45 protein-coding genes, 5 tRNA genes and 2 rRNA genes are annotated in these 43,480 nt (G+C 34.7%); 8 read left to right on the forward strand and 44 right to left on the reverse strand.

Annotation, left to right across the window (positions count from 1 at the left end; translation table 11 throughout):
* Positions 1-175: 175 nt before the first annotated feature.
* From PLD14_03425 to PLD14_03480, 12 genes are all read right to left on the reverse strand, one after another.
* The gene (locus tag PLD14_03425) at positions 176-655 is read right to left on the reverse strand and encodes an LAGLIDADG family homing endonuclease (GenBank protein HPR80247.1); all 480 of its coding nucleotides are present in this window, start codon (positions 653-655) and stop codon (positions 176-178) included.
* A 63-nt stretch (positions 656-718) separates the two neighbouring features.
* Positions 719-4,294: ribosomal RNA gene (locus tag PLD14_03430) — 23S ribosomal RNA — on the reverse strand.
* 261 nt (positions 4,295-4,555) lie between these two features.
* Complete coding sequence (locus PLD14_03435) at positions 4,556-5,185, reverse strand: hypothetical protein (protein HPR80248.1); 630 nt, start codon at positions 5,183-5,185, stop codon at positions 4,556-4,558.
* A 201-nt stretch (positions 5,186-5,386) separates the two neighbouring features.
* Positions 5,387-5,914 (reverse strand): GNAT family N-acetyltransferase, encoded by a 528-nt coding sequence (locus PLD14_03440; protein HPR80249.1) that lies wholly within the window; start codon positions 5,912-5,914, stop codon positions 5,387-5,389.
* 79 nt (positions 5,915-5,993) lie between these two features.
* Entirely contained in the window at positions 5,994-6,473 is a 480-nt protein-coding gene (locus PLD14_03445; protein HPR80250.1) for a hypothetical protein, read from the reverse strand.
* A gap of 38 nt (positions 6,474-6,511) precedes the next feature.
* On the reverse strand, positions 6,512-7,594 hold the full coding sequence (locus PLD14_03450) for a rod shape-determining protein (protein HPR80251.1): 1,083 nt from the start codon (positions 7,592-7,594) through the stop codon (positions 6,512-6,514).
* Complete coding sequence (locus tag PLD14_03455) at positions 7,584-8,804, reverse strand: His/Gly/Thr/Pro-type tRNA ligase C-terminal domain-containing protein (GenBank protein HPR80252.1); 1,221 nt, start codon at positions 8,802-8,804, stop codon at positions 7,584-7,586. The genes PLD14_03450 and PLD14_03455 overlap by 11 nt, the downstream gene beginning before the upstream one ends.
* A gap of 1 nt (position 8,805) precedes the next feature.
* A complete protein-coding gene (locus PLD14_03460; protein ID HPR80253.1) occupies positions 8,806-9,924 on the reverse strand; it encodes a M50 family metallopeptidase in 1,119 nt (372 codons plus the stop codon).
* Between the two features lies 1 nt (position 9,925).
* Entirely contained in the window at positions 9,926-10,480 is a 555-nt protein-coding gene (locus tag PLD14_03465) for a ribosome-recycling factor (GenBank protein ID HPR80254.1), read from the reverse strand.
* Positions 10,481-10,496: 16 nt separating this feature from the next.
* Complete coding sequence (locus PLD14_03470; protein HPR80255.1) at positions 10,497-11,414, reverse strand: DNA polymerase III subunit; 918 nt, start codon at positions 11,412-11,414, stop codon at positions 10,497-10,499.
* A 1-nt stretch (position 11,415) separates the two neighbouring features.
* Complete coding sequence (gene murA, locus PLD14_03475; GenBank protein HPR80256.1) at positions 11,416-12,699, reverse strand: UDP-N-acetylglucosamine 1-carboxyvinyltransferase; 1,284 nt, start codon at positions 12,697-12,699, stop codon at positions 11,416-11,418.
* A gap of 3 nt (positions 12,700-12,702) precedes the next feature.
* On the reverse strand, positions 12,703-13,704 hold the full coding sequence (locus PLD14_03480) for a rod shape-determining protein (GenBank protein HPR80257.1): 1,002 nt from the start codon (positions 13,702-13,704) through the stop codon (positions 12,703-12,705).
* Between the two features lie 70 nt (positions 13,705-13,774).
* Between PLD14_03480 and PLD14_03485 the strand changes: the two genes are divergently transcribed.
* Entirely contained in the window at positions 13,775-15,130 is a 1,356-nt protein-coding gene (locus PLD14_03485; protein ID HPR80258.1) for a hypothetical protein, read from the forward strand.
* A 26-nt stretch (positions 15,131-15,156) separates the two neighbouring features.
* Here PLD14_03485 and PLD14_03490 read toward each other — a convergent pair whose 3' ends face one another.
* From PLD14_03490 to PLD14_03545, 12 genes are all read right to left on the reverse strand, one after another.
* A complete protein-coding gene (locus PLD14_03490) occupies positions 15,157-15,648 on the reverse strand; it encodes a hypothetical protein (GenBank protein ID HPR80259.1) in 492 nt (163 codons plus the stop codon).
* A 108-nt stretch (positions 15,649-15,756) separates the two neighbouring features.
* Positions 15,757-16,206 (reverse strand): 30S ribosomal protein S9, encoded by a 450-nt coding sequence (gene rpsI, locus PLD14_03495; protein HPR80260.1) that lies wholly within the window; start codon positions 16,204-16,206, stop codon positions 15,757-15,759.
* 163 nt (positions 16,207-16,369) lie between these two features.
* Positions 16,370-16,735 (reverse strand): 50S ribosomal protein L13, encoded by a 366-nt coding sequence (gene rplM, locus PLD14_03500; GenBank protein ID HPR80261.1) that lies wholly within the window; start codon positions 16,733-16,735, stop codon positions 16,370-16,372.
* A gap of 4 nt (positions 16,736-16,739) precedes the next feature.
* Positions 16,740-17,087 carry a 50S ribosomal protein L17 gene (gene rplQ / locus PLD14_03505; GenBank protein HPR80262.1) on the reverse strand — a complete coding sequence of 116 codons (348 nt, stop codon included), beginning with the start codon at positions 17,085-17,087 and terminating at the stop codon, positions 16,740-16,742.
* A 1-nt stretch (position 17,088) separates the two neighbouring features.
* Complete coding sequence (gene rpoA, locus PLD14_03510) at positions 17,089-17,853, reverse strand: DNA-directed RNA polymerase subunit alpha (protein ID HPR80263.1); 765 nt, start codon at positions 17,851-17,853, stop codon at positions 17,089-17,091.
* A gap of 25 nt (positions 17,854-17,878) precedes the next feature.
* Entirely contained in the window at positions 17,879-18,508 is a 630-nt protein-coding gene (gene rpsD, locus PLD14_03515; GenBank protein ID HPR80264.1) for a 30S ribosomal protein S4, read from the reverse strand.
* 14 nt (positions 18,509-18,522) lie between these two features.
* Positions 18,523-18,975, reverse strand: a complete 453-nt coding sequence (rpsK, locus tag PLD14_03520) for a 30S ribosomal protein S11 (protein HPR80265.1) — start codon at positions 18,973-18,975, stop codon at positions 18,523-18,525.
* 14 nt (positions 18,976-18,989) lie between these two features.
* The gene (gene rpsM / locus PLD14_03525) at positions 18,990-19,379 is read right to left on the reverse strand and encodes a 30S ribosomal protein S13 (protein ID HPR80266.1); all 390 of its coding nucleotides are present in this window, start codon (positions 19,377-19,379) and stop codon (positions 18,990-18,992) included.
* A gap of 10 nt (positions 19,380-19,389) precedes the next feature.
* Positions 19,390-19,509 (reverse strand): 50S ribosomal protein L36, encoded by a 120-nt coding sequence (gene rpmJ / locus PLD14_03530; protein HPR80267.1) that lies wholly within the window; start codon positions 19,507-19,509, stop codon positions 19,390-19,392.
* A gap of 1 nt (position 19,510) precedes the next feature.
* Complete coding sequence (gene infA / locus PLD14_03535) at positions 19,511-19,735, reverse strand: translation initiation factor IF-1 (protein ID HPR80268.1); 225 nt, start codon at positions 19,733-19,735, stop codon at positions 19,511-19,513.
* 105 nt (positions 19,736-19,840) lie between these two features.
* Positions 19,841-21,079 carry a baseplate J/gp47 family protein gene (locus tag PLD14_03540; GenBank protein HPR80269.1) on the reverse strand — a complete coding sequence of 413 codons (1,239 nt, stop codon included), beginning with the start codon at positions 21,077-21,079 and terminating at the stop codon, positions 19,841-19,843.
* Between the two features lie 4 nt (positions 21,080-21,083).
* Entirely contained in the window at positions 21,084-22,886 is a 1,803-nt protein-coding gene (locus PLD14_03545; protein HPR80270.1) for an alanine--tRNA ligase, read from the reverse strand.
* Positions 22,887-23,368: 482 nt separating this feature from the next.
* On the opposite strand from PLD14_03545, the gene PLD14_03550 reads away from it, so the two are divergent.
* Positions 23,369-23,548, forward strand: a complete 180-nt coding sequence (locus PLD14_03550) for a hypothetical protein (GenBank protein HPR80271.1) — start codon at positions 23,369-23,371, stop codon at positions 23,546-23,548.
* Between the two features lie 88 nt (positions 23,549-23,636).
* Positions 23,637-23,984 carry a hypothetical protein gene (locus tag PLD14_03555; protein HPR80272.1) on the forward strand — a complete coding sequence of 116 codons (348 nt, stop codon included), beginning with the start codon at positions 23,637-23,639 and terminating at the stop codon, positions 23,982-23,984.
* A 60-nt stretch (positions 23,985-24,044) separates the two neighbouring features.
* Here PLD14_03555 and PLD14_03560 read toward each other — a convergent pair whose 3' ends face one another.
* The 12 genes from PLD14_03560 to PLD14_03615 all read right to left on the reverse strand — a co-directional run bounded on the left by PLD14_03560 (position 24,045) and on the right by PLD14_03615 (position 32,782).
* On the reverse strand, positions 24,045-24,725 hold the full coding sequence (locus PLD14_03560) for a hypothetical protein (protein ID HPR80273.1): 681 nt from the start codon (positions 24,723-24,725) through the stop codon (positions 24,045-24,047).
* A 134-nt stretch (positions 24,726-24,859) separates the two neighbouring features.
* Entirely contained in the window at positions 24,860-26,221 is a 1,362-nt protein-coding gene (locus tag PLD14_03565; GenBank protein ID HPR80274.1) for a hypothetical protein, read from the reverse strand.
* Between the two features lie 14 nt (positions 26,222-26,235).
* The gene (locus PLD14_03570; GenBank protein ID HPR80275.1) at positions 26,236-27,159 is read right to left on the reverse strand and encodes a DUF475 domain-containing protein; all 924 of its coding nucleotides are present in this window, start codon (positions 27,157-27,159) and stop codon (positions 26,236-26,238) included.
* Between the two features lie 76 nt (positions 27,160-27,235).
* Positions 27,236-27,308 (reverse strand) — tRNA-Ala (locus tag PLD14_03575).
* 18 nt (positions 27,309-27,326) lie between these two features.
* A tRNA-Ile gene (locus PLD14_03580) sits at positions 27,327-27,400 on the reverse strand.
* Positions 27,391-27,981, reverse strand: a complete 591-nt coding sequence (locus PLD14_03585; GenBank protein HPR80276.1) for a class I SAM-dependent methyltransferase — start codon at positions 27,979-27,981, stop codon at positions 27,391-27,393. The genes PLD14_03580 and PLD14_03585 overlap by 10 nt, the downstream gene beginning before the upstream one ends.
* A gap of 129 nt (positions 27,982-28,110) precedes the next feature.
* Positions 28,111-29,571 (reverse strand): 16S ribosomal RNA (locus tag PLD14_03590).
* Between the two features lie 165 nt (positions 29,572-29,736).
* Positions 29,737-29,808 (reverse strand) — tRNA-Thr (locus tag PLD14_03595).
* Positions 29,809-29,814: 6 nt separating this feature from the next.
* Positions 29,815-30,174 carry a hypothetical protein gene (locus PLD14_03600; protein ID HPR80277.1) on the reverse strand — a complete coding sequence of 120 codons (360 nt, stop codon included), beginning with the start codon at positions 30,172-30,174 and terminating at the stop codon, positions 29,815-29,817.
* Positions 30,164-30,751 carry a translation elongation factor Ts gene (locus tag PLD14_03605; GenBank protein HPR80278.1) on the reverse strand — a complete coding sequence of 196 codons (588 nt, stop codon included), beginning with the start codon at positions 30,749-30,751 and terminating at the stop codon, positions 30,164-30,166. The genes PLD14_03600 and PLD14_03605 overlap by 11 nt, the downstream gene beginning before the upstream one ends.
* A 19-nt stretch (positions 30,752-30,770) precedes the next feature.
* Positions 30,771-31,487 carry a 30S ribosomal protein S2 gene (gene rpsB / locus PLD14_03610; GenBank protein HPR80279.1) on the reverse strand — a complete coding sequence of 239 codons (717 nt, stop codon included), beginning with the start codon at positions 31,485-31,487 and terminating at the stop codon, positions 30,771-30,773.
* A gap of 422 nt (positions 31,488-31,909) precedes the next feature.
* Complete coding sequence (locus PLD14_03615; protein ID HPR80280.1) at positions 31,910-32,782, reverse strand: hypothetical protein; 873 nt, start codon at positions 32,780-32,782, stop codon at positions 31,910-31,912.
* Between the two features lie 103 nt (positions 32,783-32,885).
* On the opposite strand from PLD14_03615, the gene rpmE reads away from it, so the two are divergent.
* From rpmE to PLD14_03640, 5 genes are all read left to right on the forward strand, one after another.
* Entirely contained in the window at positions 32,886-33,095 is a 210-nt protein-coding gene (gene rpmE, locus PLD14_03620) for a 50S ribosomal protein L31 (protein HPR80281.1), read from the forward strand.
* A 6-nt stretch (positions 33,096-33,101) separates the two neighbouring features.
* Complete coding sequence (locus PLD14_03625) at positions 33,102-33,848, forward strand: PCRF domain-containing protein (GenBank protein ID HPR80282.1); 747 nt, start codon at positions 33,102-33,104, stop codon at positions 33,846-33,848.
* A gap of 83 nt (positions 33,849-33,931) precedes the next feature.
* Positions 33,932-34,005, forward strand: a tRNA-Ile gene (locus PLD14_03630).
* A 3-nt stretch (positions 34,006-34,008) separates the two neighbouring features.
* A tRNA-Asn gene (locus PLD14_03635) sits at positions 34,009-34,083 on the forward strand.
* 92 nt (positions 34,084-34,175) lie between these two features.
* A complete protein-coding gene (locus PLD14_03640; protein ID HPR80283.1) occupies positions 34,176-34,499 on the forward strand; it encodes a hypothetical protein in 324 nt (107 codons plus the stop codon).
* A 52-nt stretch (positions 34,500-34,551) separates the two neighbouring features.
* Here the strand turns inward: PLD14_03640 and PLD14_03645 are convergent, their stop codons facing one another.
* The 8 genes from PLD14_03645 to PLD14_03680 form a co-directional block, all read right to left on the reverse strand.
* Positions 34,552-36,072 carry a hypothetical protein gene (locus PLD14_03645; protein ID HPR80284.1) on the reverse strand — a complete coding sequence of 507 codons (1,521 nt, stop codon included), beginning with the start codon at positions 36,070-36,072 and terminating at the stop codon, positions 34,552-34,554.
* Between the two features lie 9 nt (positions 36,073-36,081).
* Positions 36,082-36,729: a 50S ribosomal protein L25 gene (locus tag PLD14_03650; protein HPR80285.1), complete on the reverse strand. Its 648-nt coding sequence runs from the start codon at positions 36,727-36,729 to the stop codon at positions 36,082-36,084.
* Positions 36,730-36,733: 4 nt separating this feature from the next.
* On the reverse strand, positions 36,734-37,207 hold the full coding sequence (locus tag PLD14_03655) for a hypothetical protein (protein HPR80286.1): 474 nt from the start codon (positions 37,205-37,207) through the stop codon (positions 36,734-36,736).
* 51 nt (positions 37,208-37,258) lie between these two features.
* A complete protein-coding gene (locus tag PLD14_03660; GenBank protein HPR80287.1) occupies positions 37,259-38,251 on the reverse strand; it encodes a carbohydrate kinase family protein in 993 nt (330 codons plus the stop codon).
* A gap of 1 nt (position 38,252) precedes the next feature.
* Positions 38,253-40,628: a phosphoenolpyruvate synthase gene (gene ppsA, locus PLD14_03665; GenBank protein HPR80288.1), complete on the reverse strand. Its 2,376-nt coding sequence runs from the start codon at positions 40,626-40,628 to the stop codon at positions 38,253-38,255.
* Between the two features lie 104 nt (positions 40,629-40,732).
* Positions 40,733-42,061 carry a CoA-binding protein gene (locus PLD14_03670; protein ID HPR80289.1) on the reverse strand — a complete coding sequence of 443 codons (1,329 nt, stop codon included), beginning with the start codon at positions 42,059-42,061 and terminating at the stop codon, positions 40,733-40,735.
* Entirely contained in the window at positions 42,058-42,690 is a 633-nt protein-coding gene (locus PLD14_03675; GenBank protein ID HPR80290.1) for an acetate--CoA ligase family protein, read from the reverse strand. Before PLD14_03675 ends, PLD14_03670 begins: the two co-directional genes overlap by 4 nt.
* An 80-nt stretch (positions 42,691-42,770) precedes the next feature.
* The coding region (locus tag PLD14_03680) for a hypothetical protein (protein HPR80291.1) at positions 42,771-43,480 on the reverse strand (710 nt) is incomplete at its 5' end.

Raw genomic sequence — 43,480 nt, forward strand, 5'->3', positions numbered from 1 at the left:
GCAACTCTCCTCAAAACTCGACGCCTGTGGTAGATATGGACCAACCTGTCTTACGCATGTAAATCACTTATTACTAAGTGCATGGACTATACCACCTCCCTGTTGATTTTTACAGGGGACCGACATATTAGCCATTCTGTATAAAAGAATGACTCTCGCTATAAAAGCTCAGTCTCTACGGGGTTAATAAATCTTTACTTACAAGGTATTTCAATACTTCCTTCGAATCCTGCGTTCTCTTCTTGGAATAATTTAATTCCTTGAACATATCAATCTTTTTACAAAGGACTATAAAATCTTTAGCGCTCTTTGTTTTAGATTTCAATTTAAGAATGCTGGAAAGCAATCTTAATTGTCTGGACTTCAATTTACTAAACGGCGATATTTGTTTTGCAAACTCGAGCAATGATTTTTCGTCTCCGATAGTATATTCGGCGACGCCATCTTTTCTAGATCTGGTATATCCTACTCCTAACATTTTTTTCATTTTCTCCAAAAAATCAATATAAGTTGCTTTTTGGTAAAATGTAATATAGGGAGAGATTTGATAACCGTATCTATAAGTATCATTTTTCTTGAGTTTGACGTAAACGCTACCGTCTCCGTCTAAAAATCCAGCAATGTAAGATTTTTGAATATCGTTTATTTTCCTCATAAGTTCAAACTTACAACTTCCCTCGGTATTATCCTACCATATGACAGGTTGAAAATCAATGATAGGACTTCACCGATATGAGTCGGTTTTGCTAACCAGATTACTCCGGTAAGCCGCCATTGTTGACGGTCTGAACCCAGCTCACGAACCACTTTAATTGGCGAACAGCCAAACCCTTGGGACCTTCTACAGCCCCAGGATGTGATGAGCCGACATCGAGGTGCCGAACAGTGCCGTTGATATGGACTCTCGGGCACTACCAGCCTGTTATCCCCGGGGTAACTTTTGTCTGATGATCTCCCACGGTCCTACGAACCATGGTCGGTTCACTAAGTTCTGGTTTCCCATCTGCGCGACATATCCGTCTTGCAGTTAAGCCGGCTTTTCCCTTTACAGGACTAATCCGATTTCCATCCGGATCTAGCCGACCTTTAAACTTCTCCGTTACTTTTTAGGAGAAAAGCGCCCCACTTAAACTACCAACCAAGCACTGTCTTCCATTACCCTCCTCAGGTAACAAAGTTAGAACCTTGACATTAAAAGAGAGGTGTTTCATTGGCGACTCCACTGCTACCGAGATAACAGCTTCAAAGTCTCCCTCCTACGCTACGCATTTAGCATCAAAATTCAATGCCAGGATATAGTAAAGCTCCCGGGGTCTTCCTGTCTAGCCACAGGTAAGGGGCATTCTCACCCCTATTGCGATTTCACCAAGCAGGTCCTGGAGACAGTTCTCCAGTCGTTAAGCCTTTCATGCGGGTCGGAACTTACCCGACAAGGGATTACGCTCAATTTGTTATATCCACTTTGCTTTCGTGGAACTCTTTATATCGCTATAAAGTTCGGACTATATCTTCTCATTTTTACTTAATGAGTCCGGCGTATAGTCTCTGAGGATTCTTAATTTATCTGAATTTACGATTATTCATCTTCGAAATCATTAATCGGATTTTCTCCAATCCTTTTTCTTCAAGATGTTTTCCTTTGTCCATCATTCGGACAATTTTTGCAAAAATAAGAAAATCTTCTCTTTTTGCTGTTCGTAAATAATTCTTCTCAAAAAATGGAATAATCTTTTCCAACAAATCTTCACGATTACGAACTACGTATTTCAGCAGATGTTCGTGATGATTATCATATCTTTTATTCAAGTAGATTTTACCGCATTCGAAAAAGTTTTCGACTTCTTCAAGAGCAGATCTACTTTTCATTCCTTGAGTAATAACGAATTCTGGGAATACTTGCCATTTTAATCGTAAACGAGACTTGGGATGTTTAAAAAAACTAACAGTGAAACACCCTTCGCCGTCAACGAAACCAATTACCCAGCCTATAAAACTAAGCCTTTCCTGCTGATTGCCTGCACCGAACGTTTTTTCACTTGACATAATATTTTGATAAGGTGTTATAGCTCCTTATCATAAATTATATCATAGTAACGTCGGATACTCCAGGTTTTCCAGCATATAGCCAGATTTTACTAAAGCAGTGCGTTGTTGCTACTTTAACACGGTCAGAGTTACCGCGGACGTTCACCGGAGGCTTGGAGCAGTCAGCTGCTCCGCTCCTGATCCGCAAAACTTGATCATGAGTTCCTATTCAACTTGAAATCATCGCAATGTCTTACCTATTAAAAAACATAAAGACACACGTATTTTACTTACTTGCTACATTTAACTAATCAAACTTATTCTAAGAAACTACTAAGGAAACTCACAATCGTTTTACGAAACAAGAGCGAAGCAACCGCCGCTTTTAACACTCTGGCACTGGTCAGGCCTCAGCCCCTATACTTCCTCTTACGAATTAAGCAGGGACCTGTGTTTTTGATAAACAGTCGCTAGAGAGACGTTTGCTGCGTCCTCTTCTCCTTGCGGAGAGAGGAAGATCTTATTCCTAAGTTACGATCACTTGTTTGCCGAGTTCCTTCAGGACCTTTCACTTGTTCACCTTAGCACGCTTGTGCCCATCCACCTGTGTCGGTTTTAGTACGGTTCAAACATTTTTAACCCTGCGGGCTTTTCTGGGCGACTTGCTCATTTGGCTTCACCTGTCCGAAGACAAGCTTCGCTCTCACTCTTGGGTTGCCCCTCAAGCGCAAGACAGAAATCCGATAATCTGCCCAAACTACTAAATCGCGTCACCCTTCAGAAAAATGTTAGAGGGCCGGAATATTAACCGGCTGTCCATCAGATAAACCTTTCGGCTTCTCCTAAGGCCCGCCTAACCCTTGGTTGATCTACATTGCCAAGGAAACCTTGGATTTACGGTGTTGAAGAATCTCACTTCAATTGTGGTTACTCATGCCAACATTCTCACTCCCTATCGCTCCACCAAACCTCACGATTTGACTTCAGCGCAATAGGGACGCTTCCCTACCCCTGGCACATATAAATATGTACCAAGTCGTATCTTCGGTACTAAACTTTAGCCCCGGAAATCTTCGGCGCAAAATCTCTTAGCTAGTAAGCTGTTACGCACTTTTTAAAGGATAGCTGCTTCTAAGCTAACCTCCTAGCTATCTGAGAAATTCCACCTCCTTACTTACACTTAGTTTAGATTTAAGGACCTTAGATGACGATCTGGGCTGTTCCCCTCGCGACAATGGAACTTCGCTCCCACTGTCTGACTCCCTACACATATATTACGGCATTCGGAGTTTGATAAAAGTACCTAGCCGAAGCCACGGAACTTCTTTCAGTGCTCTACCTCCATAATACTTAAATGTAAAGGCTAGTCCTAAAACTATTTCGGGAAGAACCAGCTATTACCAAACTCGATTAGCTTTTCACTCCTTACCACAGCTCATCCCAATGGATTGCACGACAAACGGGTTCGGACCTCCACTTTCATTTCTGAAAGCTTCATCCTGGCCATGGCAAGCTCGTCTGGCTTCGGGTCCTCTCCCACCAATTATATTTCGCCCTTTTAAGACTTGGTTTCCCTGTGCCTCCGCGCCAGAAGCGCTTAGACAATTGGTAAAAGAGACTCGTTGGCTCGTTCTGCAAAAAGCACGCCATCACTGGAACGAATTCCAGCTCTGACTCTTTGTAGGCATAATGGTTTCAGATTCTATTTCATCGCCCTCACCGGGCTACTTTTCACCTTTCCCTCACGGTACTAGTTCACTATCGGTGACCAGATTGTATTTAGCCTTAGCGGGTAGTCCCGCCAGATTCCTGCCGAATTATCTTGTGTCGACAGTACTCAGGAAAAACAATAAGGAGCGCATTTTAATTTTCGCCTACCGGACTATCACCGTCTGCGGTCTCTCTTTCCAGAGAAGTTCAACTAATTGAAATGCATTTATTAACTCCCTCTAATTAAATAGACATTGTTCCCCTACAACCATCACTCATGCAAAGCACGAATGATTTTAGGCTTCTCCCCTTTCGCTCGCCGCTACTGAGGGAATAACTTTTGTTTTCTTTTACCTCCGCCTACTAGAATGTTTTACTTCAGCGGGTTCGCATCGGATTTAACTCCGATAATTTCGTTTAAATGGAATTGAGTTGCCTCATTCGGAAATCCCCGGTTCATAGGTTGCTAGCACCTTCCCGAGGCTTATCGCAGCTACGCCACGTCCTTCATCGCGTCTGGTCCCAAGGCATCCACCATTTGCCCATAACATAAATAACCTTTGATTAGCAAATAATAACTTTATTCTTATTTACTCTATTAATTTATCAAATAACCTTACACGAAATAAAAAAGACGCTTTCACGCGGCTTTCACAAACAGCTTAACTTAAGCTATTTTTTAAAACCGCCTATTTGCTGTATGTATCTTCTTTATATTTATCATGTAGTTACTAATTTAGCAGATTTAAAAACATTGTCAAGTGCTTTATCTATATAATAAAAGCCCTTATCTGGATTATCCAAACAAGAGCCAAAAAGATTACGTTTGAGAGCTACTTCTCATGGTCATTCCTGCGGAGAAAACAGCTCCTTTTTTGTCTTGAGTGAAAGCCATTGGCGATCCTTCTTCACGGAATATTACTGCCGGATCTTTCTCGAGGAAGAACATCGGGCCACCCCCATCAGAGATGTTTGCTTTCTTTATAGCAGCAATAGCAGCTTCTTTGAAACAGTCACTACCGAACATGCTTTCACTGAAGATAAACTTTCCTTTATTCCTTTTAAGGAATACGGAAAAGACCTCTTCGGTTCTTACTTCGGCATGTCCATGGCGAATCTCAATCCAGACATCATAGATTGAGAATCGTCCTTGATTGTTTACAGTAATCACGCAGGCTGGACCACGAAGAGAAAAACGAGCATCAACCTCTTTGTCAACGTCCCTTTGGTTTTTTTGACTCTTCACCCAGAATGGTTTTTTTGGTTCTCCTCTGGTGGAACAGACGACCGTGACCAAACGGTCGTTTCTCTTGCCCTCGCTGATATTCATCCTGAGCTCTTGACCGCAGAGAATGAGAGGAATATCGTACTTAATGCCTTCCTTCGAATAAAGATAGGCTACTGCTCCGCCCTGTGTTTCCCGAAGATTAATATCGGGGTTTTTTTTCATCAGTTCAATTGTTTTGGAGTCGGCAATTTTGACGACTACTTCAACTTTGAAATTCATTTTTCAAAACCTCTTTTGTGATAGTGTACCCAATTCGTGGGTAGCGCACTTGATACAAAAATATCAAAAGCGCTACTCACGAAAACAAATTCTTTTAAAGAACTATTGGAAATATAATACAATAATAGTTAAATTATGTCAATATCACCATTGAGGCTCTTGTATGTCTTTAGACATTAGATAAGAATCGAGACCAAAATAATCTCTTTTTGAAAAGCACTGAATTTTAAATCCAAGTCCTTCATAAAAATCAATATTCTTCTTGTTGGTTACAGTAAGATTGACTTTATGTGCTTTTTCCTTTTTTAAAATAGAAATGTATTTATTAATTAATTTTCTACCAATTCCCTGTCCTTGATAATTATTATCAACTGCTATCCACATCACAGTAGCGATGCCTCCAAAATGATGAGAACCAATTAAATATCCTAATATTTTTTCTTCTTTAAAAACTAAAAGAAAAATAGCATAGTTTTCTTTAATTGAATTTATAATTCTTTCTTTTGTCCATTCTTTTTTAATAAAAAAATCTTTTGACTTTTTTGAATATTCATCAAATTGATTTTTTATTGAATTTCTTAAAAAATCTAAAAATAAATCTACATCTTTTATTTTAATTTCTCTTATTTCTATCGTTTCTGTTGTTATTGACTTTTTTCTCGTATTAATCATATAATATAGATGTATCTGTGAGGGCTTTGGCTCTCTCGCGGTCAATTCATAAACCGCAGACAGGTACTTTTTTTATACATTAATCTTTTTCTAAATTTCCAGAATAAAGCCTTTTCTCTTCTTGACCATTGATTCCTTTAGCAGTCCACCAAGAAGGATAAAGACTATAGAAATATTTTTCTCCTCCCTCTATTTCTTTAATAATTATCTTTAATCTAGCTTTTTTAATTATCGCCACAAAAACATAATAATAAACAGTTTTCATTCTATTCTCCCAGCGAGAATTAATTTTTTGTCTTACAAACATTTTTCTTTCATCATACTCTTGCAGGGTATGAGATTTTCTAGTTATTTCAGGAACAAACCTTAAAAGCCTTAATCTTGTATATTGTTCAGTCAGTGTCCTTGTTGTATTCCAAGATTTAAAAATTAAATGATTGAAGCCTTTTGTATTAAAATAAACAAAACCGTTTAAATAAGGGCACCAAACTTTTTGAATTTTATTGTATTCTTTTTCAGCTTCTTCTTTCGCTTGTTTCACCTTTTCTATATCTTCCATAAAAAGAAAACAACAACTAAAAAGTTGTTGTCCAATAATTACTTCGGCGGTTGTAATTCTTCTGTTTCAACTAAGACGTCGTGGAAGTCATCAAGGTTTTCCAAGACCATTCCTGCTCCCCTTGCAACCGCAGTCATTGGATCTTCAATAATATAGGTAGGAATATTTGTTTCTTTAACAATCATTTTATCTAACCCTCTCAATTGCGCTCCCCCTCCGCATAAAGCGATTCCTTTTTTCATAATATCAGCTAGTAATTCTGGCGGAGTCATTTCTATTGTATTTTTGATTTCTGAAACTATTTGATTGATAGATCTATCTAATGCTTTTTTAACATCTGTTTGAGAAATAATTACTTCTTCGGGAAGACCGGTCACCAAATTTCTTCCTCTCATTGGCATTGTTTTATTTTCTTGTTTTAAGGGCTCTTTTTCAAAGTATACTGCCCCAATACTTATCTTAATCTTTTCCGCTGTTCTAACTCCAATTAATAATTTGTATTTCTCTTGAGCAAATTGAATAATATCATTATTAAATTTATCTCCAGCAATTCTCAAGCTTTTAGAAACAACTATTCCACCCAAAGAAATAACAGCAACTTCGGTTGTTCCCCCTCCAATATCAACGACAAAATTGCCAGAAGGATCTTGTACGGGCATTCTGGCTCCAATCGCAGAAGCCATCGGCTCTTCAATTAAAAATACTTCTCTTGCTCCAGCTGATTTAGTTGCATCACGCACCGCCTTCTTTTCCACCTCAGTCACTCCCGAAGGAATACCAACGATAACTCTCGGTTTTAAAAAGGTAAATTTATCTTGTCTTGCTCTTTCAATTAAATATCTAAGCATCTGCTCTGTTACTTCAAAATCAGAAATAACTCCATTAACTAATGGCCTAATTGCAACAATATGTCCTGGAGTTCTTCCTACCATCTTTTCCGCCTCTCTACCGATAGCTAAAACCTGGCCTGTCTTTTTATTCAAAGCCACGACTGATGGTTCAGATAAAATAATGCCTCTCCCGCGAACATACACCAAACAATTAGCCGTCCCCAAATCAATAGCAATATCTTGTGATAAATTAGAAAAATATTTATTTAAATTAAATGTCTTAAATGTCATTTTTTAGAAAATCAATTAAATCTTTAATCTTCACTAATTCTGTCTTTTCTCCGCCTCTCTTTTTAACCTCAACACTCTCTTCTTTTAATGTCTTTTGACTGATAACAATACGCCTGGGAATACCTATTAAATCGCAGTCATTAAGCTTTTCCCCTGCCGTCTTCTCATCTCTGTTGTCATATAATACTTCAAGATTTGAATTTTGTAAAATATCGTAGATTTCTTCGGCTTTTTGCTTTACTTCATTATTACCCATATCAAGAGAAATTAAATGAACAAAAAATGGTGCTATGCTCTTCGGCCAGATTATCCCTTTGTCATCATTAAATGATTCAACGATGGCTCCCATCAATCTGCTGATACCAATACCATAACAACCCATAATTAAATGTTTTCCATTCTCATCTTTCAAATCAAACACCTCAGAATATTTAGTTCCAAGTTTAAAAATGTTACCAACTTCAATTGCTTTTTCTTCAATAAAATCTTTGCCCCCACAAGAACACTTTTTATCAAACACTTCCTTATTAATTGCATTACTGCAATTTTTACAAATATATATAATATCTTCTCCAGCTGAAGTCACGGTTTGAAATTCGTGAGACGAAGAAGAAAATGTCCCTCCTCCCGCTAAAGTTAAATATGTTTTATCTTTTAGTCCACATCTTTCGTAAATACGGAAATATGCTTTCTTGACCCTTTCATAATATTCATTCAAGCTCTCTTCATTGTTATGAAAAGAATAAAGATCTTTCATTAAAAATTCTCTGCCACGCAAAATGCCTGATTTGGCTCTCGGTTCATTTCTAAACTTAGATTGAATTTGATAAATTGCCTTAGGCAAGTCATGCGAAGACAAGATATGCTTCTTCATTAAAGGAGTAATAATTTCTTCGTGGGTCCAACCCAATCCTAAATTCTCATCATGAATCTTGTACATCTCTTCCACGTTCCATCTTCCTGTTTTTTCCCAATTTTCCTTAGGCAAAAGAGATGGCATTAATATTTCCTGTGCTTCAATATTATTCATTTCCTCTCTAACAATATTCTCTATCTTCTTCAAAACTCTCAAACCTAAAGGAAGATAAGTATATATACCACTAGCTAATTTATCGACAAAGCCACCCCTTGTTAAAAACTTAGCGTTTAAACTAACTTCATCTTTAGGATTTTCCTTAACTGTCCTTGTTAATAAATCAGCTTGTTTCATATTATTTAAATATTATATCTTTAAATTGAATAAAGTCTTTGAAAATTATTGCCACGGCTAAAATTATTAAAAATATTGCTCCAAAACTTTCAATCTTCATTTGCAACTCTTTATTGAATACTTTCTTATTTACCGATTCTAAACCAATATATATTAATTTAGCTCCATCCATTGCTGGAATGGGTAATAAGTTACTTACTCCTAAAGCTATAGAAAGAATGGCTATTAAATTAATTACATCGTACAAGCCTTTTTGAATTATAATTTTGGTAATAGCAAATATTCCTACCGGACCGGTCATAGAGTAAGCAACTGTTCCCATCGACTTGTGAATTATGGCGTAAGAAAAAATATATCCCATCGCTCTAATAGAATAATCAGTAATGTTATAAGCGTGCAAGAATCCTACCAAAGCTTTCTCGGAAAAACTTGAATAACTTAATAGTGCCATATCTCTCAATCCAACGCCTAATGGACCTTCTTCTGATGGATATTCTATTCTTGGCGTAATTTTTAATTCCCTTCCATCTTTCAATCCAAGAACAACTTCTTTACCTTTATTCTCAGAAATAATAGTACTAAATTCTTCTATCCCGTTAACCACTTTTCCATTCACACTTAAAACCACATCGTAAGGTTTTAATCCTGATATTTCAGCTGGAGAATCTTTATCAACTTGAGCAATTAAAACTTGATTAACTTGATTCCCAAAAGGAAAATGATACTCAGGATAAATCAAAGCTTGTTCTGATTTAAATCCAGAAAAAGCAATCAAGCCGTAGAAAACAAGGGCCGCAAAAATTAAATTAAAAACAACTCCTCCTCCGCAAATCCATAATTTTTTCCAAGCATTTTTTGATTCGTAAGCTCTCGAATCTTTATCCTTTTCTTCATCCATTTCATCCATACCAAAAATCCTAGTCATTCCACCGAAAGGAATCGCTCCGATAAAATACTGAGTTTCACCAATTGTTTTTTTCCAAAGACGAGGTGGAAACCCCAATCCAAATTCTTCAACTCTTACTCCTGAAGTTTTAGCAGCTATAAAATGACCAAGCTCGTGGACAAAAACAACAACTCCCAAAACTATTAAAAAAACTATTATATCTAGTAAAAACATATTATCCTTCTATTTCAACTTTCTTGCGGTCAATTAAATCATCAACCTTTTTATTATACTTATCAACTAATTCCTGTAATTTATCTTTAGCTTTGAACTTATCGTCTTCTCTAATTAAACCATCTCTAGTCTTATCCTGTATATCTGACCAAGCTTCATCTCTATTTTTTCTAATTGTTCGCTTAGCATCATCGTTAATTTGAGAAAGAGCTTTTGCTAATTCCTTCCTCAATTCTTCTGACATTTGAGGCATATTAATAAGAATTACATCTCCAGAAATTACTGGAGACAATCCTGCTCCTTCTCTTGAGATGGCTTTTTCAATTGCTTCCATATATGACTTATCCCAAGGCTGAATTGAAAGAGTTCTAGCGCTAGGAACTGATATAGCTGCCAATTGTTTGATTGGCATCATTTGTCCAAAACATTCAGCTTGAATATCTTCAATTAAAGCTGGAGTAGCTCTGCCAGTTCTAAAACTTGAAATCTTCTTAGTAACAAAGTCTATTACCTTATCCATCTCTGGTTCTTTTTCTTTTATAATTTGTTCGTACATATGTTTAAAAAAATTATTATAATGTTATTAATAAATTTTCTAACGCCAATTTCTTATTAACATTTGTATTTTCAATAAGGTACTTGGTTTTCTCTAATTCATCAATTATTTCTTTAATTCTCTTTAAAGAATAATTTTCTAAACTTCCCTTATTACCATATACCTTTAATAATATTTCCCGCCTCATAAACCTCTCCCATATATCTAATACATTTACAATCTCATCTTGATTCTCCTTGAATTCTTTTGCAAAGTCAAATCTTTTATACATTTCTGAATGAGCCAATGAAATAATATCTTTAATTGCCTTATTAAAAAACTTTAATTTGTCTTCATCATTTAAAAATTCTATTGCTTTCCCTACCTGCCCCGAAGAAATTAAAGCAATCTCCTTAGTTTTTTCTATATCAGCTCCAAGAGAAACTAAATAATCTTCTATTTCTTTTCTTGGAATAACTGAAAATTTAATTTCTTCTAATCTTGAACGGACAGTCGGTAAAAGCATTTGCGGATATGAAGTAATCAATATTAGCAGTGTATCCCCTTTTGGTTCCTCTAAAACCTTTAAAAGCGCATTCTGAGCGTCTTTCCTCATTAAATGAGCATCGTCTATAATCCCAACCTTAAGTGAATTATTGTATGACTTTAGAGACAATCTATTTTGTAAATCTCTCACCTCTTCAATTTCAATATTTCTGTCTTTCGCTTCGATTATTGATAAATCTGGAAAACTTGCTGAATCTATGCTTCTGCAAGAATAGCATTCTCCACAAAATCCTTTTTCTTTCTCGCAAAAAATACTTTTAATAAATTCGATGGCAACTTTCTTTTTTCCAATCTTCTCTATTCCAGAAAACAGTAAGGCATGAGGAATATTTTTACCTTTGGCTAATCTCTCTAATACCTCTTTCTGTTTTTTATGCCCAATTGTCATTTTAATCTTTTATCCTTTTAATATCGGCTCCTAATTTTTGCAATCTTTCTTCTATTTTTTCGTATCCCCTATCAACCTGATAAATATTTCTAATCGTGGTCTTTCCTTCAGCAATTAATCCTGCAGTGATTAATGACGCTCCTCCTCTTAAATCAAATGAACCCATATCTGCTCCATATAATTTGGTAATTCCATTAATAACTGCTCGGTGTGGGTCAGAGAAAAATATATCTGCTCCCATTTTCGTTAATCCTTCCATATATTTTAATCTTCCTTCGTATAATGGATCGTGAATTAATGTTACTCCCCTAGTTTGAGTTGCCAATACTCCCAACACAGAAAGCAAATCTGAAGGAAATCCTGGAAAAGGCAAGCTTTGCATTTTCCTAATTTTAATATTTTTAGATGGCAGAACCTGAACGTCGACTAAATCTTTTTTTCTTTTAATAATTTGAAAATTAGCACCGCAATCTTCTAGTTTCTTTAATACAAATTCCAAAAAAGGATACTCGACATTCTTAACTAAAATATTTCCTCTAACTGCCAAAGCCATAATAATGAAGGTACCAGCTTCGATCGGATCATACATTAAAAAATGCTTGAATCCTTTTAATTTATTCTGCCCCTTAATAATTAATGTGTGCTGTCCAACACCTGAAATTTTAACTCCCATCTTTTTTAAAATCTTACATAATTCCTGATTCTGATAATCACCGTCAGCAACCTTGAGTATAATTTCCTCGTTTAATAAACTTGAGAAAAGCAAAACATTCGCTGTGGCCGTAACTGATAATTCATCCATTATCACCATGTTGTCTTTTAGTTTCTGAGGAGCAGTCATTACGAACTTACCTCTCTTTTCTTTAATATCAATTCCCATCTGAGAAAAAGCATCTAAGTGAGTATCAATTGGACGAACTCCAATAACGCATCCGCCAGGTTGAGGCAAACTGGCTTTTCCGAATCTTGATAAAATAGCTCCGAATAAAAGAACTGAGCCACGGAACTTCAAAACTAAATCAGAGTTTATTTTTGAAGGATCCATGTTTTTAGCATTGACTCTAATTTTCCTTTTTCCTAACCATTCAACTTTAACTTTCATGCTTTCAAATATTTCAAGCATTCTAAAAATATCTTCTACTAAAGGAATATTATCAATAACACAATCTTCGCTGGTTAATAGTGTCGCAATTAAAACAGGAAAGGCTGCGTTTTTTGAGCCTCTCGCTTCTATTTCTCCCGACAATTTCTTGCCGCCCTGTATTACAAATTTTTCTTCGAGCATATATTATTTTTTAACCATTATGCTTTTCTTGTATAAATCAAGATTATCTAAAACCGCACCAGTTCCTTTGGCTACACAACTCAATGGATCGTCGGCAACAAAACAAGGAACTCCAGTTGTTTTAGATAATAAAGCTGCGATATTTCTCAAACAAGCACCTCCTCCAGCCACCACCATTCCTTTATCCATAATATCAGCTGATAATTCTGGCGGAGTTTCTCTTAGTACATTTTTAACGCATTGAACTATTTCGGCTAGAGGATCGGCAATAGCTTCACAAATTTCATTAGAAGAAATTCTAATATTCTTTGGTAATCCAGTGATCAAGTCTCTGCCCCTAATTTCAAGATATTTTGGCTCCTTTTCTGGTAAAGCTGTTCCAATCTTTATTTTAATATCCTCAGCGGTCTGCTCTCCAATAGCCAAGTTATGTTTGTTTTTAATATATTCAGCAACAGCAACGTCTAGTTCGTCCCCTGCTACCCTTAAAGATTGAGAACAAACAATTCCCCCTAGAGAAATAACAGCTACTTCAGCCGTTCCTCCTCCGATATCAATAATTAAATGACCAGACGAAGAATTAATCGGTATGCCTGCTCCAATGGCTGAAAGAATTGGCTCCTTAGCAACAAACACTTCTTTTGCTCCAGCTAAAATTCCAGCTTCGATCACAGCTCTCTTTTCGGTTGAAGTAATTCCTGCCGGAACTCCGATTAATAATTCCGGTTTGATAAACTTAAAAAATCCAGAATTAACTTTAGAAATAAAATGCTTAATCATTGTCTGAGTAATTCTGTAGTCAGCAATCACTCCATCCTTTAATGGTCTAAAAACCTGAATTTCTTCAGGAGTTCTTCCAATCATTTCCTTAGCAGCCTGCCCAACAGCCAAAATTCTGTTCTCTGTTACAGAGACAGCTACTACTGATGGTTCATTCAAAACAACTCCTTTGTCTGGAATGAATACGAGAGAATTTTTAGTACCTAAGTCTATTCCTATTTTCATAATATACCCCATGATAACATACCGAAACGGCAATTGGCAAGAGAGGGTTTTTGATGTATAAATGAAGTATATGACAAAAACAGTAAGAACTATATTATTCATATTAATGGTTTTAATCTTCACAGTAATCTCTCCCGGAATAATCATGTATTCACAAGGATATCGTTTTGATATCAAAAAAATGAAATTCCTTGAAACTGGAGGAATTTACATAAAAACACTCCCAGGTGATACAACAGTCTCAATTGATGATAATTATAAAAATAAAACATCTGGATTTTCAAGAGATCTTTTGATACAAAATTTATTACCCGAGAATCATACTGTAAAAATAGAAGAAACGAACTATCATTCTTGGGAAAAAATTCTAGAAGTCAAACAAAAAAAGGTTGTTGAAGCTAAATATGTAATTCTCTTTCCTAATGACATACCCTTTGCTTCAGTAGATAACGATATTAAAAATTTCTATCCCTATCCTGACAACAATAGGATGCTTTTATTAACTATTTCTAATGAATTATTATCTTACGATTCAGAAAAGAAAGAAACTCAAAGAATTCTCTCTAAGACTCAGACTCCTTACAATATTTCTGATATACTATTCTCTCCAACTGGAAAAAGAGCTCTTATTAAAACATCTACTGGGCTTCATTATTTATTAAATACAGAAACATCAACAATATCCTTAATTAAATCAATGAGTAGCAAGACTAAAAATGTTGTCTTTGATTCAAATAATGAAGGAAGTTTCTTTTACCAATCAAATAACTTAATTTATCGAATTAATGCTGACAAACAAAATACTCCAAAACTATTTAAAAAAGAAAATGTTGACGCTTTTACAGTAAACGGAAATGATGTTTACTCTTTTGAGGATGGATTACTTTATAGAGATAATGTTCTTCTTAATATTAACGAAACCCTATCTAAAGAACCCATAGAAACAAAAGACAAAACATATGAATTAGTTTCAATGGAAAATGAAATATTCTTAATTGAAAACAAAAAAACCGTTTACTTATTTAATAAGGAAACAAAAATATTTGATAAAAAAATAGAAGCTAAAACAGAATTAAAATATACTCCCTTTTATGAAAGAATATTATTTGCTGCTGATAATGAACTTTGGTTACTTTTATTAAAAGATACCGAAACTCCTTTCTTCGTAAAAGCCTGCTCAACAATTTTTATCTCTAGGTTCTCTCAAAACATAGGAGATATCAAATGGTTAAATGGGGACTACTTTATTTACACTTTAGACAATAAAGTTAATATCAGTGAAATAGACAATAGAGATCGTATCAACTCTTTTGAGCTTCCTCAATCAGAAGTATCTAAAATATTCTTTAATGGAAACACTAAAAAACTATTCCTATTAAATAAAGAAGAATTAATTGTTTCTGAAAATAAAATCTTGCCTCAATAAAAAAACACTCTATAAAAAATTGAGTGTTATGTGTGGGACTTAAGCCATTTTCCAGCAATTTTTCGAGAAAATTGATTTGGACAGTCTCGGCTTGCGAACATTCGCATAATAAGAAATTGCTGAGGGTTTTTGATTCTTTGAGTAAGAATATCTTGAGCACTGAAAAATAAAGTATTAACTTTAAGTACCAGACAAGAATTTATATTGCCGACAATAATTGCCGAATGTTCCTCCTTAAAATTATCAGAGTAGACATTATAAGTAGCGGCAAGTTGTTGTATATTTTTAACCACTAAAAAAGCTGCTATTCCCGTGTCCACCTCGATCCTTCGACTAAGAAAAGCAGGAACCCACTTCTCATTAATGAACGGACAAATGTCTGCCACATAAATCTGACCGCCTGGCATTCTCAATTCTTCGCCATCTTTACACAAAAGCATGTCTCCATCGTCATTGAACATCCCTCCGTATAAAAATTTCTTAAATTTAAAGCTTTTTGCCGTTTCTTCGCTTTCCATATTATCACCATTAGGTCCTAAACTAGCTTTTGCTAGATTAATTAGAAGATAGTAGAAGGAGTGATATTTGTCAAACAAAAAACCAGAGCTTTTGCTCTGGCTTAAATATTAACGTTTTGACCACTGTGGAGCTCTTCTTGCCCTCTTTAGTCCAGGCTTCTTTCTTTCTTTCATTCTTGGATCTCTAGTTAAGAATCCAGCCTTTCTTAGTCTCTTTCTGTAATCAGGATTAAATACTACCAAGGCTCGAGCAATACCATGTCTTACAGCCTCAGCTTGAGCGTTTACGCCCCCCCCCTTGACCATAGCTGTAACTTTAAATCTATCTAACGATTTCATCTTGTCTAACGAAGCTAAAGCTGTTGATTGCAATCCTTTAGTTGGAAAATATTTAGAGAAATCCATCTTATTAACTTCCATTCCCTTGTCACCCTTTGTGTATAGTCTTACTCTGGCAGTGGCAGTTTTTCTTCTCCCAGTTCCCTCAAAATATTTATCTCCTAGATTTTTAAAATCATCTTCGTTTACAACAAAATCATCATCGTCATCAACTTTTATTGGCAAACCAAAATCAATGTTTTCAATCTTTTTTTCTACCTTTATTTCTTTCACTTCCTCTATGACCTCGGCAACCTTCTTTTTGGTTTCCTTTTTAACAAGAGAAACTTTCTTTTCTTTTTTCTCTGCCGGTTTTTTTGTTATTTTTTTCTCAGCCATATAATTATTCAAACTTTAATCTCTTTAAGTGTTTTGCTCTTAATCTGTTTTTCGGTAGCATTCCGTTAACAGCAAACTTTATTAACTGTCCAGGATTTTTTTTAAATATTACATTCATTGGGGTGTGTTTATCGTTTCCTAAATATCCTGTATGTCTAAAATATGTTTCATCCTGCATCTTATTTCCAGTAACTTTAATTTTATCAGCATTAGTAATAATAACAACGTTGTTTGGTTCTTTATTGGGAGCATAATCAACATTCTTCTTTCCTTGTAAAATAGCACAAAGATCAGTCGCAAGTCTTCCCAAAACTTTGCCTGTTGCATCAATCCTTATGGTTTCTTTTGTAGTTGTGATTGCTTTTTTCATATTCTTAAACTAATTGAATCATTGCCATTTTAGAGCTGTCAGATTTTCTCTGTCCCATTTTTGTTATTCTAACGTAACCTCCTTTTCTGTCTTTATATCTAGCTGCTATATCTTCCATTAATTTTTTAACTGCTTTAGGAGTAAAACAAGTGGTTAAATATCTGCGAGCAGCCATATCCCCTTTCTTGGCTCTAGTAATTTTCCTCTGTATAAAAGGAGAAAGTTCTTTGGCCTTAGCTTCGGTAGTAGTGATCTTTTCTTTCAAAATTAAAGATGTAGCCAAAGTCTTTAACAATGCATGCCTTTGATCTCTTTCTCTATGTAATCTTCTTCCTTTCTGTATTTTTTTCATATTACTTTTCTTTCTTTTTTGTTGTCTTTTTTACAGCTTTCTTTTTTGGTTCAATTACCTCTTCTTCTTTAACAGCTTCAGCTTTTATTCCTCCCATTTGTTCAGCCATAAAACCAAACTGAGCTAAAAGAATATCTAAAGATTCAGCAAAAGCTTCTTCAGGCTTAATCGTTCCATCTGTTTCAACTTCTAAAGAAATCTTATCAAAATCAGTTCTATCTCCGACTCTCATATTTTCAACGACATAATTGACCTTCTTGATAGGAGTAAAAATTGCATCCAATCCGATTACGCCAACATCTCTTTTTATTTCCTTGTCTTCGAAAACATAACCAACGCCTTTCTCAATTTTGATTTCAATTTCTAATTCTGTATTCTTATCAGTTATTGTCGCAATATGCAAGCTTGGATTAGCTAATTTCAAATCAGCTGGACATTCAAAGTCACTTCCAAAAACCTCCTTTTCTCCTTTTATTTTTAAGGTTGCTAGCTGTGGTTCATCAGTAAAGAGTTTAAATCTTAATTGTTTGATATTCATTAAAATATGCAAAACATCTTCTTTAACTCCAGCAATAGTAGCAAATTCATGAGGAGCGTTCTTAATTTTAACTTCTGTTACGGCAGCACCGTTTAAAGATGACAAAAGGACCCTCCTAATAGCATTACCGAGAGTAATTCCGTAGCCAGGATAAAGCGACTCTATTTCGAAAATAATGTTGTTGTCGCTTACCTTTTTAGTTTTTATTGAAGTTGGCAATGGAATCATATATTTTAGTTATGATATTTATTTATTACCTTGAATAATGTTCAAAAATTGTTGAAATTTCAGATGGTAATTGTACGTCTTCTGGTGTTGGGTATCTCATAACTTTACCCTCGATTTTACTTCCATCAAAACTTAACCATTTAGGTAAACTGTATTTTTTCATCGCTTCTGATATTCCCTTTAAAGCTTCTTTGTTCTTTGAACCTTCTCTAATTGAAACTGTATCTCCGACATTTGTTCTGTAAGAAGGAATATCAATCTTTCTTCCATTAATTAAAATATGTCCATGACTAACAAGTAATCTTGCTTGACCACGGGACTTAGCCCAACCCATTCTGAAAATAATATTATCTAATCTGCTTTCTAGTTTAGCAATTAACTGAGAAGCAACATCAACTCCAGAACCTCTGTTTTCCATAACTTCAAAAACATAATCTTTAAATTGTGATTCTGAAATATTATACCACTTCTTAACCTTCTGTTTTTCTCTCATTTCACGGCCGTACTCGGTTAAATTACCTCTTCTTTTTTTAGCTTTTTGTCCTGGAGCAAATGGACGCTTAATCATAGCGCATTTAGAACCCAAACACTTCTCTCCTTTTAAAAAGAGCTTGTCTCCTAACCTTCTACAAATTTTACACTTTGCTTGTTTCATAAATATATTAAAGATTATAACCTTCTGGGTTTCTTAGGCTTGCAACCATTATGTGGAACTGGAGTAACATCCTTGATTGAATTAATCTCGAATCCCTGATTAGCAATTGATCTCAATGCTGATTCTCTTCCTGAACCAATACCTTTTACTACTACTTGAATTTTTCTAATTCCCATCTTCTCAGCTATCGCTCCAACTGTTTCTGAAATTTTAGAAGCAGCAAAAGGAGTTGATTTCTTACTTCCCTTAAAGCCTATCTTTCCAGCTGACTTTGAGGCTAAAACATTACCCATAGTGTCAGTTAAAGTAATAATAGTATTGTTATATGAACTGAAGATATATATCTTTCCCTCTCTGGTAGCAGCAGCTTTAGAGACTTTAGGTTCTTTACTTAAAGTTTTTTCTAACTGTTCGCCTTCTTTGATCATTTCTGCTTCAGTTTTTTGTATTACGTGTTTTTTCCCCATAGTAGTATTAAATTCTATTTAGGTCCTGGTGCAGCCTTTCTTCCTGAACCGACTGTTTTTCTGACGTTATGTCTTACTGTTCTATTATTGATTCTAGTTGTCTGTCCTCTTACAGGCAATCCTTTGGCGTGTCTAGAACCTCTCCATGAACCAATATCTCTTAATCTTTTAATATTCATCATCACGTCTCTTTTCAAATCTCCTTCCACCCTATAATTCTTTTCAATGTATTGTTTTAATAAACTAATATCGTCCTGAGTTAATTCCTTGGCTTTTTTATTTAAAGGAATATTACAATCAGTTAAAATCTTTTTAGCCAAAGACGGTCCTATTCCATAAATATAAGACAATCCGATTTCTATTACTTTTTCGTCTGGAATGTTAATTCCGATAATTCTTGCCATATGTATTTATTTATGCACCTTGTCTTTGTTTGTGTTTAGCATTCGCCTTACAAATAACATAAACGCGTCCTTTTCTGCGGACAATCTTACAATCTTTACAAATTTTCTTAATTGATGGCTTAACCTTCATGTTATTTTTTTCTGAATATTATTCTCCCTCTTCTTGCATCATAGGGAGTCATCTCTACTGTAACTTTATCACCAGGTAAAATCCTGATTTTAAAGACTCTTAATTTGCCTGCCAAATGCGCCAATACTTCAGACTGGTCGTCATCTAATCGCACCTTAAAAAAGCCGTCAGGCAAGCTCTCTGATACAACTCCTTCTTTTTTAATCTTGTCGTCTTTTTTTACCATTTGAAAGATAATAAGACAATAGCAAAACTTTCGCTTTTGGTCAAGAGATTCAAGCGTTTTTAGCTATTATCTACTTTTTACCACGATTTATTATATGTGTAAATATTAAAATTTTAATTGAATGTTTATTCTTTCTTCATTATTAGGAATTTTAAACTTCCACCATGGAGAAAGATTAATCTCTACCTTTTCTACTTCTGGTATATTTGATAAAAGAGAAGCTGAATATTTAGTATCTTTTCCCTTTAAACTACTCAACAATATATCATCATCAGGTATTGAATAAATTTTACCCTTAAAAACAACATTCAATGAAATTGTTCCATCTTTATTTAGCTTCTTTTGCTTAACTTCATAAGTTACACTATTAGGAACCATTTTCTTTAATTCGGAAATATTCTTACTCAATAATGATTCTCCTAGTTTATTTATATCTTCATCTCTAAAAACGGTCGCGTTAGTTTCTATCTGTCCTGTTGCGCTAAATACATCTAATTCATCTCCTGCCTTAGCGCTAACTAATAAATTAGTAATTAGAGGAGAAATATCTTCTGAAAAATATGTATAGCCCTGAGGAATCGTGGCAATTAAAGCTTGCTTTGATTCTTCATCGTATTTTTCCTCAAAACTATCCTTAGCTGAGGTAATATCATTACTCGTTACAATTTTGACTTGCGATTCTTCTCCTCCCGTCATCGCTGTAACTGATTCAGCCCAAATATTTGAATAATATTCTGAACCACTTAAGCCAGGAATGGAAAAAATAGAAGAAGAAAGATTATATTTCTCTCCTGCTTCAGCCGCAGTAACTTTAATTTCAATTGAACCGGGGGTAGAGTCAGAAGTAGCTTTGGGAATAGTAAAGGCTGTATCAGACTTATAAACTAATTCTCCAGTGCTAGACATAAACCTAGTGCCTTTAACCAAACTAAGAGCTTTAGCTGGGCTAATCTTATTAAACACCTTTATTGTTCCCGTTGCTTTCTTTGCCTTATCATCTGTTCCTGTAGCATTATAATTTTCCGATCCATCTCTTTTGTCTGAAAAAATTATACCAGGAACAACATTATTTTCGTAATCAATTACTGCTTCATTAGTATCAATTATAAAACTAGCTTCAGTTGTAACTTCTTCAGTTTTAGGAGTAATAAAAACATCTGCCTTGCCCTGAACAAAGAAAAATACTGCACCCAAAGATAAAACCACAATAACTAAAAGAGGAATAAAAGGAAATCTTTTTTTATCTCTTTTGATTGGTTCTCTAGCTGAACATTCTTTGGCTAATTCTTCGTGTTTTTCCACCTGATATTCAGGAGGAATAATGTCATATATTTTTTTTGCCATATATTTATTGGTTAAGGACTGCTTTAATTCTTCTTACCCCAGCACTAGAACTTTCTTCTTTGATTATCTTAAATGACTTCAACTGACTTGTTTTTTCTACATGAGGACCAGCACAAATTTCTTTAGAAAAAACCTCTTTACTATTTGGATCAAACATTGTCCAGACGTAAACCTTATCTGGATATTTTTCTTTAAAAAAAGCAATTGCTCCTGATTTTAATGCTTCATCTAAATTCATTTCTTCTTTTTTTATCTCCAAATCTTCTTTAATTTTCAAATTAACCAAGTCTTCGACTCTTTTAATTTCTTCAGGGGTCATCTTTTGATTATGTTTAAAATCAAATCTCAATCTTTCAGCATTAATATCCGAACCCATTTGTTGGACATGTTCCCCTAAAACGCTTCTTAAGGAAGAATGCAAAAGATGAGTAGCTGTATGTAATTTAGCTCCTTCTTCTCCCGCATCTTTGCCTACTCCTCCAAATTTCTTTTCAGCCCCAGACCTAGAAATACTCTGATGTTTTTCTAAAGCATTATTAAAATCATTAATATCAATACTAATTCCTTTTTCTGCTGCAATTTCTTGGGTTAACTCTAAAGGAAATCCATAGCTTTGGTATAAATCAAAAACTTCTTCTCCAGACAGTTCTTTTTTTGTTGAAAGCATCTTCTCTATTATTAATAATCCCTTTTCAAGAGTAGCTTCAAATTTATACTCCTCTTTTTTAATAGTTTCTATAATATCTTCCTTTCTTGTTAATATATTAAGATAAACATCTTTGTATTTATCAATAACGATATCAATTAAAGGAAGATAAAACTGAAATGGCAATCCTAACGTTTTTCCATATCTAATAACTCTTCTTAGTAATCTTCTTAAAATATATCCCTGGCCTAAATTAGATGGTTCTACTCCGTCAGCAATTACAAAAACTGAGCTACGGATATGATCAGCGATAATCCTAAAAGCTTTTTTATTTTCTAAATACTTATGCCCTGATATTTCTTCTAATTTAGAAATAAAATCAGCAAACAAATCTGTTTCATATGATGCGCTTTTTTGATTCAACAGCGATAGTAATCTTTCAAATCCGATTCCAGTATCAATATTTGTCTGAGACAATAATTCATACTCCCCCTTCTCATTTTTAAAGTATTGCATAAAAACGAGATTCCAAATTTCAACCACTCTTTTACAGTGTTCACAGTTTGGCCCGCAATCTGGCCTTCCACAGCCCAATTCTTCTCCTCGATCATAATGAATCTCAGAACAAGGACCACAAGGACCAGTATCAGAAACTGGACCCCAGAAATTATCTTTTTTAGAACATTCCTTTATTCTTTCCAATGGTATTCCATGTTTAAGCCAAATGTTAATAGCTTCTTCATCTCTTACAATACTATCTTCTCCTTTAAAAACAGTCACATAAATCTTTTTTTTATCTAATCCTAATTTATCAACTAAAAATTCCAAAGCATATTCAATTGCTCCCTCTTTAAAATATCCTTTTTCGTCTTGTCCAATAGACCAATTTCCCAACATTTCAAAAAAAGTATGATGAGTATCATCACCAATCTCCTCAATATCTCCAGTCCTAAAACACTTTTGACATGTTACCAAATGTCTTGAATTAAAATCTTTAACTGGGTCTTTCTTCCCTGATAAATACAAAGAAAACTGTTGCATTCCAGCAGTAGTAAATAAAACAGAAGGGTCAGTTGGTAAAAGAGGAGACGAAGGAATTACCTTGTGTCCCCTTTCCGCAAAAAAATCTAAAAAAAGTTTTCTTAATTCTTGAGATTCCATTAGATATAAAATAACAAATTAAAGGCTTCGGGTCAAATGTTGACTTAAAATAATAAAAAGGCTAAAGAATAAGTAGGTGATATTGTGAATCGGCTCCTTGAGAGAATTTTTATAGCAACAGCTCTCATTGCAGCTGTTTCTATCGCAACGTTAATTTTTACCGTTCTGGAGGGATTTCTTCTCTCCATAATCTTGCTCATTTTATTCTTTGCTATCGGAGGTCTGCCCGATGAATCTTGAAAAAACAGCGGATGTCATCTGGAAAATATTAGTTTTAATAATAGCTATCGTAGTCTGTTCCACATCTTATTTATTGTTCCGCACGGTTTCCGAACTTTTCGGAATCATTTGTGCAACCATTGTCGCATTTACTATTATCTACGATCGCTATTGCTAACGCGCACCATTATAACATGGTGCGCTATTACTTTCTTGACTTTTAATAATTAAGGAGGTAAAAAATAGATAGAAGGTTAACAACAATGATAGCAAGAATTCAACCAGCAGCCCCCCTTTCTATTGGAAAGGTAATGCTCGTAGTATTTCTTCTAGCGATAATGGTTTCAATAGGAATGACTATTCTTCAGAGATATCCAACTCTCGCAGATGGTTTCCTTGTCTTTATTGCTGGAATATTTACTGTGATGGTAATGAATCGTTGAACAACGCACCATTCAAATAGATGGTGCGTATCTCATTTGACTTTTAACAAATAAAGATGTTTAATAAAAAAAGCACAGGAGGTGCTATATGGAAAAGAATGTTGATAATGTTTCGTTTGACGTTTTTGGAGCATTCTTAATGCTAATAGGGATTGCTTCTTTTGTCTGCTACTTTTTCTTTAGAGACATAGCCGGATTCATTCTCGGATTTATTTATGGAATTGTCGGCATCGCTTTCGTTTATATATCTAAAAAAATAACCGAAAAAAAGATAATACTTTCCTCTATGTTGTTCATACTATCAGCAATCATCTCAATTCTTAACATTATTCCCGAAACCATTGCCGTAATATTAATACTCATTTGCGGCGCCGGTTCGTTATTCTTTGTTCTGAAGCCACCTGATGACAAAATTCAAAATAGCACTGTTACTTAACAGTGTCTTTTTTAAACAAAAACGCACCGAACAAACGGTGCGCCTTTTAATTTGAAACTACTATTTATCAGATACTTTCTTTCTCATATCCTCGATAAATCTAGCCGCAGCATCTCTTCCGCCTAAGCCAAAGGATAATCCCAAGGCTAAGGTTACGGTTCCAACAAATCCCATAATCAATACTTTAACAATTTCAGGAGTAACTCCTAATTGTAGCAATACTGCTAAACCAGCAAAAACATATATTGAAGCTTTAACTACTGACCCCAAGAAATTAACTGAGCTAACTCCCATTTTCTTAATTGAGACCTTGGCTAATTTTTCAATAATATCCGCAATAATGATTGCCACAACTAAAATAATAATAGCAACTAATAGGTTTGGCATCCAAGCAATGATTTTTGCTAGTAATCCAGCAAAAGCCACCCAACCCATAATGTCTGTTACAATCATTAAGAAAACTATAACAAGAATCCATTTGCAAACTGCTCCAATAAAGCTTGATGGCTCTACTTTAACGTCAGCATTAGACAAAGCTTCTTTCCAGCCAGTCTTTTCAAAAACGCTGTCGAATTTAAGCTTATTCAATATCTGAGCAATTAGTTTTCCAATCCAAATGGCTATAAACCAACCTAGAATGAAAATAACGATAGCAGCCAAGAGATTAGGAAGGAACAAAAGTATGTTCTCCCAAGCACCCTGCAAGGCTTGCGTGGTAATTAATGACCAGTCTTGTATCATATGTTTTTCCACCTTCTTACATTCCTTAAATCAAGAGAGATAAAAGAAACTCAGAACAAATGGACATTATTATACAATGATTATATCAATACCCCTAAAAGTAAGCAAATAAGTTATCAACAGACAGTTTGTCTCTATTTTAATTTAATCGAAGAAATAGTCCATATAGATCCTTCTCTTGGTACCGCCTGAATTACGCTAACTATATATGTTTTATTATTATGACTAATTTCATACTCATTTACCGATGAACTTGCTGCATGAGATATTAACTTTATCAATGAAATATCTGATTGCACAAAACCATATTGAAAAACATCTGCACGAACAACACTTTCCGGATCAAGTCGCCAAGGTTGGTGTCCTTGATCTACGGAACTTTGAAGATTTTGTAAGGATTGCTGGTCTATCTTAATATTCCCCGTCTTTATTTCATCAATAAATTTAAAAGTAGAAAGTATTTTATAGTATTCTTCTTCAGAACCACCATAATTTATCTTGATAATGTACGCAGTATTATTTTTTATAACCGCTGTTTCATGAACGACACCAGTATATCCTCCAGCAAAACCTTCATAACTCATTTCAATCGCTTTTTCGCCAGAAATCATTGTATCTTTCCATATTATCTTTAAATTAGCAGGAGCTAATCCCCTTAAAGATTCTTCCATACTAGATTTTAATTTTTCTAAAGGAGAAATTTCATCTTGATTAAACTCAATAAGAATGCTGTAAGCAGGAACAACCTTGGTTCCAATAATAACCTCCTCTACTCGGGTATTTGATTTAATTGCATCATAAAGAGAAGGATATTTTATTTCATATCCGTATTGATTATCTGTATAAGTCTTCCAATTAACCATTCCGTCTTTCTCTATAAATCTAAAAGAATCTAAAATACTCTGTCTTTCGGATGATATTTTGCTTTCCAATGAATCTAAATTAAATTGAAAAGTTACTACTAAATTATCTTTTCCAATATATACTTCTTTTATTGTCTTGCCATAATTATCTTCCATTATTTCTACGGCATTATAACCATTTACAGTAATCATTCTTGACGATTCCCAAATTTTAGGCCTCCCTTCAAGCAATTCTTTAAGGCGTGAGCTTGAAGAAAAATCAGAACTATCTATATATAATATTTGTTCAAAGCCATTTTTACCGATAATTTTGTACTTAATATTATAACTAGTATCTTTTATTACTTCGTATTCGGCAGGATATTTAAAACTAAAACCGTATTCTTCATCATTATAAGTCTTCCAATCAGCTGTTTCGTCTATTTTCACTTCTGGACATGCTGCGAATTCGCAATTCGGACCAGTTCGTCCGACCGATGAACCATCAGGACAAATCTTAGCATCCATAGTACAAACAGTTTGTTTTTGTAATTGTTTATTTATTAAATAATAACTAGTTCCTCCAACACCAGCTAAAAGTAAAACTATTAGAGTAATTATAATAGGAGCAAATCCTTTTTGATATTTATACATATTTATTAATTAAACTAATTTTTAATCTTCTTTAATTCTCTAACCGAAAAGAACATAAACAGTGCGAGTAAGCCAAGGGTGCATAAAGGAGCTATCCAGAAAGGATATTCATGGCCAAAACTTTCCAGAGTCATTATTACTCCTAATAATCCAATTGAATACATGGCTCCATTCTTTAAATATGCATATTTACTAATCTGATCTATTCCTTTAAGCGTTAATTGCCTAACGACAATAGCTCCTAACCCATTTCCAATAATAATCAAAGGAATCGACATAGTAAAAGCAAAAGCTCCGATTACTCCATCAATTGAGAAAGAAGCATCTAATACTTCTAAATATAGTATTTTACTCCAAGCACTCATATTTCCACTCATCAACTCCTTTTCTTTTTCTTCGGCATTCTTTTTAAACCCATCAGTGATAAAGAAGGCTGAAACTCCGATCGTTGCCGCTAAGGCTAAGATAGGATTAATTTGTACAGAAAAATAAACGATTAGGGTTGTAAAAATTGAAGCAATAGCATAGAACCAAACTCCTTGCTTGTGAACAAATCCTTCTACCCAGAAAGCATATTTCTTTTCCTCTAAAAACAACCAAGCTAAAAATACTAAAAATAAATAGGCACCTCCACCCAAAAGAAGTAATGGTTTTGAAGACTCAAGAGATTCAGCAACCATTCCATTACTAGAAGATGAAAAAGCTGAAGAAAATACTTGAATAATTGATAATGATGGATTACTTAACCAAACAATCAAAAAAGGCAAAAGTCCTCTCACCACAAAAACAGCAAAAATAATGCCCCAGAACAAAAATATTTTCCTAAACTTCTCTGGCATTGTCTTTAAGACATGAGCATTGATAATTGCATTATCAACACTGCTGATAATCTCAAAAACACAAAGTCCTAAAATTACTATTAATATTTCTAAAATCATATGAAATTATTATATCAAAAGATTAAAAATAAAAAAAGAGGCAAACAAAAAACATCCTCGCGGATGTCTTTCTTTGTGGACCGACGGGGACTCGAACCCCGAACCCCCTCATTGCAAATGAGGTGCTCTACCAATTGAGCCATCGGCCCTCATTAAATACGAATCTGTGGGTATGCCTGGACTCGAACCAGGGACCTCGTCATTATCAGTGACGCGCTCTAACCAGCTGAGCTACACACCCTTTTTTAAAATGTATAAATGTTCCTTCATTAATTTCATTCCTGAACACCTTTTTGAGTATATCACTTTCAACCCCATCTTTTCAAATATACTTTCCCATTCTTTTTTGGTGAAAAATTTCCCTTTGTTTGAATTATTCTGAAAAAAATAAGCAAACGATGTTCCGTGAAAATAACAGAACAATCTACTCAACAATCCTTCAGGAATATTTTCATACAAAATAATAATTCCTTTTGAAACTCTCTTAGCTTCTTTTAGCAGTTCTATTGGATTTTGACAATGGTGTAAAACAAAATTAATTAAGACTGCATCATATGAATTATCTTTCAAAAAAGAAAGATTGTTTCCATTATATCTTCTAAAAGGAATTTCTACTACTCGATTGTCAATAATATCTAATCCCAATACATCGGAATTAAAAAATCTCCCGAATTCTTTACCAATAATGCCTGAGCCGCAACCCAAATCAAGGAGTTGTGAATCTTCCTTGATAAAATTTAGGCAATCTTTGCACATTTCTTGACCAGCTTTTTCGTATTGTTTGCGAAAAAGACGATACTGAAAAGGTCCGATGCTTTTCATTTAGGATAATAGTTAGTTTCTTAGAGTTGTCCCGCTCAAGATAGTCTTTTGTTTAGGTAGAAAGACCAATACCTCATAATTAGTTCAGTGATCACTCAAGAACTAATTAAGGTCGTCAATTTGAAAAAAAATAAATGATCCACGAGCAGCTTCCGCTACCCGTGCCTTGTTACGACTTCGTCCCTCTTATTGAGCCTACCTTAGGTCCACTTACGCGGAACTTCGGGTATTCCCAACTCGCTTGACGTGACGGGCGGTGAGTACAAGACCCAGGGACATATTCACCGCAGCGTGGCTGATCTGCGGTTACTAGCGATTCCGGCTTCATGAGGTCGGGTTTCAGACCTCAATCCGAATTGAGAGACCGTTTGATAGGATTGGCTCCAGATTACTCTTTAGCTTCCCATTGTCGGCCCCATTGTACCACGTGTGCAGCCCAGGGCATCAAAAGGCCATGCTGATTTGGCGTCATCCTCACCTTCCTCCCGGTTGTCCCGGGCAGTCTCCTATGACACATGAAACATAGGACAAGGGTTGCGCAGGTTACCCCATTTAAGGGAGCAACTCAAGCCACCTGCTGACGACAACCATGCAGCACCTGGGGTAGTGTTCTTGTGGATGGGCTATAATTTCTTATAGCTTTCACTACCTTGTCAAGCCCTGGTAAGGTTCCTCGCTTACTGTCGAATTAAGCCACGTGATCCACCGCTTGTGTAGGTCCCCGTCTATTCCTTTGAGTTTTAGCCTTGCGGCCGTACTTCCCAGGCGGAATACTTAACGCGTTAGCTTCGCCACTGCAAGGGTCGACACTTGCAATAGCTAGTATTCATCGTTTAGGGCGTGGAATACAAGGGTATCTAATCCTTTTCTATCCCCACGCTTTCGTCTTTCAGTGTCAGGACTGTCCTAGTTGATTGCCTTCGCTTTTGGTGTTCCAATTAATATCAACGGATTTCACTCCTCCACTAATTGTTCCATCAACCCCTAACATCCTCTAGTTTACCAGTTTTCCCCGCTTCCCCAAGGTTGAGCCCTGGAACTTTAACGAAGAACTTAATAAACCACCTACAGACCCTTTACGCCCAATAAATCCGGATAACGCTTGGGGCACTCGTATTACCGCTACTGCTGGCACGAGTTTAGTCACCCCTTATTCCTGAGGTACCGTCAAAATTCTTCCCCCAGAAAAGTGGTTTACAATCCGAAGATCTTAATCCCACACGCGACGTCGCTCGATCAGGCTTGCGCCCATTGTCGAATATTCTCGACTGCTGCCTCCCGTAGGAGTATGGCCCGTGTCTCAGTGCCATTGTTGGCGGCCAAGCTCTCACTCCGCCTACCCGTCATCGCCTTGGTGAGCCATTACCTCACCAACTAGCTGATAGGACGCAGACCAATCTTTTACCGATAAATCTTTACCCTTGCGGGACTATCAGGAATTAGCCTGGATTTCTCCAGGTTGTGCCTGAGTAAAAGGTTTGTATCTACGTGTTACTAACCCATTCGCCACTGCCATATTGCTACGGCCGTTCGACTTGCATGCCTTATCCACGTCGCCAGCGTTCATCCTGAGCTAGGATCAAACTCTCAAAAAAAATTTAAAATTAGCGGAACAACTCTAAAAAACTTACTTAAAATTGTTGTCTAATATCCTACTAAAAATGATTGCTGAAAAATGCTTTATTAATTTATCAAACTACTGAGAACAAATAGAATCTTACCCTTTCTTTCATTAGTTGTCAACTATCAAATATGAGCCGGCAGACGGATTCGAACCCCCGACCTACTGTTTACAAAACAGTTGCTCTACCACTGAGCTATGCCGGCCAAAAACTATCCTTTTTTCTTCTTAACTGAAGCTTTAATCTCCTTCCAATAATTATCTAAACCTTTTGTTCTTTTTAATGATCTTTCTCTTAACTTTACTATCCAATCAGACATTTTCTTATCAATCTTCAGCGATAATATTCTAATCTTACTTAGTAATTTGTGTAATTTTGATTCTAAAGAATTTGATCTTTCTTTAATTACTTCTTTTGTTTTTTCTCTTATCTTCTTTTTTAATGCTTTTTTGAAAAAGATAGCTTCTGGTTCTGGCATTGCCTTTAATTGCGGAATTTTCTTAAAAATTAAAATTAACAAAGAAACAAAGCTAACAATTAAAATAATTAAAGCAATAATATCAAAATTCATATATTATGAATCTTTTAATGACAATATTCTCTCCTGTCTTTGCAATGTACTCATTTATCAAAACTTGAATTGTTTTTGTGTCATCCTTTATCCATAACTGATTTACTAAACAAATATCTTTCTTAAACTTATCCAATTTTCCCTTAATGATTCCTTCAACAATTTCGGCTGGTTTATTCATTCCTTTTACCTGTTCTTCAACCATTGTTCTTTCTTTTCCTATAATATCTTCAGGAATTTCTTCTTCTCTAACGTATGATGGTTTCATGCTTGCAATCTGTAAACAAATTTCATGGGCAAGGGTTTTAAAATCTTCTCCGCGAGCAACAAAATCAGTCTCGCAGTTTATCTCGAGCATAACTCCCAATCTTCCACTTGAATGAACATATGTATCGACAATTCCAGCACCAACCGCCCTTTCTGTCTTTTTTGCAGCTACGGCCTGTCCCCTCTTTTTTAAATATTCTTTAGCCTTATCAATTTGTCCTTCTGATTCTTCAAGAGCTTTTTTGCAGTCAGCCAAAGAAATGCCTGTTTCCTCCCTTAGTTGTTTAACTAAATCTATGTTTACTGCCATGTGTTTTAATAAATTAGATTTATTCGGCTTTTTTGCCGTTTAATACTTCCTCTATCTTATAGAGAACGTATTCTATAGATGTATAAGCATCATCGTTACCCGGAATAGGATAATCGATTAAATTTGGATTAATATTGGTGTCAGCCAAAGCAATAATTTTAATTCCACATTGTCTTGCTTCTTTTAAGGCTATTTCGTCTTTCATGACATCAACTATGAAAACTGCTTTAGGTAATTCTTCCATATTCTTCACACCATCAAACTTCAATCTCAATCTTTCTAGTTCCTTTAACATGGTCAATCTTTCCTTCTTAACGTACTTCTTTTCAAAATCAATTTCTTTCGTCTTTGCTTCTAATTCTTTAAAGTAATTAATTCTCTTTCTTATTTCTTTAAAATTAGTAAAGACTCCGCCAATCCATCTTTCAGTTACATATGGAGAATTACATTTAAGGGCAATATCTTTTACTAAATCTCTGACAGCAACTTTAGTCCCAACAAAAGCGACAGATTTTCCTTCACTCTTTAACTCTTTTAAAAAGTCCAAAGCCTCAGTCAATTTCTCTGCTGTCTTATCCAAATCAATAATATGAACTCTGTCTTTTTGCTTGGCGATATAGTCTTTCATTTTAGGATTCAATTTTGATTTATCGTGGCCATAGCCAAGACCAGCAGCGATCATATCGTCAACTGAAATATTGTATCCTATCTTTTTTTCTATTTTTGTTTCTTCCATAATGTTGGGACTGAATAAATCACATTCGCATAGTTGCGAAGTGACATAACTATCATATTTGTCTTAATTTTCTTATGGTTAATATATATCATGAGAAAAATAAAAAGGCAAGAGCCAAAATTAAAGACCCTAATTGTTAAGGGTCTGTGTTCAACATTCTGTACTTTTTGTCAAAATACTCTTCAAACTCTTTTAATAATTTAGAGAAATCGACTATCTCTTCGTTTGTTTCCATGGAGTCGATTAGTTTGAAAAAAAGTCTCTTTTTCTCTTCTGCGTTATCTTCGAGAAAACTAAGATAGGCATCTCTTGCTACTCTATAAGCATTGCTAAATACCATTGTTTCCCCCCTACTTATTCTAGAATAGAATAATATCACATACTTGTCAAGAGCCGCCAATCCTGTCCTATATTTTAATATATTAAGAGTTTACTTCAGTTGAACTAGATTTTTCTCCCATAATAATTCTTTGTAGTTCAACTGGAATTTTTTCTTGGTTAGGGTTACTCACTAAATCGTTAATCCTGGTTTTAAATGCTTCCTTTATTTTTTGATCGCTTAAAAAGCTAACATCCATTTCTAATTTACTAATAAAATTAGCTATACTGCTAAGGCTATCCCCGAAAGAAAGCCGAGCCAAAACTTCTTCTTTGACTGTTTCTTTCATAAAATCATCTGGAATATTGAATTTCTTCTGTAGAGAATTAGCTCCATTAACCAAGTCTTTCACGAAACGCATTTTAATTTCTGCTTTAACAGCACTATCCATAAAACTATCATCGATATTAAAAATTTTTTGGGTTTCTATCGCTTTATCAATATTGTCTAAAGATAATATACTTTGAATTCCAATTTCTACTGCTTTTTTTGCTTGCTCACTTTCTAAAAACTCCTTATTAATATTTAAATCTCCCAATGCCTCGTAAGCATTATCAATTTCTCCCTGAGATAACTTCAACGCTACCCTATCCTTTGCTAATTCAATAAATCTTTCATCATTTAAAAAATCTTCTCCGATCTTAAAATGATCCAACATGTATAAAATATCTTTATGGTTTATTTTTGTAAAATTATCCAATACATAACTCTCAACTATCTCTCTAACTTTATCCTCGCTAATATTATTTTTTTCTGCTATCTTTGTTGCATTATCTAAAAAACCATTTCTTAATTTTTCTTCAAAATCTTCTTCAAAACCATATTCATTTTCAAGGTTTTCTGCCTGCTTTTTCTGTTCTGTTCCCTCATTATTTAATTGCTCCCCTGGCTTAAAACTCATTGATTCAAAAAGCATGTTTTTTTATTTAATTTGTATTAACCAAATAATATCACGCTCTACTCTTGATTTCAAGCTAGTTTTTTGCTATACCTTAATTATTAAAAGGTAATTACGGAATATGAAAAAAGACATTCATCCAAAATACTTTGAAAATGCTAAGATTCGCTGCGCTTGCGGAAATGTTTTTGAAGTTGGTTCAACTATTGAAAACATGGAAGTGGAAATCTGTTCACAGTGTCATCCTTTCTATACAGGAAAAGAAAGAAGCTCTGACCAGGTAGGTAGAATCCAAAAATTCAAAGAAAGAGCTGCTAAAAAGAGAAAATAATCTTTTATGTCAGAAGAAAATCAAAAATATAATGCGGTGATTATGGAAATAAGGGCGGGCGTCGGAGGAGAAGAGGCCGCTCTTTTTGCATCTGACCTAGCAAGAATGTACACTAGATACGCTCAAACAAAAGGCTGGAAAGTCAATGTTTTAGATGAAAGCAAAACTGAAATCGGAGGAATTAAAGACATGACCTTAGAAATATCTGGCGATGATGTCTATTCCAAGTTTAAAAACGAAGCAGGAGTTCATCGAGTACAAAGAATTCCTTCGACTGAAAAGCAAGGCAGAATACATACCTCAACTGCCACGATTGCCGTCTTAGCTAAACCAACTGCCACTCAAATTAATATTAAACCACAGGATATAAGAAGCGAGTACTACAAAGCTTCTGGAGCGGGCGGACAATATGTTAATAAAAGAATGTCAGCGATAAGAATTATTCATATTCCAACTGGAGAAATAGTTACCTGTCAAACTGAAAGAAGCTTACAACAAAATAAAGAAAGTGCTCTTTCTGTCTTAGCAGCTAGATTATTAGCCAAACAAAAAGAAGATTTAGATAAACAAATGGGTGGGGCAAGAAAAGCACAAATTGGAACAGCGATGAGAGAGGAAAAAATGAGAACATATAATTTCCCTCAAGACAGAGTCACTGATCATAGGATAGGAAAAAACTTCCACGACATAGAATCAATAATGAGTGGAAAGATAGACAAGATGATTGATAAGGTTGCCGAAGAATTAAAATAAAAAGACAGAGTTAAAAGTTCTGTTTTTTTAATATTTCTTGACTTTTAATAAAATTTCGAGTAGATTATTTTTAGTAAATTAAAGGGTAGTTGGTCTAGTCGGCTATGATGTCTGCCTGATAAGCGGAATGTCCTGAGTTCGAATCTCAGACTACCCATTCGCCTTGGTAACTCAGAATGGTAAGAGTGGAAGAATGTTAATCTTCATGTCGCGGGTTCAATTCCTGTCCAAGGCGCTTCCTAAAATAAACAAGCATTGACTTGTTTTTCTTTTATTTATCACCTCTTGACATATATTTATATTAGTATATAATAGTAAATGATAAAAATGCAGGAAAAGAAAGAAGTATTAAAAGCGAGGGGGCTGAAAGCATCTTTCAACTCCTTCATGAATGCATACAAAAATGCACGACAGACTGTTGATGACGATCATCTTGGCACGAGAAACATTGCTAAGATAATCGAACCATGCGTAATAAAACACGCAGAAAATCCGCAATTCCCAGTAGAGGAATTGAGGGAAAATATCAACTGCCTACGAGAGGCTGTTGAAGACAGGAACGTACATAAAGTACACACCTGGCGAGAAAAAATCGAAAATCTTCTCTCCGAATGGGAAAATGTACCGGCACCGATAATCATCGGTTCCTAAGAGACATACTGAGCCACGAACACACCAAGTTGTTATAGTGGCTCTTCTTCATTTAGAAAATCAATCCCTGACAATAGTCAGACATTGAACCATTAACTGTATAATCATTAATACACCAAGCTCTAGTTGCTACACTTGAAGCATAGGCAGAAGAACCTCCGTAATACTTTGAAGCAGCCCTATACTCTCCTGCTTGCGTTCCCCCACCCAAGGCCTTTAAGTATAATCCAGCAGCTGTAAAAGCGTCTTGAATGTTCCATGGATCAGCATATGATTTTCCAGTTTGAGTTTTAACTTTTTCTTCGTATAAGCTCCATGTACTAGGAATAAATTGAGCTGGACCCATTGCTCCTCCAAAACCATAGGCTACGTATCCTGATTTTGCACAAGTAATTGCTCCCGATTCAGAAACAGATGCCTTGCAGTGATAAAGCTTGCTCCCATATTGAGAAACACAATCATTGATCCAGCAAGAGACTGGAGTTTTTTCCATTGTTCTTCCAGACTTATTAATAATTTCTAAAAATATTGGCAAGTCACGAGTAGGATGCATGATTCTTGAAATTAAACTTCCATTACTATACTTCCCTGCTCCAGTTTGAGCATTGGTAACATAGCATTGTCCAACGTTCCTTCCGATGGCCGACTCCTGACTAATGATAGCTAACAAAAATGCTGGCCTAACGCCAATAGCATCTCCTATTTGTTTTGCTAAAGCTAGCGCTTCCCCAAAAGTAGGAGCTTTCTGATCTTCAGTTAGACCAACCATTTGAACCAGTTTAGCTGCAATCTCTGCTGTTTTCTTGGTAATACTTTCTTTTTCTTTTAACTGTGCTTGATATTGAGCTTCAGTTAAAGTGTATAATTGATCTTTGGTTGCTTTTGTTGCTGCCGACTCCTTCTTTTGAACACTTTGTAATTCTAAAAGACTTTCTTTTTGACCCTTATCTTCTTCTAATGTTACTTTTTGATTTTCGAGAGTATCCTGTAATTTCTGAAAATTAGTTAAAAGTTCTTGATTTTTAACGTTTAATGTATCCAAATAAACAAGGTTGTCAAAAAAATCTGAAATAGTTTTGCTGGCAATTAAAACTTCGACAAAAGACTTCTTGTCTTCCTCGGCAACAGCCCTTAAAATTAATCCTATTTTTTCCTTTTGTATTTCTATTTCTTTTTCCGTTTCTGAAATCGAAGATGTTGTGTCAACTATCTGAAATCCCAAACTTTTAATTGAAAGGTTTGATTGATATATCTGATAATCCAAATCCTTTATCTTTTTTGTTAGAGTGGTAATTTGATTTTTTAAAGTATCTTTTTCGGCGCTAGTTTTAGTAATATCTGACTCAATCTCCTTCTTCTTCCCTTCAAAATATGTCTGACATTGATTTAATAAATTTTGACACTCAGAATCAGATATTGCATCACAAGCTGTTTTCCATCCCTCATTAGCACACATTTCATCTAAATTAGAAATGTCTACTGCTGATGCAAAAATAACAGGAAACAAAATTCCTGTTATCGCAAGAAACATTAATCCTTTCCAATTCTTAGTTTTAGAAAAACTAAAAAACATGAATAAAGTTTATTTTTCCTCTTCAGGAACTACTTCTTCCTCCTTTTTCGGAGCAGCTTGTTCTGGTTCTTTATTAACTTCTTCGATTGGTTTAGCTAACTCTTCTTCAACATCTTCAGGTTCAACAACTTGAACAATTATTTCCTCAGGATTTTCTACCTCAATAGTAACTCCAGCAGGAACCTTAATATCTTTAACTGTAATTGCATCTTCAAAGGTATTCAATGTCGATACGTCGATAACAATCTTGCTTGGTAAGTCTTTAGGAAGCGCTGAAACTGAAATTTCTTTCATGTTCATAATCAATGTTCCACCAAGCTTTAATGCTGGAGCTTCTCCGATTAATTCCAAAGGAACCTCGGTTTCAACCTCTTCTTTTAAGTTCGGCTGATAGAAATCGACATGGATTAATTCCTGAGTCAAAGGATTAACCTGTGTGTCATGGATTAAAACAGAATATTTTTTTCCATCTACTTCAAGATCAATTAAAGTTTCTCCAACATCTCTAAAAACTTTTTCAAAACTCTTTTTATCTATTTCTAAAGACATGTTCTCAACATCTGAACCATACAAAACTGCAGGAATTGAATCCGCACCATATCCTGCTCTAAAAGCAGTACCCTTTTTTTCTCTTATTTTTGCTATTAAACTTGTCATTTTATTAGTTTATTTCAAATTCATTTGAATATATTATCTTGTCGACTCTAAATTGTTCTCCGATAGCACAATCTATGCAAACTGGAATAGCTAATCGATGCACAGCAGGCTTTAAAAAAACTTCATTTGATACGATTATAAAAGCTTTTGATTGATTAGGATTAATGCATGTTTCAACAATGTCCTCCTTGTCACACTCAGAATAAGAATAACTATTCCAATTACTATTCTTCACTTGTATTTTGTACGGATAGCAAGCAGAAAAACATATTGTTTTATTCTCTTTATTCTCAATTTCCACTTTTATCTCGTCTGTCTGAGAATATTTGGTTTTTTCTGTAAAAGCTTTGACTATTTCAGCACTAGCGTTGTTATTGTTCTCTGTTTTATAATAAAAAAATACTCCAACAATAAAAACAGATACTAAAAAGACATAAGATAAAACCTTTATTATTTTAAGTCTTGTCTCTTTTTCCATATTATTTTCTTGAAACCAGTATATACTGTTTTTGAATTTTTGGCAATAAAGTTAAACGATTTTAGTTCTCTCCACTTTTATCTTCTCTCCTACTTTCTTTAAATCAATTCCCTCCTCTAATAATCCATTAATTGCCCCTCTTACCTTAATACAAGAGACTGAATTGGCGATTCCTAGGCGAATTGCCCACTCAATATCCATATTTGATTTAATTAAACCAGAAATAAAAGCTGAAGCAAAAGCATCTCCCGCTCCCGTCTTATCAACTACCTTAACTTTACATGATGTAGCCTCAAACAAAACGTCTTCTTCTAAGACTAAAACTCCTTCTGGACCTTTAGTCACAGCATTAATTCCTGGATGAATCCTATTTAATTCTCTCATTATTCCCATTTCATCCTTGCTGTCAATCCCAGTCAATAAAGAAGCTTCTTCTAGATTTAATAAAAGAACGTCTACTTTTTTTAATATCGGCTCAAGTTTTTCTTTACCTAAAATAATTTGAGAATTACCTAAGTTAATGGCTACTTTAATTTTATTTTTCTTAGCAAAATCAACAATGTCTTCAGTCAAAGAACTTAATTTTCCAGATAAAGGAGCCAGATAGAACCATGACGGAGACATGTCTCCCCAAAGTATTTCTTCCTTGTTAAGCATCTCTGATGCTCCGCGGTAAGCTAAAACCGTCCTCTCTTCCTCAGAAGTATTTAATATTATTGAATTATTAGTTGGTTTTTCATTTTTTTGAATAAACTCAGTGCCTATCCCCGCTTTTTCCATTTCAGCAATAATTTCTTTGCCGGGAATATCATCACCCACGGAACCACAATAAGCAACTTTAAATCCTTGCTTCTTGAAAGTAAAAGCTGTATTCATTCCTCCGCCGCCAAAACTAAAATACATATCATTGATATCAATCTTTGCTCCTAAATCAAAAGCTACTCCCAATCCAGAAGGAAGTTTATCGCTCTTTAAAGTATTCTTTTTATCTATCTTTAAAGAAATATCCCATGTTGCCGAACCAAATGTAATTATATCAAACATATTATTTTAATTTTCCTAAAGCTATTATTGTTTTTAAAACTGTGTCGCCATTTAAAGAAATGCTTTCAATTCCCTCGTTAACTAAGAATTCTGCAAAATCAGGATAATCAGATGGAGCTTGTCCGCATATTCCACAATACTTATCCTTTTCTTTGCAAGTCCTAATTACTTTCTTAATTAATTCCTTAACCGCTTCATTTTTTTCATTCCCAATATATGCAAGGCCTCCATTATCTCTATCCAATCCGAGCGTTAATTGAGTCAAATCATTTGAACCAATACTCATTCCATCAAAAACCTCCAAAAATTGATCAATTAAGATAACATTGGAAGGAATTTCACACATTACATATACAGGCATTTCTTCTTTCTTTAATCCAAACTCTCTAATTAATTCAACTACTTTCTTTCCTTCTTCGACTGTTCGGCAGAAAGGAACCATTACTGCCACGTTAGTCAAACCAAACTCTTCTCTGACTCTTTTAATAGCCTCACACTCCATTTTAAAAGCTGGCTGGAAGCTTGGATCAATATATCTGCAAGCACCCCTAAAACCAATCATTGGATTCGATTCCTCTCCTTCAAAAGGATTGCCTCCAATTAAATTTTTATATTCATTAGTTTTAAAATCAGAAAATCTGACAATTATTTTCTTAGGATAAAAAGCAGCCGCAATCTGAGCGATTCCTTCAGCTAGTTCATTAACAAAATATTCTTTCTTATCGTTATACTCCCTAGTTAATTCTTCGATGGCCTTTATCTCTGCTTCAGAAATCTTGATTTCTCCTTTTTTAATTTTATCATAGTTATACAAAGCTAAAGGATGAATTCTGACTTTTTCTGCAATAATAAACTCTTCTCTGGCCAATCCAACTCCATCATTAGGTAAAAATGAAGATTTAAAAGCCATATCTGGCGCTCCAATATTCAATGTTATTTTTGTTTTAAGCTGTGGGATTTCATCTAAATTATATTCCTTAACTGTAAAAGGAACATCACCCTCAAGGATTCTGCCCTTCGCTCCAGAACTGCAATCAACAGTTACCATCATTCCTGTTTTTAATTTTTGAGTCGCTTCTTTAGTTCCGACAATACAGGGAATCCCTAATTCTCTTGAAATAATAGCTGAATGACAAGTCTTTCCTCCTTCGTCGGTAATAACTGCAGCCGACATGGTTAAAATAGTATTCCAATCAGGATCAGTCATTTTAGTAACTAAAATTTCTCCTCTTTTGAAATCTTTCATTTTTTTAACATCGGTTATTACCCGCACTACTCCCTTACCAATCTTATCTCCAATACTGATGCCGGTTAATAATGGCTTCATTTCTTCATCAATTTTGTATTCTTGATAGGTATTTCCTTTTTTTGATTTCAAAGAATGGACTGTTTCAGGACGGGACTGAACAACATATAATTTTCCGTCTTTTCCGTCTTTAGCCCATTCAATATCCTGAGGACATTGATAGTGTTCTTCGATCAAGCATCCCCATTCAGCCAAAGTCAAAACTTCTTCATCGGTAAGTGAATATTTATCAAATTCTTCTTTAGTTGTTTTAACTTCCTTTATTCCACCACTCTCTCTATAAATATATTTACCGTCTTTTCTTCCTAATTCTTTATTAATAATCGCCTTATACCCCTGCTTCATGGTTGGTTTAAAAACAAAAAACTTATCAGGAGTAACTCTCCCCTTAACAATCATCTCTCCAATTCCCCAAATTGAATTGATTAAAACAACATTATTGAATCCGGTATCAGTATCAAGAGTAAACATAATTCCTGAAGAAGCTAAGTCACTCCTAATCATTTTTTGAACCACTACTGAAAGATAAACTGACAATTGAGGAAAACCTTTGTCTCTTCGGTAAGCAATGGCTCGATCGGTAAATAAAGAAGAAATACAATATTTAACAGCTTCGATAACATCTTTTTCTCCTTTAATATTTAGATATGATTCGTGTTGTCCAGCGAAAGATGCATCGGGCAAGTCTTCGGCGGTAGCCGAACTTCTTACAGCCACATCACAATTCTCTCCGTATTCATCACAAAGCTTCCTGTATCCTACTAATATTTCCTCCTTTAAATCTTTAGGAAATTTTCCGTTTAAAATTAATTCTCTTGATTTCTTTCCCGCTTTTTGTACATTTTCTAATTTATTTAAATCAAGACCGTCATATATCTTTTCTAATTTCTTATCAATTCCATTGAAAGATAAAAAATTCTTGTAAGCATCAGCCGTAGTAGCGAAACCATTAGGAATTCTGACTCCTTTTGTTGTTAATAAAGAATACATTTCACCAAGCGATGCATTCTTGCCTCCAACAATTCCTACGTCCTTCTTTCTTATTTCTGAAAAAAATAGTGTATTTGCCATTTTGTATTAAAATCCTCCAAAAAGATTTATTATGCTAATTATTAAAAACAGTATCACGAAAATGACATCCAGAATGAAAACTATTATATTCCCTTTTTCTTTGTTCATTTTTTTATCAAACTATTAATACTCTTAACTGCTCTTTTGACATCAGTATAGTTAGGTATCCTATTTGATTCTAAATATTCAATCGCTGAATTAACCGATTGTCCGCCCAAAAAACAACAAACAATTGGCTTAAGAGGATATTTATTTCTTAATTCTGTTATTATTTTAGCATTTTTTTCATGCTCTGTCATTAATTGTGGAGTAGAAATAACAATTAAACCATTAATATCATTCTGCTTGAGCAAACTTTCGATAGCAACTGCGTATCTGTCAGATAATGCATCACCCAATACGTCTAAAGGATTATTTTTGCTTACCACTTTTTCCATTACTTTGTTCTTTTCTAAAAATGAAATTGTTGTTTTGCTCAAACTAGGAATCTCAATCCCCATTTCAGAACAATAATCAACCGTTAAAACACCCAAACCTCCTCCATTAGTAACAATTCCAATTCCGTTCTCGCATTTTGGCAAGGAACTCAAAACAAGAGAAACATCAAACAACTCTTCTAGTGTATCAACTAAAATAACGCCTGATTGTTTCATTGCAGCTTGATAAACACTATAGTCTCCAGCCAATGTTCCAGTGTGAGTTCCAACCGCTTCTTTTCCTTTATCGCTTCTTCCTGATTTAATAGCAACAATTGGTTTGATTTTAGAAACTTCTTTAGCGATACGCATAAACTTACGCCCATCTTTTACTCCTTCAAAATAAATAGAAATTACTTTTGTTTCATTATCTGTTTTTAAATATTCAATAAAATCAGCTAAATCAATACCAGCTTCATTTCCGTAAGAAATAACTTTGGAAAATCCGAGTTTATTTTTATCAACAACTGAATCTAATAATGCTCCCGATTGAGAAAGAAAAGCAATATTCCCCTTTTTAGGGGTTATGGGAGCAAACGAAGCATTCAAATTGATTGAAGGATTGATTATTCCTAAACAATTAGGTCCAATTAAAGGAATTTTGTATTTTCTTGCAATATCCCTTATTTCTTCCTCTTCTTTTACGTTGCCAGCCTCTTTGAAACCAGAAGAAACAATAATGATTGTGCCCACTTTCTTTTCGCAACATTCAGAGACGATATTTTTAACTAGTTTTGATGGAACAGCAATAATAACCAAATCTATCTTATCTTTAATATCTAAAATAGTATCAAAACATTTTATTCCTAAAACTTCTTTCCTTTTTGGATTAACAAAATATATCTTTCTTAAATCTTTGCCTTCTAAAAGATTTTTAGCCAAGCCCAAACCAACCGTTTTTAACTCATCACTTGCTCCAATCAAAGCTATAGATTTAGGATTAAATATTTTTTTCATACAATTATTCTAAAATCAGCAATCAATACTTGCTTATCTGTAACTATAACTGGATTGAAATCAATTGATTGAATCTTTTCTTCTTTAAGAGAAAGATTAGAAAGATTGACTATTGTTTCGGCAATATTTATTAAATCAACTTTCTTCTTTCCTCTCGCTCCATTTAATATCTCAAATCCTTTTGTTTCCTTTATCATTTTGATTGCTTCTTCTCTGTCAATCGGAGCAATTCTAAAAGCAACGTCTTTAATTATTTCGATAAATATTCCTCCTAATCCAAACATTAGAACAGGACCAAATTGAGAATCTCTTTTCATGCCAATAGCAATTTCATTTCCAGAAACCATTTCCTGAACTAATACTCCTTCAATGTTCTTCCCTTTAATATTTTTTTCAATTTCATCCCAGGCAACACTAAATTCTTCCTCATTTTTAATATTTACCTTCACTCCCCCAACCTCAGACTTATGAAATATCTTTTGAGCGTGAATTTTTAACACAATCGGAAAGCCTATTTGTTTTGCAAACAATAATGCTTTTTCTTTTGAATTAAAAATCTCCGTTCTACAGAAAGGGAGCTTATATTTTAAGAGAATTTTTTTAGTTTCTTCAAAACTTAATATTTCCATGTTTTAATTTTACATTAAAATTGGAATTGCTGCAATAAAACAAAAGCCCGAGGATAAAACCTCGGGCGGAAAAATAAATCCTAAATACAACCACTATAACCGTTAACATTAACAAGACCATAAGGGACCAAATCAGCACCATTATCAATTAGAAATTGACAACTTGTTTGCGGTTCGGCATTTTTACACATTCCACAACCATCACATATAGACCAGTCAAGATACCCTCCGTGAGTTGTGCAATTAGCAAGCGTACGTCCAGCATAACCACAAGTATGATCAGGATGATAATTAGACGTATGAGAGGCAGAACAATTAACTGTGGCTCCTCCGTCTGATCCAGTGCATTGCCAGGTCCAAGGACCAACATTGTTGTCAGGTGATAAATTAATCATATTTCCGGAGACACACCAACTATAGTCTGAAAAATTCACTTTACTACTTCTTTCATGAGGTCCACAACTAAAAGGATTTATATTTGAATATGTATCAGGAAGTGTACATTCACCAGCAACAGCTGCTGGTCTAGAAGCAGAACAATTAGCCGTGGTTCCATCGTTAGATCCTGGGCATGTCCAAGTAATTGTCTGTCCTTGATTCGGGAAAGCAGGAGAAGCAGGAGTAGAAGCTCCAGCAGTAGTACAAATTGTATCAGAGCCGTAAGTAGTAACATTCCAAGCATAGGTCTTACTTCTAGTACCACAAACACCGTCCACTTTCTTATTAACAGTACAAGTTCCACTGGTTGCTCCTCCGTTTGTTGATGCACAAGTCCAAGTCCAGGGACCAG

It is taken from the genome of Candidatus Pacearchaeota archaeon (genome assembly GCA_035404185.1).
In the GTDB taxonomy this organism is placed as follows: Bacteria; Patescibacteriota; Minisyncoccia; order Minisyncoccales; family Minisyncoccaceae; genus UBA2211.

What these genes read in the sequence shown, in the direction of transcription:
- rpsD (HPR80264.1), bottom strand. Translation starts at nt 18,508, where the DNA reads ATGAAACAAGCAAAGTGTAAAATTTGTAGAAGGTTAGGAGACAAGCTC.
- rplM (HPR80261.1), bottom strand. Translation starts at nt 16,735, where the DNA reads ATGAAAAAAGCAATCACAACTACAAAAGAAACCATAAGGATTGATGCA.
- PLD14_03425 (HPR80247.1), bottom strand. Translation starts at nt 655, where the DNA reads ATGAGGAAAATAAACGATATTCAAAAATCTTACATTGCTGGATTTTTA.
- PLD14_03450 (HPR80251.1), bottom strand. Translation starts at nt 7,594, where the DNA reads ATGACATTTAAGACATTTAATTTAAATAAATATTTTTCTAATTTATCA.
- PLD14_03640 (HPR80283.1), top strand. Translation starts at nt 34,176, where the DNA reads ATGCAGGAAAAGAAAGAAGTATTAAAAGCGAGGGGGCTGAAAGCATCT.
- PLD14_03645 (HPR80284.1), bottom strand. Translation starts at nt 36,072, where the DNA reads ATGTTTTTTAGTTTTTCTAAAACTAAGAATTGGAAAGGATTAATGTTT.
- PLD14_03550 (HPR80271.1), top strand. Translation starts at nt 23,369, where the DNA reads ATGATAGCAAGAATTCAACCAGCAGCCCCCCTTTCTATTGGAAAGGTA.
- PLD14_03675 (HPR80290.1), bottom strand. Translation starts at nt 42,690, where the DNA reads ATGGAAATATTAAGTTTTGAAGAAACTAAAAAAATTCTCTTAAAATAT.
- PLD14_03615 (HPR80280.1), bottom strand. Translation starts at nt 32,782, where the DNA reads ATGCTTTTTGAATCAATGAGTTTTAAGCCAGGGGAGCAATTAAATAAT.
- PLD14_03650 (HPR80285.1), bottom strand. Translation starts at nt 36,729, where the DNA reads ATGACAAGTTTAATAGCAAAAATAAGAGAAAAAAAGGGTACTGCTTTT.
- PLD14_03570 (HPR80275.1), bottom strand. Translation starts at nt 27,159, where the DNA reads ATGATTTTAGAAATATTAATAGTAATTTTAGGACTTTGTGTTTTTGAG.
- PLD14_03625 (HPR80282.1), top strand. Translation starts at nt 33,102, where the DNA reads ATGTCAGAAGAAAATCAAAAATATAATGCGGTGATTATGGAAATAAGG.
- PLD14_03670 (HPR80289.1), bottom strand. Translation starts at nt 42,061, where the DNA reads ATGAAAAAAATATTTAATCCTAAATCTATAGCTTTGATTGGAGCAAGT.
- ppsA (HPR80288.1), bottom strand. Translation starts at nt 40,628, where the DNA reads ATGGCAAATACACTATTTTTTTCAGAAATAAGAAAGAAGGACGTAGGA.
- PLD14_03480 (HPR80257.1), bottom strand. Translation starts at nt 13,704, where the DNA reads ATGAAAATAGGAATAGACTTAGGTACTAAAAATTCTCTCGTATTCATT.
- PLD14_03655 (HPR80286.1), bottom strand. Translation starts at nt 37,207, where the DNA reads ATGGAAAAAGAGACAAGACTTAAAATAATAAAGGTTTTATCTTATGTC.
- rpsM (HPR80266.1), bottom strand. Translation starts at nt 19,379, where the DNA reads ATGGCAAGAATTATCGGAATTAACATTCCAGACGAAAAAGTAATAGAA.
- PLD14_03585 (HPR80276.1), bottom strand. Translation starts at nt 27,981, where the DNA reads ATGAAAAGCATCGGACCTTTTCAGTATCGTCTTTTTCGCAAACAATAC.
- PLD14_03660 (HPR80287.1), bottom strand. Translation starts at nt 38,251, where the DNA reads ATGTTTGATATAATTACATTTGGTTCGGCAACATGGGATATTTCTTTA.
- PLD14_03555 (HPR80272.1), top strand. Translation starts at nt 23,637, where the DNA reads ATGGAAAAGAATGTTGATAATGTTTCGTTTGACGTTTTTGGAGCATTC.
- PLD14_03540 (HPR80269.1), bottom strand. Translation starts at nt 21,079, where the DNA reads ATGGCAAAAAAAATATATGACATTATTCCTCCTGAATATCAGGTGGAA.
- rpsB (HPR80279.1), bottom strand. Translation starts at nt 31,487, where the DNA reads ATGGAAGAAACAAAAATAGAAAAAAAGATAGGATACAATATTTCAGTT.
- PLD14_03435 (HPR80248.1), bottom strand. Translation starts at nt 5,185, where the DNA reads ATGAAAAAAAACCCCGATATTAATCTTCGGGAAACACAGGGCGGAGCA.
- murA (HPR80256.1), bottom strand. Translation starts at nt 12,699, where the DNA reads ATGCTCGAAGAAAAATTTGTAATACAGGGCGGCAAGAAATTGTCGGGA.
- PLD14_03565 (HPR80274.1), bottom strand. Translation starts at nt 26,221, where the DNA reads ATGTATAAATATCAAAAAGGATTTGCTCCTATTATAATTACTCTAATA.
- PLD14_03485 (HPR80258.1), top strand. Translation starts at nt 13,775, where the DNA reads ATGACAAAAACAGTAAGAACTATATTATTCATATTAATGGTTTTAATC.
- PLD14_03560 (HPR80273.1), bottom strand. Translation starts at nt 24,725, where the DNA reads ATGATACAAGACTGGTCATTAATTACCACGCAAGCCTTGCAGGGTGCT.
- rpsK (HPR80265.1), bottom strand. Translation starts at nt 18,975, where the DNA reads ATGGGGAAAAAACACGTAATACAAAAAACTGAAGCAGAAATGATCAAA.
- rpmJ (HPR80267.1), bottom strand. Translation starts at nt 19,509, where the DNA reads ATGAAGGTTAAGCCATCAATTAAGAAAATTTGTAAAGATTGTAAGATT.
- PLD14_03445 (HPR80250.1), bottom strand. Translation starts at nt 6,473, where the DNA reads ATGGAAGATATAGAAAAGGTGAAACAAGCGAAAGAAGAAGCTGAAAAA.
- rplQ (HPR80262.1), bottom strand. Translation starts at nt 17,087, where the DNA reads ATGAAAAAAATACAGAAAGGAAGAAGATTACATAGAGAAAGAGATCAA.
- PLD14_03460 (HPR80253.1), bottom strand. Translation starts at nt 9,924, where the DNA reads ATGTTTTTACTAGATATAATAGTTTTTTTAATAGTTTTGGGAGTTGTT.
- PLD14_03455 (HPR80252.1), bottom strand. Translation starts at nt 8,804, where the DNA reads ATGAAACAAGCTGATTTATTAACAAGGACAGTTAAGGAAAATCCTAAA.
- rpoA (HPR80263.1), bottom strand. Translation starts at nt 17,853, where the DNA reads ATGATTCCATTGCCAACTTCAATAAAAACTAAAAAGGTAAGCGACAAC.
- PLD14_03490 (HPR80259.1), bottom strand. Translation starts at nt 15,648, where the DNA reads ATGGAAAGCGAAGAAACGGCAAAAAGCTTTAAATTTAAGAAATTTTTA.
- rpmE (HPR80281.1), top strand. Translation starts at nt 32,886, where the DNA reads ATGAAAAAAGACATTCATCCAAAATACTTTGAAAATGCTAAGATTCGC.
- PLD14_03470 (HPR80255.1), bottom strand. Translation starts at nt 11,414, where the DNA reads ATGACAATTGGGCATAAAAAACAGAAAGAGGTATTAGAGAGATTAGCC.
- PLD14_03600 (HPR80277.1), bottom strand. Translation starts at nt 30,174, where the DNA reads ATGAATTTTGATATTATTGCTTTAATTATTTTAATTGTTAGCTTTGTT.
- PLD14_03465 (HPR80254.1), bottom strand. Translation starts at nt 10,480, where the DNA reads ATGTACGAACAAATTATAAAAGAAAAAGAACCAGAGATGGATAAGGTA.
- PLD14_03545 (HPR80270.1), bottom strand. Translation starts at nt 22,886, where the DNA reads ATGGAATCTCAAGAATTAAGAAAACTTTTTTTAGATTTTTTTGCGGAA.
- PLD14_03440 (HPR80249.1), bottom strand. Translation starts at nt 5,914, where the DNA reads ATGATTAATACGAGAAAAAAGTCAATAACAACAGAAACGATAGAAATA.
- infA (HPR80268.1), bottom strand. Translation starts at nt 19,735, where the DNA reads ATGGTAAAAAAAGACGACAAGATTAAAAAAGAAGGAGTTGTATCAGAG.
- PLD14_03605 (HPR80278.1), bottom strand. Translation starts at nt 30,751, where the DNA reads ATGGCAGTAAACATAGATTTAGTTAAACAACTAAGGGAGGAAACAGGC.